A 57671-nucleotide genomic window follows, 5' to 3' on the forward strand; every position below is an offset into this window, starting at 1 on the left:
TCGCTTATGATATAATTTACGCTTTGATTGTCGTAAAATGAAAGGGTTAGAATATCAATGACAATTTTTTTGTCACTGTAAATGGCTTTTTTCATAGAATAAGTAGGCGGTTAAATAAAATCAAATCGTTTTTGGCTTAGACTTAACTAAACGTAAAAATAATACGCTATTATATAACAATACGCTACATTAAATGATTTAAGTTGCCTTTTAGTTAATAAACATCGATATAATTTACCTCCTAATGACGATGTTGCAGGAAACCGTTGGACAGACGGCAGTAAAGTCTATTCCTTCAGTTAGAAATTATTTAATAAAAAAAAAGCAGGTATTGTTGATACCTGCCTTTTTTAGAAGTTGTAAAAAAGTACGAGCTTTACTTTTTTAAAAGGTCATTTTTCTCTTGTTCGCTTTTCAACAACCGTTCATACAATTCAACCACCTTATCTAATGGATTGAATGTACAATGATGTTGGCTGATATGGTTTGCACCATGATTGTTTGACCCCTCATAATTATTTTGAATATTGTAAATTACAGCCTCATCGCTATAGTTCTTAATTGCTTCGGAGGATACGCCTAACGCATCGGCAATCTTCTCTAATATCTCATCCTCAACTTTCTCACTTTGTTCAATTTTAGAAATAGCCTGCTGGCTAACACCGAGAAGCGTAGCTAAAGCTTCTTGCTTCATACCGATAATTTCTCGCACCCTACTTATTTTTCGCCCAATCTTTAAAGTTTCTGCCATGGTTAAAATTACCCTTAAACTGTAAATGTACAAAACATTGCATTTAATGTAAAACACAATCATTAATGGTTCGGTACATTCTTCACTTATAGTTCCTTTGTCTCACCAGTCAAAACAGGCAGGTAGTAAGTAACGGTTATGAATTTTGGCCAGGTCGCACCATGGGAGAATTACCCTAAATATTTAAACTTTAAAGAGATCCAGAACCCTTTGCTTGTCTTGGACGAGTTTTTTGGGGATTGGGTTGAGATTCATTTGGGCGAATTAAAAAAATGGAAAAAATACGCATTGAGCAGTAAGGTTTATCGGGGTGAAATGCACGGCCCCGGTGAATTGGTTTTCATCTATGACCGGAATATCCGTCTACTCGAAGCATGTTATTTGCTTCTGTGCAGCTACGAATATGGCTATGGCAAACGAAACAAAGTAACTGATGCTATCCTGGAAAAGGGGCAACAAGAATGGGCTTTTTTTCCTGATAATTTATCCAAATCGGAATTGCTTGATCCTTACAAGCGGATTAAGAAGGTGTTCAAAAAAGCCAACCTGGTGGACTATCGCGAAAATTTGAAAGAATGGATGCTTTTTGCATTGTATACCTTGCCAATTGATGAGGGAGAATTGAGCATTGGCATGACAAACATTTATGAAAATATGTGTAAGTTATACTCTGCCGCATGGATCATTAATCAGGTTGAAGGTACTGATTCAAGACTTAATGACGAATACCGGAACAGCCTCACACCATTAGGCAAATTAATATTGGAGGCAAATCACAATGCCCCGTCGATAGAGGCTGATAGTAAGGCAAGCGATGGTTCGGCTGAAGACTAATTGAATCACCATGGCTTTTGCGGTTTGAGTTGTGCACCGCTTATCAAGAATTAGATAGATGCTTTTTGTTTGACAGCCAGGACACAGTAGTGTAAGGCAGCAAATGTGCTGCCTGCATTGCTGTCGTTAAATAGACGTATTGGAAGATTCTTATTATCAAAAAGTTTTATTATACAACCAAAGAATGGTAAAGTACAAACATCTGTGGTTCGGTACACCAATAAGTCATTGTTCCTTTGCATTGTTGGTTAATGAAAACCCAACTTAATTGAATATTATGGATTACGAAAATATAGCACCTTGGGAACATTATCCAAAGCATTTGCGCTTTAATGAAATTCAAAACCCGCTTTATGTCATTAGTGACTTTTACTCAACTGGCTGGCCAAAGGACCATAAAAAAAATTTAAAAACATGGCGCTATTACGTAACCCACGAAGGATATTATAAAGGTAAAGATGGACATGGGCCAGGGACGTTATTATTTGAGTATGATATGAACCTAAGATTTATTGAGGCAATGCATCTTTTACTCATTGATTACAAACGACACTCATATGATTATAAAATTGCAACACCAGAACAACTAAAAGAAGAACAAAAAAAATGGGCCTATTTCCCCAAAAATCTCTCTGATGATGAACTTGCAAATCCTTTCATTGCAATAAAAAAATCTTTTAAGGTTTTAAAACCCCAACATTATAGAGATCAATTACATGAATGGCTTCACTCATCGTTATATAATATTCCATCAGATGATGTTCTAAATGCTGGTGACATAATTGTAGTGTACGAAAGCTTATTGAAACTATATGCCGCAGGGTGGCTAATCCATCAGCGCGAGACAAAAGAAGTTTACCTTGAAAAATCTTTATTAAGCCAAGCTAAATTGGGGACACTGGATAGGGAAAGCATAGACGAGGAAATACAACTACAACAAATACATCCCGAATTAACTGAGGCTCAAGAAAGGCAATTAGAAGAAATTAGAGACCTTATAATCAAGCGAATACCATGTGTGAGGATGATTGTGGCGTTGGGAACAAGTAACGACCCTTTTAATTACTATCTAACGGTTCTAATAAACGACAATGAAAGAACCCCGGAACATGAAGTAGGCAATAAGATTGAAGATCATTGCAGATTTCTCGCCAACGTGTTCACATTTGTTAGCAAAGAAAGCAGCGCGCGAAATGCAGTTTTGGCTGGCAAGCGTTTCTGGAACATTGTAATGCTTAAAGGTATTAAAATATATGAGGGCAAAAATGTCAAAATTCCGGAGCCACAAGAAATTCCAAAAGCTATTTGGTTGGATAGAGTTAATCACGACTGGCACAGATGGGGGCGACAGGGAAAAGAATTTATGAAAGGCGCTACGTACTATATTGCAGAAGGGTCTGACACCCTCGCATTATTTATGCTACATCAGGTTGTTGAAAATAGTCTAATGGCAATCATTAAGCTGTTTTTAGGATATCGTCCATCTGCACATAATTTACGCCGAATGCTAAATATTACATTACTTCTTACACCGAAACTCGCCGAAATTTTCGAACTGGAAAGTAAAGAAGGCTCGCAACTCTTTTCGATACTTCAAACCGGTTATTCAGATGCGCGGTACAAAAATGATTTTCAGATTGACAAGAACATTTTACCATTACTACAACAAAAAGTCGAATTAATTCTGATAACAACGGAAAATATATACAAGCAATTCATTACAGGTTTTACGATGGAAGAAATAAAGGTTGACACCCCGTTGGATCGCAATTGAGCTGGGTGACTTTTGGTCACTCAGTTTATTGCCGACGAAATTCGCTAGGACGAAAGGCAAAAGGCTTGGGGCATTATTTATGTCCCTCGCTTTAATGCCAAAAAAAATTAAAAGGCACCGCTAAGCGCCCGAGTAGTTAAGGGAGGTGGTTTGTGTATCACGCCACCTTACCTGGCTACTTTAAAGACCCGGACACCTGTGTAGGACGCAGTAGATTAGGCGGGCGGTAGTACCAGATACCGTCTTGCCTACCTACTTGCTAAAAAACAATTTAAGATGAAAAAAAGCAAAATTAAAGCTACTTCCGAAGAATTATATAATGAATTATATTTTTACAAAATTGCTTTTGAAAACAGTAATCAGATATTAACTAATGAAGTTTTGGAAAAGCATTTTCTAAAACCAGTAATATTAAACAAGGCGATAAAAAAGCTTCATAACGAATTCCTTAGCTTTAACGCAGGAGTAATAGGGATTGCTCTAAAGGATAAGGAAACCCTTGTTCAGAAATTTTTTATCGGGATTGAGAAAGACGCTATCTACGTCGCCTGCAATTGCGGAATGCCGTCGCAAGAACTTTGTGAACACACTTTCTACGGATTAGGGAGGTTTATAAAAGGGCATAATGGCGATTTTAAGCCCTATTATTGGCCAGGCATCGAAATCGATAATCACGGCTTGTGTAAATATTTAGACATAAAAATTTCTTGGCATGAAATTTCAATTCATCCCAAAAAAGAATTAGGTCGCTTGTTTATTACAAGTCGAGGCTTTGACGAAATTGATCGAATTTTATTTGATGAAAAAGGCTCGCAAATTAGCATAAAGAAAAATGGGTATGAAAAATTAATTGGCTATCATTTTATATATAACGCAAACCAAGGAGAACGTGCGCATTTCCCCTTTTTACTGCCATTTATTGGAGTTGCAAACAACACTGACGATATCCTTTCTTATGAAACATATTTGATGCATGATGATAGATCAATTGGCGACATTTCTTTAACAAACGATCAAATATTACTTAATGATATCTGTCATAAAATGCAAAATTTGGCCTCATCAACAAGAGGGGATAGATTATGCTGCTTGAAAGATAAGTTATCACAAAGTCAAATGGTTGAAATACTGGGGTTATGGCAACAAGCTATCCCATTAATTAAAAAACAGCCATACGTTAAAGCAAGTTATTCATTCGATATGAGAAGTCTCGCGGAAAAACCTGGAAAAAAAGACGCGGAGGATTTCAAAATTGATAATGGGACATTAAGTATTTCCTTTTTTCTAAAGGAACATGAAGACTTTTTTTCGTTGGAACCTATAATACATGTTTACGAGAAGGACATAACGGAGTCTTTCTGGAAATTCCCGTTTTTCATCGTTGATCCTCTTAGACCAAGCTACTACCATTTCCATTTAGTTGACAATATTCAGGATGATACTATCTTGGAATGGTTTACTTTAGGTGGAAATAAGTTGACCGTTTTAAAACAAGATTTTGAGGAATTCAATAATAAATTTCTCATCAAGATCAGAGAACACTATGTGGTCTATTATCTGCCTCTCAAATCCAGAAAAAGAAGTTTATTAAAGAACCAAGTTTTTTTATAACCTCAAACAATGCCGCTTGGTACCGCCAGGAATGAAGGCAAGCAGTTGAATTCAACTGCTTCGCCTTCTTAAATTTACCTCTAAAAGAAAATTTCTCAGGCCCCAGATTGCGTGGGGGGTGATTGAATAGCAGTCACCCACCCATACTGCTGGATAAATCAACAAACTGGTATCCAGGAAAATATTTGAATTAGTATAATTGAAAGACATCCGTAACTTTGATAATATGGCGTCATTAAAGACATATTTTATTATGTTAAAGCTACTTTTAAGCGGCTACAGTGAAACCCACCAAAAAGAGGAATTATATCTGCACGACGCACTAAGAAAGGCCGAATCTGAAGATGATTTTAAAAGTATTTGCACTGTGCTTGGTAAATCAGGCGGCCTCTTCTGTGTTCCTACGCTAATGGCTTTTGCAAAAGAGAAGAATGCTAATAAAGCTAATGCTGCTATTGATACACTTGTACAAATTCGTGAAAGGGTAATTGAACACGATAACCCAGATATGAAGGACTTTTTTTCACCGACATTTTGGCAACCACGTTGGATTGGAACCAAGGATAGTTTTATTAGTTATGTCGCTTGTATCGCCGGGATTTTCGATAAAGAAGATCCATTTGACGGTGATAATTTAGATGAAACGGCTGAAAAGTTAATGTGCGAGATACAGGTTGATCTTTATCCACACGAGACTTTTCGTGAGTTAAGATTGTGCTCTCCTGGCTGGGAGGCAAAAGAAGATTTTGTAAACCTATTAACCGAAATTGAAAGCGACACGCTTATGCAAAATATGCTTTTAGATCTTACAATCAAAAAAAGTCCCGAAGCTTTATATGAAGAAAATATGATTAATATGCGCTGTGATTATCTTTTAACAAGGTTAAATTTCCATGTTGATTATCACACTCTACATTATTTGTTGAAGGTTGCTGAGCAGTTAAATCGACCAACTAAAAACACAGACTAATTGACTTTTTTATATTATAATAATTGATATGTGCTATTAGATCGCCATATAGTTTGCCGATACACTTTGCACGGAGCACTGGCGTCAATGGAATTAACCCCATTTGCCAAAAAACATTACAGTTGTGTTTTGTCAGTCGCCTGAAAATAAGAATTCAGTTTACGACTAACATATTATTGTTTGCTTAGTAAATACTTAACCTCCACTTTTACACAAATTTAGACGTATATTCAATTCAATGAATCTAAATAAAATGTAATTTAAAACCAGCTACTTTTTTCCCCAACACCTGTAATTATTATAGATTGTATGGCCCTCGAAAAAACCACATAATAAAGAGATCTTTCCTGTTGGTCATATGAATCTCGTTCTCTATCAGTCAGATTAGAGTAGTTAGCAAATTTATAGGGTACACTTAACTCAGACATCCCTTTAACAAAAACGACTTTAAATTCATGCCCCTTCATATTATGGAAAGTCGAAACGTTTATGGCGTTGATATTTTGTTTTGCGCTATTGAGGTCTAAATATTTAATATTTGCTGAATTAAGCGACTTCTTGAGATCGTCTAAACCACCATTCGTGCGTGAGCACAAGCTAATTTCGCTTGGCTGTATTTCACCGCCACCTATATACACTTTCAGCTTGTCCAATATGAATTCATCTTCTTCCTCTGGCGTAACAAATGTTTGATAAAAAGGCTCATTGCCATGCATTAATGATAGATAGCCTTTTAAGTTTTCATGATTTCCATCGAAATCATCCACTTGCAAATTGGATACGACTTTCATTGCAAGATGTTTTATTTCTTCGGTTGTTCGATAATTGATTTTTAATTTACGACTTCTTCTTCCCCTTACAATGATTCCCGATCTTGCGAAATTAAGCGTCCTTTTATATATGTTTTGATAGGGATCGCCAACCAAAAACATATCATTTTCCTTTTCTTCAACCAATGATCTCAACAAACTCAGCTCCGGGTTACTAAAGTCCTGGATCTCATCACATATTAAATATGAATATGGTTTGGTTTTCTGTTTTCTAAAATAGTCAGCCAGCAAATTGCATAATTCTAATTTAGAATAATTTCCTGCCTTTTGTTTTTTGAATTCTTCAACTACCGCCCAAATATCGATTTTGTCTTTTTTGCCAATCCGGGAGTTTCGACCAATTCTCGAAGCAGTATTATATTCCGCTAAAGACGATATATTTTGGGGTAAGATTATCTCATTATATTCGGAAAAGAAAAATTCTACATCAAATTGAGATGGATATTTTTCCAAAGACTGGCTCCAAATCCCTTTCTCTTGTTCAGCTGAAAAGTAACCCACTTTAGAGTTAAATATTCTGTATTCAGAATTGTTGGCTAAGTCAAAGATCAATTTGTCAATATTAATAATCTCGACCTGACTTTCTAAGAGACCTAAACCCTTTATGGTGTCCTGCAAATACCCCGTCAAACTTTTGGTGTAAGTAGTAAATAACACAGGACGATCAAAAATTCCGGCATTGTCAATAAGGAATTTTGCGCGGTGTAAAGCACAAACAGTTTTGCCAGTACCGGCCCCACCGGTTACCTTAACCGGGCCATTAAAATTGCGATAAGCTAAGGTACGTTGACTTGGGTGCAAAAAGATTTTCCATTTTTCAAAGCTGCCATTCAAAACTTCTTCCAATTGCGTATCGTCTGTTAGTATAAACGCATGTTTCAAAGCATTGCTGCTTTCCATAGGATTTTCATTGGTTTTACCAGTCTCAATATCTTCAAGTATTTCTTGAAGCGGAATCCCTTCTGCTATATAAAACAAGTATTCATATAAATCTACCGGCAGATTGTTTTTGCAATTGTTAAGATCATCAACAGACGATATCGATCTTATTAAACCTATCATCTGTTCAGGAGCGCCTATTGACAATAGATTAGCATCGGTCAGATTGTCAAAAAGTGGCGTTTCCTCCTTAACAAACGCTTCTTTAATAACTTGTTCCTGGGGTTGTTCAAAAAGCTGAAAACCCTGCGTTTCAAGGTTCCATTTGAATATTTTATTTTTCGCCCAATCCATCGCTTCGTCATGGTTATCAACCCAGAGCAGATGATACCCATTCCCCTTTTCAGGAGCCTGGACTATAGCCCTGTATTTATCAGTAACGCGAACGGTTCTTAAGCTCTGATCAGCAAACGAACTTATTTTTTCATAGTTAATTGCGGATGATGTGGGGTTTTCTCTGAACTTCTTCAAAAGATCCCTTGTTTGCTTTTGAATATGTTTTGGCAAAGAGGAAAATGAATCAAAAAATGAGTCGTGTATAAACAGTTGTATATCGTGATTCATAATTATAAATTGTTAATGTTGAAATTTTCAATGGTATATTCCGTAAAACCTGATTCAATAAACTTTTTCCTGGATTCTTCATCAAAAGGGAGCATGAAGAACTTTGGCAACTCAGACCCCAATGTAGCCTGAGCGACAATTATTTCATCTTCCAGCAGTTCAAAATCATAATCAAAGTTAATAGCAATGCGTCTTTCTATTAACGCTTTAACTATTTCATGCAATTCATCTGCGAAAAGTTCCAATATCTGATTTATAGATTCTGTCGGTTCTTCTACCTTCAATTCCCTCTCTACTCCTTTGAAATCATGGAATTGCAATAAATTATACGTCTGCCAAAAAAGCTCCCAGTTTTCTTTATTATAGTCAGCATCGGGCAATTCATAAAAAATACCGGATTTTATGGCCAGCGTAACCGGATGCCCGAGGCAAATAATTTTTAATTCGTCTACGAATTTTAGATTATCGCATACTGCGAATTGATCAGGCTTAGATTGCTCAAAATTGAAATCTGCCTCCCGTCCCGATTCTAAAAAAGCATCTACCTGGTCAATTGCCAGGCATTTATTTAAGAGTTTGCTTTGTGCTGCAAATAATGGGATAGACGACCACAGCTTAACATCATAGTTAAAAAGAGGCTGTTTAAGAAAAATACAAAACCTCGAATAACTGTTCTGGTTCTTGATTAAGCTAAAATCAAAAGATTTTAGAAGCGGGTGTTTAGGCGCAATTCTTCCTATTGCTTCGAAATTTATTTGTCGAAAAAAGCTATCCTCTGTTTTATTAACAGCCAAATTTACAATGTCTTCCCATGAAAATACCCATTGATCATATCTGCCTGATAGGGTTATAGCATCCCGTATTTTCAAATCACCTAAAACGCGCTTATTTTCAGCTGTGGCATGAAATTTATAACCGTCTAAATAAACAACTATATCCTTTATTGCCTGAACCTGCTCAAATGTTTGTGTAACACCATTAATGGTTAATGACACGCATTTAAACAAACAATCTGGCCTTGTGGTGTATTTTACGCCGGTTAAATAATAACCTAAATTCTGTGGCCATATTTCGTAGCAAATCCGGTTATCCTGTTCAATTAAGGTGAGCCGGTATTTTTTTAATCCATTCTCAATCAGCTCCTCAAAATCACTATTGTGTTTGGCCTTGAAATCCCTTTGCAAAAGATCAATGAACCTTTCTTCTAATTCAGACTCCTCATTGTTGGCAATATGAGCAATATTAGTCAGGCTATTTACTTCATTCCATTCGTTAGATTTCTCAACAATGTCTTTAAATAAATTCTCCGCTTCAGCTCTGCTTAATATTTCCCTGTCATACTGATTAGCGTAAGTGTAGATACACTTATAACAACCATCTTTTCCCTCATCTTTGCAGGTACAATTCCTGATATGGTCGTAAGCGATATTCAGCAGCTTTGTAAATTCCTCTGTATTAAACAATCTTGATAAATAGCCAGTACCGCCGGGAATGCTTTCATACATTACCAGGTAACTTTCCTTTCGGCCAGATTCGGTATTGAACTCATCATAGGCTCTTATATTTACATGGTCTGGGTGACCTTTGAAATAGTCCTTCAATCCTAATAATAGGCCCGCTTTAAAAATAGAGACCTTCTCGGCCGTCCTAAAATCCTGCACAGGAAGTAATATTTTTAAAGCTTCGGTTTGAAAACTCCTATAGATGTATAACTCGTTAAAAGTTTCATCATTTTGTCCCTGGTAGTTGATTGCTCGGTTTGCACAATATCCAAAATGATATGACTTTTGACGGTTATCAAGCTCACGTTGCGTAAGCGGCCTTTCTGTGGCTTTCCCACAAGTTTTACAAACTACGAAACCGACCTCCGGATTTTCTTTATCATTGATAAATAGTTTTCTGCTTCCCCAAAACCCCTCTTCCCTAATGCCAGTATTCACTTCAAAATATTCGGCAGCCGAATAAAATTCAATACCAAAAGGTACCCGTTTTAAAACTTTAGCGCCTCTCGATGAACTTGGGTCTGTTTTTAGATGGACTGACTTAGTATAAAATTTACGTTCTCTATCATCTGAACTGTCGTTAATTTTAGATGATTCCCTATCGTTTACTGACAGTACTCCCTTAAGCTTTACTAAAGTCTTTTTATTTGCAAGGCTCCCCCATGAGTTATGCTGGCACTTTGGACATAATAGCTGGTCCCGCCGTACATCTACATCTAATTCCAGAGCATCACAATTGCTGCAAAAGCGCCATGTTTCATAATCATCCGCCGAAAATATTTCAAGTCCCTGCGATTCCAGCTTGTGTCCCTGGCTGTAAAAAATATTTCCGGGGGCAAGTTCTGTAATGGCACTGGATGCCGGACGTACAATTTCACCAAAATCTTCAACATGGTATCTTACGCCTGTTGGTTCTTCAACCTTAGATATTATTTGGGCATTGATATGTACCCCTGTTTCAGGGAAAGCATAGTTTGGCAGAATACCGATATTGGTTAGGTATTCTATAGTATTTCTCTTGAAAATATTGTCAATCGCCCCCGAAATTGCTCTGTTTTCCGCCTTTAATGCTTCAGTTTCGGCACCAGTAGCCGGAAGTTTGTTGAGCTGATGCTTTACTTCTTTTCTTTTTTTATCGTAATACTCCACCTCTTTAAGTAATTGGCTTTGTATAGATTGCAATTGCTGAACCGGCTGATCGGCCAGTAAATCCATTTCAATCTGCTTAACAGCTTCTAAGGCATCCTCATTGGTATACTTTCCTTTAAAGTTGGTAATTAATTTTGCCTTGTTTTTTGAAATGAAATCAGCAATCTGGTTAAATATAAAGCGGGAATCACCCAAAGGAAGGCTTTTAATTTTCAGTACTCTTACAAATGGTGGAATGTTATTGCTGTCATGATCTGCCGATGCCCAGCTATCAAAGCAATAGGCCATAAAATGCCTGCGTAAAATATCCCTGGCGCCCAAATAACACGAGGGTGTTCTGATGTCACCCGCCATCATGGCCATGGTGTCTTCAAAGTAATATTGATCATGCTCATCACGACCGGCGAGGTTTACTATGAGTGAGGTGCCAGAGGCCCTCCCCGCGCGACCAACCCTTTGTAAATAATTTGAAGTTTCGGGTGGTATAGATGCATTAAAGGCAGTATTTAAATCACCTATATCAATACCCATTTCAAGGGTAGAGGTAGCGACCAATACATTTGTGCTTTGGTAATTAGGTCTGTTTTTAAAATCTATTTCAAGTTTCTCCCTTTTATCCCTGTCAATCAATCCCGTGTGGTCTTTCGCAAATATTCTTAAAGCCCGACCCCTATTATACACCATGCGGTAATAATCGAACCCGTTTTCATTTTTAGTATATTTTCCCGGGCAACGGTGTTGTAAGCAAGCCATTCCCTCAACTAAATTGCCATTACCACTACCAACATTCAAATTATTGCCGCAAACGCTGCATTCAAATGAACTTACATCAGTTGTCAGGTATATTTGATCGGGATTTAAGCCAACGTTATTAATGCCTGCAGCAACTTTTTTGTCCAGTAATTTATTGGCCTCTAAGTATTCAAAAAGCTTTTGGTAGAAATCATTAATAAGTTCGGTTTCAGCTGATCCTACAGTATCAAAACATTTCAAAAACCAGGTGCTATACCAATTTTGCTTGCCGCCCTGCGTTTGAATAATCTCAAAAGCGGCAGTATTTGGACCGGGTGATAATGTTGCAAACTTTGGCAAACGCGAGTTCTTCCCAAAGTTTTTAATCAGGAAGTGCTTTTTATTTGTGTTTTGGGTAATTAGCCAGTAATTGGTTTTTTCTGATCTATATTTTTTTAAATACACGTGGTCAACACCGCCTTTAAAACGTAAGCGATGTAAAAACCCCAATAGAAACTTGGCAAATGTGTCCTGATTGATGCGGCCATTAAGGGTTTCCTTTTCAATCCAATAACTCATTTGATTATAGACATCATCAAATTGGAGAATGTCAAATTCTACGGCAGAAGCCCCTGATTTTTCGAGTGTGCGGCCAATACCCGCGCTAAATGAAAACTCAGACCATATTTCCCAGCTTAACCTATTACTGAACTCCTGCAAAAAGGGTTTCGAAAACGACTTGTCCTTTTGCCTATAGTCATCAATTTTTATCCGGCTTTCGCAATCGGGAGGCAGGTATTTAAAAATGAAGGCATCTTCAGGCTTTGATTCATTAAGTAATTTTTGACGCCATAATTTCTCAAATTCAGGGTAAAGTTCAGTTAAAGTTATTGTGCCATCGTGTGCCTTTAAAACACTTTGAATAGCGTGCCGCATTCCGAAACGATAGTTCCGGCTTTCAATAAAACCAGCCTGGTGGGCAGCATCCTGCACAGCATTGGTAAAAGCGAGCAATTTTCTGTCATGATCTGCTGCCGGATCTGTTGCCGTTGCCATCAACTGTGCAGCAATAATCGATTCTAAAGTCGGCAGACCTGTACCGATCAGTGCAAGCGTATTTCTGGAATTGCAATGCGGGCATATCTTTTCAATTCTGTCGTCAACCTGCCTTCTTACGCCTATTATTTTAAAATAATTGTCAGCTTCCTTTTTATCTGATAATTCTAAGGTTTCGGGGTTAATATAATCCCCAATTTTATCAGTAGGGCTATAGTCATCAGCGAAAACACTTACAACAGATTGTCCTTCTAATGAAGAAATAAAGTACACATTCTTATTTTGCCTTTCAGCCATAAAGAGGGTGCGTATCCTTGTCAAATCATTTTCTAAATAATCATTCCCTTCTTTTTTTACAGCAAGCCAGCCCGAACCGCCGCAGTCACGACAGTAATAAGGGGGCAATGATTTTATTTTTTCATTTGGGTTTAAGTCGCTCTGCCATGCAAACAAAGGGTAAGGCTGCATTTTTTTTAGGGTGCGGTGTAAACTGCGTATCCAATAACTGGTTTGAAAGAAAACAAACGGGGTATATTGATTTCCCGATTGCTCTTTTGCGTACGACAATATGCCCGTTAACGATTGCAGCAGCTTAAAACCTTCATGATAGGTTAGTGTTCCCTCCTTAAAGCACCTTGTTATCCAATAGGTTGTTGTTTCTTCTAATTCAACAACGCCTTTACTGGTTAGTTCGACCAATTGCAGCAGCCATTTATTTTTTTTGAGCTGGTTTAATAGTACTTCCGGCTCATTTGAATATCCCCATAAATTTAGCTGTCGCTCAACATACGTTTCATATTCGTCAGCTTCATAAAAATCGCATTGGTTTATTTTGCCCAGGTCAAAGACTGGCACCTCCAATGCTTCATCGAAAAACATTTCGGGTTCTATTCTTTTCTCCTCAATAACAGCGCTGCTATCTACGTCAATCCCAAAGATCAGGGAGAAAAACTTTACCAGCTCTTCTTTTCCTTCATCGCCGCCAGCCATTGTTGCCGACGTGCCAACAGGAACTAACTGATCATTACCAATATTTAATTTAAGCTTTAAACGCCTGATGAGGCTAGCCACATCCGATCCTTTTGCGCCGTCATAAGTATGCAATTCATCCAGTACAATAAATTTCAGGAGTGAGCTATCTGCATAATTATACTTCCATAGGTTATGATACCTGGCTATCATGAGCGAATAATCCAACATTTTAAAGTTGGTTAATATGATATCCGGAGGTGCCTGTATTAAGGTATCACGGTCTTCAATTATCCGCTGTTCTTCCATACGGGTGGGCCTGTCCTTTGCCTTGTTTCTGCCTTCACCTATAAATAGGCCCGCCCTTATTTTGTCGCGCAATACATATTCGCCTGAGGGGCTTTTATAATTGTGAATTGCTTGCGCTAAGCGCCTTGCTTGGTCAGTGGCGAGGGCATTCATGGGGTATAATATAACAGCCTTTATACCGGGATTGCCTATATTTTTATAGCAATAATCTAACAAGGGGTATAAAAAACTTTCAGTTTTTCCAGAACCTGTTCCTGTTGTTAAAATTACAGGCTGGGGTTGATTATTTTGAGTTGTCAACCGTTTAAATGCCTCGTGCTGGTGCCGGTAAGGTGGAAAGTTTGGCGCAATGGTTAATACTTCGGCAAGGTTTTTTTCTTCTTCGGGTTCAATCCTCTCAAATGGCAGCCTTATTTGTATATAAGGGCCTTTAAACATTCCATGGCGTTTGCTATATAAAAAATCCTCAAACGCCTGCTCAACTTTTTTATCGTCAAAGTTATAGGTAGCCTTCAAGTACTCAACCACTGCGTTTCTTATTTCCTCTGCCTGTAGTAGTGATAACATGTATAAACGCTTTAGTTGTTAGGTGTCGCGGTAACTAATACATCATTAGCAAACACGTTTTCAAAATGTGCCCAGGCGGTTTTATATTCTTCAACCCGGTTGCATTTATCAAAAGGTGCGTAGTAAGTTATTTGTTGGCCTTGATATAACTCGCTTTTGGTAATGGTATACTCATAAATGTCTCCATCTTTAAGAGTACGCTGCATTGGGTTAACTTCGATTGTTGCTTTATCCCATTCGGCCCTATCCAAACCAACGCCCGTGAGGCCTTTGCTGCAAGTGAAAATAATATTTCCTTTTGCATCATACCAGGTATCGTCTTCATTTTGTTGCAGTACCGGGAATTGCACGTTATAAATAAGGCTCAACTCTGCAAGCGTAAGGCCTAATGCCATAGCTGTTATTACATCAATCTCTACCAAAGCCAACCGACGTTCGTACCAATTTCGGAGCGGTGAACGCCATTCCCATGCTTTAGTTAGGGCATTAAATGGTTTTAACCTTGCATCGTCCTTACTCCATTCATCTTGCCTATAAACCTCCTGCCAGTTTTCTTCCCATAGCGGCGCGTAGTACTTGTTAAGGCAGTTAAGCAATAAGGTGCGGCTAAATAGTTTCGGTTTAAACTTCGCTTCAATCCCCAAAGGAAATGCAGTGATTCTGCTATCACCTAAATTAGAAGCACCAACTGTTTTGATAAAGAAATCTAAGATTAGAGATGAGCATAGCCCTTGTGCCTCTATCAAATCCGCGGATTTTTTTAGAGCTAATGAAATTATGCTATTAATGTGGCTCGTTTTTGCTGGAAGTATTGAACTAGTTAATGTTCTTTCTCCCGGTTGATTGAGCATTTTTCTAAAGCCAATTTTGTAATAATCTATCCACCGGTCTGTTCCGAATCCAGTGATAATATCGGGAAACATGAGCGGATTTTTACCAGGGACATAATTTGTTCGAGGCACAAAGGAATCTTCAATACTTAGTAGATCAATTGTTTCATAATCTGAGCGAAGTGTACAGATTTTAAGTGGCGTTTTATAAAACGGATTACTTATATAAATGTGCGGGCCACTATAAATCATTTCATGGTCCGCTAAATCTGGAAATTTAGTGGAACGCACTATAATCCCTAAATTAACATCATTTGTTTCGTGCCATCCTTCTGATATTTTCGAATCGAAGTTTTGGATAGAGCTCTTAAATTCGCTTAATTTTTCTAACACAGACACCAATGTTGATGAATGTATAGCGACCAATTTTGCGGTTTGCCATTGATTAGAATCTTCAAAAGTTAAAGCCAATATTCTCAGTTCTTTTTCAGTGAGTCGAACCACCCTATCAGCATGGGGCTTTACGTTCCAGATAAAAGAACCCGAAACCTCATCTTTGATCTTAATACCACCCGCTAATCCATTGCCATTATGGTTAAACGACCCTTCAATGGTTGACGGGTGGCAAATATTGCTCATGGATATGAAATCTATTTCCTTTGGTGCACCTCTATAAATATTTATACTGTAATACTGCTGATCATGTACTTCGCTGAATAATTTTAAAGCGTTTCTATGGTGGAAGTGATAAACTAATCTTTGATATAATTCTTTACGCAAAGGCTGGCCATTAGGGTCGTCATATATTCCTTCGGGGTGTACCAAGCCTAAATAGCCTTGTGGCGCAGTTAAAGAAAAGCCATCCTCTATTACACATTTATACAAATTGGTCTGCTGGCCGGCAAGTAGCGGATAGTTTTGTCGAGCATTCATAAACTGCGCTAAGCCTTCAGTCCCAATTAGCTCAATGTAGTACTCTTTCTTTTGAGCATTTGATAACAGATAGGCTTGCTGCATCTTCCGTACTTGTGGGGCAGTCGTTTTTCTTATCAGGATTTCTGGAAATTGTTCGGCGATGATGTCCTTTTCCTCAAATAATAATTTTATCCATGGCGGATTGCCCACAATCACATCAAACCCGCCCCTATCCTTAAACACTTCTAAAAACTCAAGTTCATGATGGAAAAATCGATGCTGCTCGCGTAGTGCAGCTATGGTTTGTATGCGGGTGTCGCTGCCAAACAGGGTCCATTGGCTTGCGGCATTTTTTTTAATGTTGGCCAAAATCTCGGGCGCGCCTGGATTTTCAGCCAAGCCGGAAAGATCAATACCTAAAATATTTTCAACCTCGTTATACCACTCATTCCTGTTAGGGAAATCGGCGGCGTTTCTGGCGTCCCAAAACCAAAGGCTGCACCAATAGTCCATCACCATACGCAACTTATAAAATGGCGCACTTCGGGCATTTCGCCTTTCGGCGAGGCGTTCCTTTTCGTCATAGCCTTTTATCGCTATTTGTGGGGCATTTTGCCCATAAACCGCATATGCGCTGGTGGTATCTTTTATTATTTCTTTTATCTGCTTATAATGCTCTTCCAGCAGGGTATCAATTACCTTGCAAAGCTTCTCCAAACGCTTACATTCAAGGCTGGTTAGCGGTTGTTTAAATTGTTTCTTTTTCTCAGTTATCGCCTTTTTTTCAGCGTCGCTTAAGTCTTCCTTTATCAACCCAATCCCTGCCGAGGAAAGCATGTTATCATCCGGTAATAAAAAATGATAAAACTGGTTGGGTTTACGTGTTAGAACTCCCTTTTTATCCCACTTAATACGCCTAGGGGCCTTTGCCCACCAGGCTTTTGGTATAAGCGTATTGCGTAGTTTGGTAATTCCTTCTTTAGGGTACTCCGCAATAATATCCTGTTCATCGTAAACTTTTAGCCAGCAACCTACCACCGCATTGCCCACGCCTAAGCGATGCGCAAAAAATGGCGTTTCCATATTTCGGTGCATACAGTTAAGCCATAGTGAAAGCTTACCCAGTTCAACCGCGGTGGGGTTTAAATCCACACCATACACGTTATTGGCCGCTATAAAGGCTTTTACTTTTTGCAGTTCATCGTTGTAGCTACCCGGTATTATTCGCTTGCGGCCTTTTCTAACTGCTTCGGTTTCCTTCAATTCCAAATAAGCATCGGCCAATTGATTAATAGCCTCGTTATGAAAAGCCGCAGCGCCCATCGCCGGTTCCAGTATTTTAAGGGTTAATATTTCGTCGGCGCAATCTTCACCTGCTTCCTGACGTTCCTTCAACTTATCAATTATGCCCTTTAGCGTATATTTTACCGTTGTTTGGGTAAGCACTTCAGGCGTATAATACGAGGCTGATTTTTTCCTGTCACGGCCATTCAGGCGATAAACAAAATGACCTTTGGGTAACTGCTGATCGTATTGCGGATTTTCGGGGTCTTTTAGTATTTCATCTTCCTTAAATTCATCTCTTCTGGTTAATGGAACAAGGAAAGTTCCTTCTTTACCATCCGGGTCGTCCGCTGCTTTTACCTCGATCAGGGTATCAGCTGCGAAGAAACCACTAAAGGCAAGCAAACTTTCGTACACACTACCCAATTGATTGATACCCAAATTGCCGTATGATATCCGCCCTCGACTTTTAGCTTTACTTTGGTCGCTTAATGATAAGCGCTTTATAATTTGCTGTAAAACTATATTGCGAAACTGTACACCCGACAAATGTTTCAATTCGATATTATCGAATAAAGGCGAGTCCAAAGGTTTCATTTCAAACCCATTAGTGGTTTTCACGCCGCTATGGAGATAATCAAATAATTTCCACAAGCTGATGGAAAAGAAGTGCCCTTCTTTTGATGAATCTGTACCCAAGTGTACAAACTCCAAATCGCGAAGCATTTCAAGACTATAACCTTTTTGGTAAGTAGGATCTTTAACCGGTAATATTTCTAAATCTTCCCTTGCTTCTGCATAAAACAAAAACAGCAGGCGATATACCATAGTAAGGCATTCATCTTTTAATTCCTTCGCAAATTTTTCGTCGGCCATTAATTTTTCAATGGCCTCTTTATCTTCTAAGGTTTTTACATTTTTCTTCCTAAACCAAATGGCCTCATTTGCCAGGCTCTCCACTGCAAAAATTACCCCTTTTTTTAAATTCTGAGTTACACCGTAAGCCGCCTTATGCGCATCTTCATCCAGCGATTGCAGCAAACTATCAGTATTGCCTAAAAAATTAGGTTTGGCCAGCAGGGCATAAAACAAAGCTAAATAATCGCGGTTGGCGGAAACCTGCGATTCAAGGAAAAGTTCTTCCAGGTCGAACAATAAAAAACTATCATACTTCCATTTCTCAAAATGGATCAGGAAAATTTTTGCACCCGCAAGCATGATCACATATACCGGGCGTTCGTCTTCTGGCAATAGAAACAATTCAGACAGCGCATCTTTAATTACATCGGGATTTAAGGTAATATCTCCCCATGCTTCCGGAAAAACCTTCTCCCACTCGTCTTTTACCCAGGTTTGGTCGTAAATACCTTCGGGTGCCTTTTCACCTTCATGGACGATGGCTTTCATTTCCATGATAAACAAATAAGGTTTTCCGACTTTGGTATAATTGTAGCGTACAGGTATTACCTGGGTATCATCAAGGTAAACCGGCTGATTGTATTCAGGAGTACCGTTTATATAGCCAAGCGCCTGTAATACTTCTCTATGAAAATCGTGCGTGCGTTTTACTTTATCTTTTACACGTTGTATGTTGAATAAATCATTTTTAAAGCGATAGTATTTTTCGCGAAGAGGAGAAATAAGAGCGTTTATTTCGGATAGATGATTACTCGTATCCTTTCCATCACTATCTTTTTTCTGCGTAACGTAGCCTGCTTTATCAAACACTTTTTTGGGGAAATTATCCGTAAAAAAGTGTTGTGAGTAGTAATCGCCAATATTTTCTATAAACCTGATCATTCTCTTTTTAAATCGTTACGCGTTATAAAACACTGCCAGCAAGCGCAAATAGGGGTCTTCTTCTAACTGAAAAAATGTTTTGTAAAACTCGTCAGTCTCCTTATGCACATAATCTATATCTTTTTTTCGCTTATCCTTATGCGAGCGACCTGCCCCGGCGCTGTCCTCCCCGAATTGTAAATCTAACTGACGTTCGGAGTTTTGCAGCCACTTGTTCAACTTTCTTTCGTATTCGGTTAGCTTGTCTTCGATGTCATCAACCAAATTTCCCTGTAACTGCTGCGTATACAAACGCTTTGCAGATGTGACCGCATCAGGTAACATCGCTTGCAAAATGTCTAAATGCGCTTGTTCAATTTCCAGGGTTGGTAAATCGTCAAACAATCGGTAATGGCTAACGAAATCGTCAAAGCTATCCAGGTTGCCTACATCCCTGCCAATAAAGGACCGGCCAATCACAAATAATTTTGACAAAATTGCCTGCCCCTTGCCATTGGAGCTTATTCCCTGGAAAATAAACCATGCCGATTTATCAGGCAAGGGACTGCGCATCCGGGCCACAGGAGCATTCCCTTTATCAATGCGGGCCAATATTTTATACTGCAACCATCGGGCTAAAGGATGCATATCATAAAGTAATTGGTGCGTCGGCCAGCCTTCTTTTTTTCGCGCCCTCTCTATCGATTTTTCAACCGCTTCTTTATCACAGGTAAGTTTAAATGTGTCCCTTTTATCGGGGAAAGCTTCATCCGGAATATCATACAGTACCCCTTGGGATTCGCCACGTTTGCCACAAAGTTCCTCAGTTTGAACAAACTCAATCAATTGATCCATCGGGTCGACTGATATTTTATCGCGCAGCTTTTCATCTACTGATTTTAATTCATCAATGACGGTGGAATAATACTGGAAATCAGTAGAATAAAAAGAACTGTGCGGTTTTTCAAAAATATTTTCTTTTGATAATTCAGTTTCTTCTGATACATCATAGACCGCATTCCAATCAATTTCGTCGTCCTTCTGTTTTTTGTCGAGGATGGAAACATCTCCTTTTACAAAAGCCCTGGTTACCAGCTTTTCCTCTTTATTAGTATCATAAAGCATCCAGAGGCTTGCAGCGTCACCCAGCGTTTTATATACTTCTTCTTCTTTTTCCTTTAATTTATCCAGTATCCTAAAATCGTCCTTAATTGTTGGGTTATCCGATTTTGAAATAAGATAATAGATGTAGGGCGTATTTTTTTGCCCGAACCGATCTATCCTGCCATTGCGTTGTTCCAGTGTTATAATAGACCATGGAATATCATAATTAAACATTTTGTGGCAGTGGTAATGCAAGTTAACCCCCTGGCTTCCCGCATCAGAGGTGAGGAACAAACGGATAGGGCTTTCTTCCTTTGAAAACTTCTCAATGATGTCCTGCTGCTCGGTATCTGTTAAACTGCCATTAAACTGAACTATTGCTGCTTCATCAATGTTAAATGCGGCTTTTAGCTTTTCTTCCAGGTAGTCAAGGGTTTTTCTTCTTTCGGTAAAAATGATGATCCGGTCGTCCGTTTTCCTGCCTTTCCAACCCGACGCCTTTAATTGAGTAATAAGTTCAGCTAACTTTCCGTCTGCGTTTATTTTTAGGATGTTGTCCAGTTGAGCCTGTAAGCCAAGTAAGAAACTTTTGGTTATCTCTTCATCAATTTGTTTTTCCAGCCGGTTGCTTATCGTTTCAAGACATGCAGAAGGAGAAGACATGTACGATTTGAATAAGCCTATAGTAAAAAGCAGTGAACCATCGCTCATATTACCGTTTGCTTTATCAAAAGCTTCACCTTTAGCGCGTTGTATTTTTTCAATCACACTTTCCTCTTCGGGAAATAATGAAGCATGAAAGCTGGTTGTTACCCGGTCACGAAAGGAATCGCCAACCTCGCTTTCAACATCCTTTTTAAATCTTCGTACATAAAGCGGTGTAATATCTTCTGCCGTAAATTCTCCGTTATAGGGAATAGCGGTTGGATCGAGTAATGTGATCAGATTGGCAAAGTTTTTCTTTTTACCGTTATGTGGTGTGGCAGAGGTAAGCACCAGCGCTTCACATCTTTGAGATAAAAACTTGGCGAGTTTCCCGCGGTCGCTGCCTTCGTTTGCAACTGTGTGACATTCATCTATTACGATAATGTCCCATTTGATCTTTTCAAGATAATGTCGGAATTTACCATTGTTTTTCAGGGTATCGACGGATACAATTACCTTATCATAATAATCAAATGGATTTTTATTCGAAGGGATAATGGTAGTAATTCTTGCCACACCCTGGCTATCCAAGCGGACCAACGGAATCGAAAACCGGGACCATACTTCCTGCTGAAATTGGGAAAGTATAGATTTGGGAGTAACAACCAAAATTCGTTGACCCTTCCCACGGCGAATCATTTCCGTAAGGAAAATCCCTACCTCAATGGTTTTACCTAACCCGACAGCATCAGCGATCAGGATTCGTGGTTTGGGCAGCGATAGGGCTTTTATAGTTGGGATAAATTGATAATTGCTTGGCCGGATTGCGGCTTTGTTTGCTATCTCAATCCCTTCAGAAAAGAAAGACGAGTTACGCAAAACAGTTTCTATAAAAAGTTTTGATTTGCGATATCCATTGGAATTATCAGCAATGAGCTTAGTTGATTCTGGCGTAATAACATCAAAATCCTCCAAACTGAGATCAAACGTAAAACGCATCCCTTTCACCAATTCGGAAATACCTTCAACTTCAATTATATCTTTTTCTACATGAGTTACCAAAAAGTCTTCATCCCGTAAAGAAAGACGTATTCCGGCTGCTATGTTGTGCGTTTTTGTTTCTAACATTTATCTGTTTAGGTAATTCCCCGTAATTGGTTGTGAGATTTCCTTTAATGCATTGTGAAGTAAGAGAAATTAATCAAATTTTCACAATGCACGAAGCTAAATAAAAAGCTTAGAATTATAATAAGTAGTATTACTCGATTGTAAATACGAATTTGAAAATATTTGTAATTAATATTGATACTATAGCGCTACTCGAGCATATTTTCAATTATGATGATGATAATTCAGGCACGAAATGATTTTTCTGTCTCCCGAACAAATCTACCCTACTTATAAATATTATAATTCGATCCCGATTTGGATTAAAATTTTTTTTTAAAGCGAACAAAAGCCGGAAGATGCTTTTAATTATCTACTAGTCTTTCGAACAAAATACCATAGAAATAAAATCCAAACTCCAAACCCTATGATAAATAAGGGTAACTTATTTGCCGACGTTGTGGCGGCAAGAAATGCCCCTGTAGCTACAATACAGGTAAGGCAAAACAAAATGAATGTTTTCATATTCAGTAATATTATGCGCTTACGAGACGCATGGTTTTACGGTGTTCTATCGGGTCACTTAATTCCTTAATTTTAGTTGTTTGTGGCTTGGCTGGTTTCGGTTTATTCAATCCTCTGAAAAACTTCATTACAGCTGCCTGTACTTTATCAACGATACTCCAGTCTTTTTCGATATAAATGTCTGTGATTTTGTGATCTCCGTCTACATGGTTTAAGGCTTCTGCAATACTATCTTTATCCATTTGGCATTTATTTCTTGCAATGGTCGCAAAGGTATGCCGCGCCCAATAAAAGGTAATATCTGGCACGCCCGTTATAGTACGCAATTGTTGCATTCCCTTGCTTAACGCTGTATCCAATCCATTATAGGTACTGTATCTGTCCTGCAATTTACCTATGTATTTTTCAAGCAATGGCCTTGCTTCCGGAACAATCTTTATACTTATAAATGCATCATCATCACGAAGACCACTTGTTTTTGATCGGTTGTATTCTAACCTTGTACTTTCCGGATCATAGCAATTAATGTTGTAGAAATCTACAGCGTTCATCCCACACATATAAAAGCTTAGCATAAATAAATCCCTGGCCAACTCTGCGCGGCTTTCAGGGTTTACCGCACACTTTTTTAGTTTATTGACCTGCTCAACTGAAATGTTTCTTTTTTTGGTTTTTGGAGGTGCGCCGATTTTATAAACCTTGAACGGATAATGTTTAATTTTAACAACGCCGATATCCTCATTATTATAAATCTTTCTGGCCTCATTGAATAGCGTTCGTAAATCGCGCATATGGGAGTAAATACCCCCGGTTTGCATGCCTTTTTCTGTTGTTGTTACTTCCCTACCTAATTGGTTAACCCGCACCATTGTACGGTCGGTTTGTAACCATTTTTCGTAGGCGAATAGCATACCGGAATTAATCTCTAAAATTGATACGCTTTGCTTTTTAAAATAATCAATAAGGCTGTTTCGGACAGCCCGATGATTATCGGCGGTTCCATCTCTTTTAGCTTTCCGTAATGAAGCAATGTGCTGGGCACAAAAGGCAATAAAATCTACCTCTTTGTCTTTGTTAATTAAATAGGCTTTTAAATCATCACAGGTAAAAAAGTCCAATTTGGGAGCAAGGTCGCCAATGGTCTTTCGATAATCCGTTAGTGTATCGTCTAACGATTTAAGGATATGTTTATCCTTAATTTTTAAGTTCTCATCAAGTTGCCGGGCCGTTACATATTGGTTGGTTTCGATAAACCGGCGGACATCTTTGTGAAAGACTTTGATTTGTACATGGAAGGTTCCATCCTCCCTTTTAAATTGGTCATAAACCACAGCATTTACAGTTGCCATAATCTTGTTTTTTTTAGGCCACGTAAAAATCGTCATGACGGAATAGTGACGGTTTTACGTGAAGTTCAACAAATAATTATGCAAGTCCTGACGTTGTGAAGTTTTTACGGTGTCAGCGCCGTGGAATAAATCCGACTCAAAGATATTAAAAAAAGACCGTTTCCGTTACAGAAACGGCCTTTTACCGGAGAAAAACAGGACCATTGCTGTCTGTTTTCCTTGTGCGCCCACCTGGGCTCGAACCAGGGACCAAAAGATTATGAGTCTTCTACTCTAACCGACTGAGCTATAGGCGCGGTTATTTTGTTTTTGTTTGCGGGTGCAATTTTACATATTTGCGGCCATATCTCAAACTCTTTTTATGGAAAATATTAAAAATATCATCTTCGATTATGGTAACGTTATTTTCAGTATCGACTTTCTCCGGGTTCAACAATCTTGGAATCAATTAGGTATAAGTAACCCCGAAGCGTTTTTTGGCCACAAAACCCAGGATGAAATTTTTGATAAATTTGATCGTGGCGAAGTTACCGCGGCACAATTCAGGGATTACGTAAGGGAAAAAACCAACAACCTTTCCCTGACGGATGATCAGATTGATGCCGCATGGAACAGTATCCTGGTCGGAATTGCCGAAGGAAATCACGAATTACTGTTAAAGCTGAAAGACAAATACCGTACTTTTTTGCTTAGCAATATTAACGCTATCCATTATGATTATATCATGAACTATCTTAAAACCGATTTCGGTTTTGAAGGAAACGATCACCTGTTCGAAAAAACATATTACTCGCACCTTACAGGCAAGCGCAAGCCAGAGCCTGCCATTTTTGAACAGGTACTTAAGGAGAATAATTTAAAACCCGAAGAAACCTTATTTATTGACGATAGTCCGCAGCATTTGGAGGCCGCAAAAAAGTTGGGTATCCAAACCTTTCTAATGACAACTCCAGATACCATACAGTCCTTTGCAAAAAGAGAGCAATTAATTTATTAAATGCCCTCTTTGTATGGTAGTTTTATAAGTTAAGCGCTTCGGCGCTTTCTTTCTTTTGTAATTAGACTCAACTCGCGGCTCATTTGCCCGGCTATAGCTGTATTTTCCTGTGCACGGCGAAATAAATATGGCAGTACAGCCTTTACCGGTCCATAAGGCACGTATTTGGCTACATTATAATCGGCATGGGCCAGGTTAAAACTTAAGTTATCGCTCATGCCAAGCAATTGCGAAAAATAAACATGCGGATGTTTATGATCAATACCTTTATTGTCCAGTAATTCGGCCAGCAAACGGCAACTTTCTTCATTATGTGTACCTGCAATAAAAGCTATTTCATTGATATGACTTGTACAATAATCAAGCGCCGAATCATAATCAAGATCAGCAGATTTTTTATCGGGCTGAATTGGCGATGGGTAGCCCTTTTCTTCGGCACGTTTACGTTCTTTTTCCATGTAAGCACCGCGTACTATTTTTGCTCCCAATATAAAACCTTCGCTTTGAGCGATGGCATGATCATTTAACATCGAGGCCAGTTTATCATGCCTGTACATTTGATAGGTATTATAAACTATCGGCTTTTGCTTGTTAAATTGGGTCATCATGGTAAGCGCTAAAAGATCAATAGTATCCTGAATCCAGCTTTCTTCAGCATCTATCATTACAGGCACGTTGTTTTTGAACGCTTTATCACAAATAGCCAGTACACGGTTTTGTACCCTTCTCCACTCCTCTTCTTCGGTATCGTTCAATTTAACACGGGCATCCAATTTTTCAAGGAGGCCAAAACGTCCCACCCCCGTTACTTTAAATACGGTAAGAGGGATCGCTTTGTCTTTGGCAGCGCGGTCAATGGTACGGATAATCTCATCGCGGGTATTATCAAATACGGTTTCTTCCTCTTCACCTTCTACCGAGTAGTCCAAAATGGTACCCACCCTGCCGCTATAAAGGTTTTTGATGGTATAATCACATTCGGCAATAGTTTCGCCGCCGCAAAAATGTTTAAATATGGTAGCTTTGATAATATTCCTTATCGGCAAACCTATCTTCATGGCAAAATTGGTAACCGGTGGGCCTATCTTTACCAAAAAGTTAATATTGATCATCCTGAACAACCAGTAGGCACGGTTCAGATCGGTATTGGATGAATGGCGAAAAGCTATTTCTGTATTTTCGAACGAGGGCGTATTTCGTCCTTGATTATTGTTAGTTTCAAAAGAGGTCATCTGCAAAATTATAAAATGATAACTCATAATTGCATGAATAGTTTATTTTTGCCATCCCATGATCGAATTTAAGTTAGAAGGGGACTTTATCCCCATGATCCAGCTACTCAAGGCTGCGAACTTAGTGCAAACCGGCGGCGAGGCGCAAATAGTTGTAACTGAAGGCCTCGTGAAGTACAATGGTGTAGTTGACTACAGAAAACGCCTCAAAGTAAAAAGAGGTGACACGGTTGAGTTCGATGGAAATAAAATTATAGTCATATAATAATGAACACTATTTTAAGCGATAATTACTCGGTTTATTTTGATAATAGCCTTGATAAATTAGTTGATTTTGTTAAAAAAGGCAACTATTCAAAATTCTTTATTTTAACCGACGAAAATACAGGCGAACACTGCCTGCCCTTACTTACCAGCAAACTTAAAGATTTTAATAATTACGACCTAATCGAGATTTCGTCGGGAGAGGAAAGCAAAAACATTGATTTTTGTGTGGGCGTTTGGAAAATGCTGATTGACTTTGGTGCCGATCGTAAAAGCCTCATGATTAACTTAGGTGGCGGTGTTATTACAGACATGGGTGGCTTTGCCGCTTCTACCTATAAAAGAGGGATAGATTTTGTACAGGTGCCAACTACCCTCCTTTCACAGGTTGATGCCTCTGTGGGCGGCAAAACAGGTATCGATGTTGACGGCATAAAAAATATTATCGGGACATTTACTATGCCTAAAGCTGTGTTTATAGCGCACGAGTTTTTACAAAGCCTTCCGCCTCGCCAGATCCTTTCGGGTTTGGCCGAAATGCTGAAACATGGTTTAATTGTTGATGCCAGTTATTGGAATCAACTTAAAAATAGCGACCTGAAAAACCCGTCGGTTGAACTTGTTCACCGCTCAGTAGAAATCAAGAATGAAATCACCATTGAGGACCCGCATGAGAAAGGTATCCGCAAGGCGTTAAACTTTGGGCATACTATCGGGCACGCGGTTGAAACATACTCTTTATTACATGACGAAGACAGCCTTTCGCACGGTGAAGCAGTAGCTATCGGCATGATCTGCGAATCATACCTCGCCCACAAAAAAACAGGGTTGCCTTCAGAAGAACTTCATGAAATTGTAAAGGTATTGACCGATCTTTATCCGAGGTATACCATCAACGAAGACAGTTTTGACGAACTGCTGTTGAATATGAAAAAGGACAAAAAGAACATTGGAGACGAAATTAATTGCACCCTGTTAACACATATAGGTGAGTTTAGTATTGATAATGTGTGCACCGCCCACGAACTTTGTGAAAGTTTAAGATATTACATTAACTTGTAACATGCTTCAGCATTTAGATCCGCGAAATCAGGCGGCCCTTGTTTTAATGGGCTTATTGGTTGTTTTAACGCTTGTTGAAATGGCTCTAAGCTATTGGGAAGATCGCAAGTACTATCAAACCCGCGATACGTTAACCAATATTTATCTTACTTCGCTGGCCGTTATTACTAATCTCTGCGTTAAGGTATTTACCTTTTTTATACTTGATTATACCTACCAGCATTACAGGCTTTTTCAAATTCAGAATGTTTTTTGGTACTGGTTTGTGTTGGTTGTTGTACAGGACTTTTTATACTGGGTACTGCATTATACGGGGCATTACTGCCGTATGTTTTGGGCAATGCATGTTACCCATCATTCGTCCGAGCATTTTAACTTCACCACGGGCTTTCGGTCAACAGTATTTGAACCGCTTTACCGGGTATTCTTTTACCTCCCGCTTGCTTTAATGGGCTTTACCGCTTTAGATATCCTGTACGCATACCTTATTACCCAGCTTTATGGCAATCTGGTGCATACGCAGTACAAAATTCCCTTGCCAAAATGGTATGGGTGGATTTTTGTAACGCCCGCGCATCACCGCGTTCACCATGCTTCAAACATCCCTTATCTTGACAAAAATATGGGAATGGTGCTTATCATCTGGGATAGGCTATTCGGCACTTTCCGTGATGAAGATTTGCCCGAGCCTGTTAAATATGGCCTGACCAAACAACCGGAAGATATGGGACCGGTAAACGTTTTGTTCCATGAATGGAAAGCCCTGCTGCATGATGTAAAAAATGCCCCCGATCTTAAATCAAAAATCGGCTATTTCCTAAATCCACCGGGCTGGAGCCATGACGGCAGTACACAAACTGCGCGTGTGCTGCAACGTGAATATAAGGCAATGGAAGAGGCTCATAGAAAACACGAAACTGCCGCATAACAATATTATATTTGGCGTGACACTTTTGTGTCGCGCTAAACCATGTTACAATTAATATCCAAACTCCAGCACAACACTTACGAAAAAAGCGAATATTCTGACGAGCAACTTCGTAATGTTGATGAGACTATCCAAGTCATTAAAGATTTCCCGTGGGACGCAGAGCGGGCATTAACTGATATCCAGTTAACCGGGCCATCGGTAGTTATTCAAGATAATAACCTGAACTACCTCAAGCTTGGCCTTTACTTTAATAGTAAATTCTGCGTTTATTATCTTGATAACGGCGATCATCTATATGAATATCATGCCTCCACCATTGATAAGGCTTGCGATCTGGTAAAAGACTTTTTTGAGCAGACACTCAATCTGAGTTCATTTGAAAAACACTTCTTTAATATCGGGAATCAACCACATTTCATAACCAGTGACTTTATCTATAGAGTTAACCCGGCGAGAATATTTGTTCTTGCAGCTTTTTTCTCAATATATCTATTATTTGCCATTTCAGTATTTTGTGCAAGCGTACTTCATATTGGCGGCGGTTCGTATCCGATAGTGCTTCTTTTAATAATTCTTGGACTGGGGATATTTATTGGCAGTATATCCTCTGTAGCCATAAAAGGCCGTAATCAGTATTTGCGAATATCACGTGGCAACCACATATTCTATTACGGGATTGACGAAAAACACATTAAGGAGTACAATAAAGCCGATGTAGCAGAACTTGCTCATAGAACAGCGACGAGCGACCGGAATATGGGTAACGTACAAATCAGGTTCAAAAACGGAGAATTTATACAACCTAAAATGTTAATCCATGATATGGATCTTATTCAGAAGTTTCCGGAAAATTTGGGAATAAAGATAATCTATCCCCAAAATTCTCTCTTCAAACGCTCCCAAAGCGCCTAACACAGAATTTAATTTGGTTGATCTATTATTTTTTACAAAAAATAAAATTTTCTATTGACAAACTCTTTTTTTACCGTACATTTACGTCGTAATAAAAAACAGCAAATGAAATTAACAGGTGCATACTTCTTTGGCTACTACTTTTACTTTACCAGTGAGAGCCGGGACTAATATGTACAAAACAAACATATAAAGAAACTAAAAAGTCCCGGCCTACCAGCCGGGACTTTTTGCTTTAAGCAGGTTTATGAAAATAGAACAACCAAAAGTCGCAATTCAGGGTATCCGGGCCTCTTTTCACGAAGAAGCTGCATTGAAATACTTCGGCGAAAACACCGAGACCATTGAATGCAACTCTTTCAAACAAACATTTGAGAGTTTAAAGAACCGTGAGGCCGATTATGTGGTAATGGCTATCGAAAACAGCATCGCCGGCAGCATCCTGCCAAATTATACCTTGCTGCTTGATTATGGCTTCCCAGTAGTTGGTGAAATTTACCTGCCCATCCAGCTGCACCTGATGGCTTTACCGGGAGTAAAATTCGAGGATATTAAATACGTAACCTCCCACCCTATTGCCTTACGCCAGTGTGTTGATTTTTTTGACGAATATCCGCACCTTAAAATTGTGGAGAGCAGTGATACCGCGGCCTGTGCTAAACGCATCAGGGATGAGCAGCTAACAGATACGGTTGCTATTGCAAACTCTTTAGCCGCTAAGCTTTACGGCCTGGATGTTTTGGAACGTCGCATCGAATCGAACAAAAGAAACTTTACCCGTTTTTTGATCCTAACCCATCATGATAATATTGAAAAGAAACCGGCTAACAAGGCTTCTTTGTGCTTCCAGGTAAGTAACAAAGTTGGTGCATTAGCTAAAGTGCTTAATATTTTCGCCGAAGAAGGCGTAAATATGAGCAAAATTCAGTCGATGCCGATTTTAGGCAAGCGCAACGAATACAATTTTTATGTAGATATAGAATGGGAGGAACAAAAACAATATGACGCTTCCATAAGGCAGATCCTTAAGTATACCCATAACTTCAATATCCTTGGCGAGTACGAAAGGCACGATGATGAGCATGCGGTGAGCCCAAAACCTCGCCGGGCCGAACGGAGTATCCGCAAGTATATCAATATCAGGCGTAATGCATAATAAAGACAATTGGCAACAGAACCCAAAAAACTAACATAATTTAAATTATCAACTAACATTCCCGGCTACCACCGGACAAACAAAAAAACGATGAAACTAAATTTAAACATACAGCCGCTTAACACCTGGATTAAAACAGGTAAGGAACCTCTGGTTATTTCAGGCCCTTGCAGCGCTGAAACAGAAGAACAATTAGTAGCCACAGCTCATTTATTAGCCCAAACAGGTAAAATCTCAGCTTTGCGTGCAGGTATTTGGAAACCACGTACCCGTCCGGGTGAGTTTGAAGGTATTGGCAGCATTGGTTTGGAGTGGTTAAAACGTGCCAAAGAAGAAACAGGCTTACCAACAGCTGTTGAGGTTGCTACTGCAAAACACGTTGAAGAAGCTTTAAAAGCGGGTGTTGATATCCTTTGGGTAGGCGCACGTTCAACCGCTAACCCTTTCACCGTTCAGGAAATTGCTGATGCTTTAAAAGGTGTTGATGTGCCTGTAATGGTTAAAAACCCGGTAAACCCTGATCTTTCATTATGGGTTGGCGCTTTAGAGCGGATCAACAACGCAGGTATTACCAAATTAGCTGCAATTCACCGTGGTTTCTCATCTTACGAAAAATCAGCTTTCCGTAACGAACCAATGTGGGATGTTGCTATCGCCTTAAAAACCCTGGCTCCTGAGTTACCTCTTATTAATGACCCAAGCCATATTTCGGGTAACCGCGATCTGATCGGTTATGTTTCACAAAAAGCTTTGGATCTTGATATGCAAGGCTTAATGATCGAATCACATATCGATCCAAGCGTAGCCTGGACAGATGCTAAACAACAGGTTACCCCTGCTGCTCTTGCCGATATCATTGACCACTTAACTTTGCGTAAAGCGGAAGTTAGAAATTCTGAAGTAAATGATAAGCTGGCCGAGCTACGTAACCAAATCGACAAGATTGATGACCTGGTGATCCAGAAAATTGCTGAGCGTATGCAGATTGCTGAGAAAATCGGTCAGTACAAAAAAGATAATAACATTACCATTTTACAAGTTGGCCGTTGGGATGAAATCCTTCAAAAACGTACAACTTACGGTAAAGCATTAAAATTAAGCGCCGAGTTTACTGAAAAATTGCTTGAACTGGTTCACAACGAATCTATTCGCAGGCAAACAGAAGTAATGAACGCCGACGCCGCTCAGGGCCAGGCAGCAGAAAAACTTACACACGCCTAATATTTTAAATGATGCATAACATCATTCTGAAAAGAAACAACAAGTTCATTAACGGCACGGTTAACCTCACCGGTTCAAAAAGTGAGTGTAACCGCGCCCTGATCATCGAAGCGTTAAGCAAAGGTAAAGTAAGGGTTGAAAACGTATCTGACGCCGCTGACGCTGTTTTACTGGCAGGTATTTTAAGGGAGAACCAGGACTCAAGAACTAAGAGCCAGGAGGTTCCGGCAGGAAACGCTTCTCCCGATAATTACGAAATTGAAAATTGCAGATCCGAAATCGTAGACATCGGTCCGGCGGGTACGGCTATGCGCTTTTTGACGGCTTACTACGCCATACAGGAAGATGAAGTGATCTTAACTGGTAGTAAACGCATGAAGGAACGGCCAATAGGTATCTTAGTTGATGCATTGAGGACCTTGGGTGCCAATATTGATTATGAAGAGAATGATGGCTATCCTCCTGTCAAATTAAAAGGAGGTTTTAAGCAGCAAACCAATAAGATCAGTATAAAGGGGAATATCAGTAGCCAATATATTACAGCATTGCTACTCATAGCAGCTCAGTTGCCTTTAGGCTTGGACTTGCATATAGAAGGCGAATTAACGTCGCGCCCGTATGTTGAAATGACTTTGACTATGCTTGAAACTTCTGGCATCAAGCACGCATGGAAAGATAATGTTATCACAATTGCAAACCAGGAATTTACAACGACATCACTGTACGTTGAACCGGACTGGAGCGCTGCTTCCTACTGGTACGCTATTGCTGCTCTTGCAGATGAGGCTGAACTGTTTTTAACAGGACTTACCCCTTACAGTTTGCAGGGTGATAGTGTGATCACCGAGATCATGGCTAACTTTGGTATTACTTCGCAGTTCAGGGATGGTGGCGTTCATTTGAAGAAAGAGAACAAACCTATCTCCCGCCGCGAATTTGACCTGAAAGAATGCCCCGATCTGGCACAAACAGTAATTGTTGTTTGCGCCGCGCTTAATCATGAAGCATCTTTTACCGGCCTTGAAACTTTAAAGATCAAAGAAACCGACCGCATCCTGGCCCTGCAAACAGAGCTTGGCAAAATGGGTGTTAAGCTGATTGAAAAAGATGAAGTTTACACGCTTGATTGCAGCGACAAATTTATCCCTGATAGTATCTTCATCAATACTTATCATGACCACAGAATGGCAATGGCCTTCACGCCGCTGGCCCTCATTCTTCCGCAAATGGAATTTGAGAACGGTCCGGTGGTTGATAAATCATATCCCGCTTTCTGGAATGACCTGGAAAAGCAAGGGTTTGAAGTGGTAGAGAAGGAAGCTTAAAGCTGAAGGCAAAAAGCCTAAAGCAAAAAACATACAAAAAATGCGTCACTACGGGGTACGAAGTAATCCCAGGCGAGGTTAAGACTTACGAAGTTTTGAAAACTTCGTAAGTCTCGATTTTACAATTACAGTTATAAAACAACCAATTAAAGATATTCAGATAGGATTTTCTCCTGTCTCCTATCTAACATCTCATATCTAAAACTATGGCAGGCAATTCATTCGGGCAATTATTCAGGATAACCACTTTTGGCGAATCACATGGCGAAGCCATAGGCGTAATTATTGACGGATGCCCGGCCGGCTTACAAGTTGATCTTGATTATATCCAGGGCGAACTGGATAAACGTAAGCCTGGCCAGTCAAAGATCACTACCCAACGTAAAGAAAGCGACACGGTAAAAATCCTTTCGGGTGTATTTGAAGATAAAACTACGGGCACCCCTATTGCTATGCTGATCCCCAATGAAGACCAGCGTTCAAAAGATTACAGCCACAACGTGGATGTATATCGTCCGTCGCATGCCGATTATACTTATCAAACTAAATATGGTATCCGTGACCATCGCGGCGGCGGCCGCTCATCTGCCCGCGAAACCGCAGCCCGCGTTGCTGCAGGCGCTTTGGCCAAACTGTTGCTTAAAACACAGGGCATTGAAATTGTTGCCCATGTGAGCAGCGTAGGTAAAATCAATGCACCAAATGTATTTATTAACGATCCGCTTGAGTTTATTGAGGAGCGCGAAAAAAATATTGTACGCTGCGCCGACCCGGCCACTGCGGAAGAGATGATCGAATTTATTGACAGCGTACGTAAGGATGGCGATACCGTTGGCGGCAAGATCAGCTGCTATGTAAAAAACTGCCCGGTTGGCCTTGGCGACCCTGTGTTTGATAAACTGCATGCCGATTTAGGCAAAGCGATGCTAAGCATCAACGCTGTTCATGGCTTTGAGTTTGGCTCGGGCTTTGAAGGCAGCGAAATGCGTGGGTCTGAGCATAACGATATCTTTGTAAAATCGCACCTGGGTGATATACAAACCATTACCAATTTCTCGGGCGGGATCCAGGGAGGCATCAGCAATGGTATGCCTATCGAATTTAAGATAGCCTTTAAACCCGTAGCCACCATCATGAAAAACCAGGCAACCATCGACAGCCAGGGCAATGCTGCTGAAATATCGGGCAAAGGCCGTCACGATCCTTGTGTGGTTCCGCGCGCCGTACCTATTGTTGAAGCCATGGCTGCTCTCGTATTGGCTGATCATTGGCTCAGGAACAGAAACGCTAAGTTAAGCTGAAAGCATTTTTTTAGCTCAAAGCAAAAGGCCGAAAGCTTAAAGCGTTCTACTGAAAAGCTTTGAGTTTTCGGCTTATTATTTATCATATTTTCTTTGCTTTGGGCTTTCTGCTTTAAGCTTTCCGCTCAATAACCTACCTTTATAAAGTCATGCTTATCTCAATTATCCAATTATACAAACAAGCCTATAGCGGACTTTCAAAAAACAGCTGGTACCTGAGCATCGTAATGCTCATTAACCGTAGCGGTACCATGGTTGTACCTTTCATGACCATTTATACCATCAGGCAGCTGCATTTTACCATTGAGCAATCAGGATACATCATGGCCATTTTTGGTGTGGGCGCAGTGTCCGGCGGTTTTATTGGCGGTAAGCTGATTAATAAGATAGGGTTTTATGATTTGCAGGTTGGCGCATTGCTTACGGGCGGTTTGCTATTCCTGGTACTGGGCTATCAAACAAGTTTCATCAGCATGGCTATTTTTACATTGGTTTTGAGCATTTGCAATGAATCATTCCGACCCGCAAACTCAACTGCTATAGCGCACTACAGTACTGGAGAAAACAAAACGCGCTCCTACTCGCTTAACCGGTTAGCTACAAACTTAGGCTGGGCCTTTGGCGGCGGTTTAGGGGGATTATTGGCGTCTATAAATTATCATTTACTTTTTTGGGTAGATGGTTGTACCAATATCGCAGCAGGTATACTATTGCTCACTTTGATGCCCCGTTCAAAAGTGGCAAAAACAATCAAAGAAGCAGTGGCCGGTTTTGATGAAGTGGTTTCATCGGCTTATAAAGATGGTGTTTACCTGCTGTTTATCTTATTGGCAACCCTGTTCGCAACTTGCTTTTTCCAGTTCTTTATTATGCAGCCTGTATTTTATAAAATACAATGGCATTTTAACGAGCGTTTTATCGGTTTCCTGCTGGCGCTAAACGGGATACTTATCGTTTTGATTGAAATGATATTGATTAACTGGCTTGAAGGCAAACGCCATGCGCTAACTTATATTATCTCGGGTATCCTGGTTACCGGGGCTGGTTTTGTTTTGCTTAATCTGATGCCGCATGTGCCTTTGGTAGCCATATTAATTGTCTGCATGATAACTTTGGGTGAAATGCTTTCCATGCCATTTATGAACACGTTTTGGATAAGCCGTTCAAATGTACGCAACCGAGGTGAGTATGCTGCATTATACAGCATGTCATGGGCCGGCGCACAAATCATTGCTCCATTTTTGGGCAGCCAGGTTATCGCCTACGGAGGGTTTGAGCTTTTGTGGTGGCTACTTGGCGGTGTCTGCCTGATTGTGGCCTGCGGCTATTTGATCATGAAACGTTCAATACATACCACTAAACGTGTGCCTGTTTTACCTTAATTTGCTATCATGAAAAAAGCCATCATATTGGATCTTGATAATACCATATACCCTGTAAGTTCCATTGCCGATCATTTGTTTAATGAACTGTTCAACTTTCTTGATCAGCATATTACCGGCGAGGGTATCGAGCATATCAATAAAGCAAAGGAGGATTTAAAGAAGGTTCCCTATCAGAAGGTGGCAGACAAATACCAATTCAGCGATCTCATTAAAAACAAAGGGCTCGAACTATTAAATAATATTGAGTACAACCGGCCGATGCAGCCTTTTGATGATTATAAGCATATCCGCGAAACTAAGATCACCAAGTTTTTGGTTACCACGGGCTTTACCAAACTGCAATGGAGCAAAGTTAAAATGCTGAACATTGAAGCAGATTTTGAAGCCATCCACATTGTTGACCCTGAACTTTCGCCCCTTACCAAGAAAGATATTTTCGCGTTGATCTTGGAGAAATATGATTACAAACCCGAAGATGTACTCGTTATTGGTGACGATCCCGAATCTGAAATAAAAGCAGCAAGCGATTTGGGTATCGATACTTTTCTATACGATCCCGAAAATAAACATCCAAACGCCCGGGTAACCTATCGCTCACAAAATCTTAAGGATGCGGCCGCTATTGTTGCTTAAGCACCTTTACAGTAACCAAAAGCTGCCCAAGATGGCGCATGGTATGTTCGGCAGAATGCGTATACAAGCCGATAACTGTTGATGGTAATTGCCCCCGGCCTACTCCTCGCCATTCGGTTAATATGGTCTCGTCGGTAGCTTTGAGTTTATCGATAGCGTTATCAACCTCGGTATTAAACGCTTTTATTAAATCAACAACGGTAATTTCATATTCACCAGGTTCACCTTCGGCTGCAAGATAATTTAGTTGTGCCGCACTAAGCCCTTCACCTTTTGCATAGGTAAAAAGCCGATTGAGTACCCCGGTGAGGTGTTGCAAATGAAAAGCCGGCGATGCCACGCCGGCAAGCTTTTCCCACAGCAGCTTTTCCGGAAAATCGGCCATCAATTCATTAAGTTCTTCCCTTGCCTGTAAAAGCGCGTGTGCAACAGGTTGAAGCAAGGCCGGCACATCATCCAGCGGGCCGCGGAGCCAAACTTCAGGTAGTTTTTGAGTAGACATTAGTTTTTATTTAGCATTGTTTTCACCTGTTCGTGATTCAACGTTTGGGGTAAGCCATATATGGTTCTTACCCGTTCATGTGTATTATCAGTCCACAGCCAGCTTGTCCATACCATAAACCAGGCCCATTCGGGTTGGGCTGCCAGAATTTCGGGTTTTGGCAGTTCGCCGGTTTCCGTCAGCGCAATGATCTTGCCATTGGCAACCTTAAGCAAATCGCTATAATCCCGTTGTTCATAATCGAAATGATAGATATCAGCACCTAAAATATCCACATAATCAGCACCGGGATAAAAGTCTTTATAGTCATACGCTTCATCTAATGGCAGGTCGCGCAAACCGTTAGGCCCCCATACCCAAATCAGGTTATTTAAATGATGATAATTGGTATAATGATCATACATCATTTTCCAAAGTTTAATGATGCCGTCATTACCTTTTTTGTTTCCCCACCAAAACCATACGCCGTTCATTTCATGGTAAGGCCGCCATAAAACAGGCACATGGGCATCTCTTAGCTGTTTCAGGTAACCGGCTACCACATCAATCTGGGCAAGCCATTTCTTATTTAAATCTGTATTAGGGGTTGTCAGTTCTTTCCATTGCGCATCAGTCAACTTTCCCTGGATACTTTGTTTCCAATCGTAGGGAGGATTATCAATCGGCCGGCCCTGGTGCCACATGAGTGTTACGAGGTAACCATCCTGCCATTTTTGTTTTGCTTCATTAACCAAATCCTGCCCCAGGTCCTTATCGCCCCAAAGCATAAAATCCGAACCCCACACAGCGGGATAATGTCCTGTAATGGCTTTAGCACTGTCTGAAAAAACGTCACGGTCACTGTTATAATTTTGTTGCCCCGACAAAATATGTTTGCCTTTTATACTATAAAGGAAAGCAAGCAATTTATTTACCTCAGGCGATGCTTCTTTATTTACTGGTTTAAAACTTTGTGCTAATGCCATGAAAGGCAATGATATGATTAAAGTAAGCGGGAGTAGTTTTTTCATTTTAATTAAACAGGCTATTCGGCTTAAAGGCGATAACGGGCTTTGTTCAAAAATAAATAAAAAGTACGGCCGTTTATGGTATGGCTATTGCTATTCATAAGCAATATTTAACTATCTTTCGTCTATATGATACCTATTCCCTTTAGGAAACACTTTATCCCGATTATACTTTCCACGTGTTTGGTTTTGCCTGCTGTATTACAAAGCTGCAAGAAAAAGCATGAAATGATTGCTGAAGATATGTTCAGGATCACACAAAATGAAATTTTCAAAAAGGCCGATACTGAAGGATACATCCCCGTTTTTAAAAGAGTATTCACAAAATACCGGTCTAAGACTGCCAATCCGCTGGTTATCGAATCATTTTTCAAAAAGAATGAATACCAGCCACTTTTAGTTATAAACCATTTAAACAATGGCGATCTCGAAGCTTTACCAGAGTATCTTGATAAGATCAATGAACACGGCCTCGATCCAACTGTGTATCCATCGGCAGAGATCAAAGCACTTGTAGCCAAACTCAAAGACAAAAAGGCTATAAAAACAATTGATGAAGCCTATGAAACTGTTGCCAAGCTTGAGGTGTTAACAGCGGGCGCTTTGATAAAATACTCCAATGCGCTGCAGTACGGGGTGATCAATCCTAAAAAGATCTACTCAAGATATTTTATGGCCACCCGTCGACCTGATAGCACAACGATGCTTGCCACTTTAAACCGGGCAGATTTTAAAGCATTCCTTGACAGTATCCAACCCAAAAGCCCTCAATATTTAGCGTTACAAAAAGCATACAGGGACAGTGCAACTATAGAAGGCCTTTCCCGCGAGGAGAGCAAACGCTACTTATTGGTGAGCCTGGAGCGGCTGCGTTGGAGAAATAAACCTTTCGAACCCAAATATGTGATTGTAAATATCCCCGATTTCAGGCTCGACGTTATCGAAGATGGCAAATCGGTTTTAAATATGAAAGTTTGTGTAGGCCAGGGACGAAACATGAAAAACCAAAACACGCTTGAACATTTTGATGATACAGCGAGGGCCGATAAACCTTTTCCCCGGGAAACGCCGATACTGAACAGCCTGATCCATAGCGTTGAGGTAAATCCTATTTGGAATATTCCCCGCAGTATTGCAACAAAAGAGATCATTGTTGAGGCTGCCGACGACCGTTACTACCTCTCCAATAAAAACATAGATGTTTTTAAGGACGGTAAAAAGATTGAAGATCCGGAAACTATCGACTGGTCGCAGGTTACGCCCGACAATCTGGAATACGAGTTTAAACAACGCCCCGGAGAAGACAACTCGCTGGGTAAAATAAAGTTTCTGTTTAAAAACCGCAGCAGTGTTTACCTTCACGATACACCTAATAAAGAAGCATTCAGGCATACTATGCGTGCAGTAAGTCACGGCTGTGTACGATTAGGTGATCCGCTTGGCCTGGCACAAAACCTGTTTGGAGAAGGCGCCGCCCTCGACACCATTTCGAAAGATATGGTTGAAGATAAACCGAACCCAACCAATATAGGCTTGCCAAAGAAAACGCCTATTTACATCACGTATGTAACCTGCTGGGCAGATGACAATGGCATCATCCAATACCGCCCGGATGTTTATGGCTTAGATATAGTGCTTTATTCACACCTGCAAAGCTTTTTGGCCAAATAAAAAAAGAGCCCGGCAAACTTTTGAGTAAGCCGGGCTTCATGATTTGGTTTATAGTTGGGTTGGATTTAAAACTTTGTAAAATTGAATGACGTATCAGCGCTTGCCATTAAGTTAAGCGGCCCCGTTTCATCCAGGTATTTTGAATAGTACGACTCATCGTTTCCATTAATAAATAAAACGGTTTTGCCGGCAATAGTATTGATAACTTTATTAACCACTTTTGGCGATACCGCGGGGCAGCCAAAGCTTCTGCCGATATATCCCTGCTCATTAATAGCAGCCGGTCCAACATAATTAGCGCCATGTACAACAATGCTGCGCATACGGGCATTGCCGTTAAACCCTTCGTCCATACCGTCAAGGTATAACGAGCGACCATGTTTACCATTATACACTTTATCGGTTACATAAAAGCCGAGACTGCTTTCATGTGAATCGTTCGCATCCGAAAAATGACTTGCCATTTCCTGCCCGCTGCCTGATCCATGTGCAACCCATGTATTGAGCACCAACTGTTTGTTCAACAAATTTATAATCCACATACGCTTTTCACGGCTTGATTTGCTAAAATCAACCACCGTGAGCACGTCGCTGCTTTGAGGTACCTGGTGCGAAAGCTTCAGATTGGTATAGCCTGTTACAGCTTTTTCAAACACATTAAAAGCTAAACCGGCCTCTTTAAGGCGCGCTGCCTCATATAAATTATTAACGTATTGCTCAAATAGTTCTTTAGTTGTAAACGTTGCATTTTCTTTCCTTACGCTCACTGATCTGTTTGCACCATCCGATTTCCAGCTTAAAATTGTTGCTGAAAGGAAAAAAATCGACATAGTGACCCACAAAAAATGTTTCCTCATACGCTTTCCTGAGTTTAATTTAATTTAAAATAATTAGGGTATAGTAACAGGTTTTGGACGGTTTGTTAACCTGGTATTAACAGGTAAACACAAAAATATACTTTAAAACCTAAAATCCAAATTAGTAAACCAATATTTTTTTTACTTAAATGAAAATAAGTTTAAAGATAAGCAATATTTTAGACTGTTATACGGAGCAAAAAAAGGAAAGGTTATGGTTAATTTTACTTAACCCATTTAATTTTATTTTCAAGCGGAATAGTACGTTTACCTTCGGGATACAGGTCGGCATAACCAAGATATAATACGCCCATTACATTATCTTCATCCCGCAAATTCAAAAATTCTTTAAAAGCGGGCTTCAGGATAGCACCGCCGGTACTCCAGAAGGAGGCCATATTTAAGGCGGTTGCACCTAAAAGGATATTCTGAATAGCGCTCGACACAGCTGCAACTTCCTCGAATGGCGGTATTTTAGGCAAATCGCCGCGCTGCATTACCGTAATGATTACATGCGAAACTTTGCTGCCGAGGGTTTTCAGGTTATTGTATGCAGCCTCATTAAATTCTTCGGCAGATACACTCTGTTTATAAACTTCGGCATGTTCGGCACAAAACTGATCGGGATTTTCATAAACAATAAAGCGCCAGGGTTCGGTAAAACCATGGGTTGGTGCCCAATCGGCAAGCTCCAGCAGGGCGGCTATATGACCGTTTGGTGCCTTATGACCATTCATCATGGCTGGTTTTACGGTACGGCGGGTTTTGATATTCTCGGCAACGGTTAAAAAAGTATTGTCCATTTCAGATAAAAAGGGTTGTTGAAATCAGGATTATGAATCACTGATCTCAACAACCTGTAATTATGTTATTAATAAATAGCAGGATATTTCGATGGATTAGCCTCGTTCATCATAGCGTAAACAATTTCAACAACATCATCAACAGAAGGCTTGCTGAAGTAGTCTCCGTCCGAACCATAAGGTGGCCTATGTTCTTTTGCGGTAAGCGTTTTTGGCTGGGCATCAAGCGCATAATAGCCATTTTGGCCTTCCATTATTTTTTGCAGAATATAAGCTGAGCCAGCACCCGGTAAGTCCTCGTCAACAACAAGCAACTTGCTGGTTTTCTTTAACGAAACACCACAAACACCCTCTGTATCAAAAGGGTATAAAGTTTGCGGATCGATAATTTCAATATTGATACCCATTTCTGCGAGCTCTTCCGACGCTTCCTGTACAATGCGTAGCGTTGAACCATAAGATACAACGGTAATATCGCTGCCTTCGCGCAAAACTTCGGCTTTACCAAGCGGTACAGTAAATTCGCCGACATTGGCGGGTAATTTTTCTTTTAAGCGATAGCCGTTCAGGCATTCTATTACCAGCGCAGGTTCGTCGCCCCTTAACAGCGTATTATACATACCTGCTGCCTGGGTCATGTTACGGGGCACACAAATATGAAAGCCGCGCATCGACCCTAAAATAACACTCATTGGCGAACCTGAATGCCAGATCCCTTCTAAACGATGGCCCCGGGTACGGATAATAAGCGGAGCTTTTTGCCCGCCCATAGTACGGTAACTTAAACTTGCTATATCATCACTGATGATGGTTATGGCATAGATCAGGTAGTCAAGGTACTGGATTTCTGCTATTGGCCTTAGGCCGCGCATAGCAAGGCCCATACCCTGCCCTATGATACTTGTTTCGCGAATGCCCGTATCTGTAATGCGGATTTCGCCATATTTTGCCTGTAAACCAGCAAAGCCCTGGTTAACATCGCCTATCGCACCCAAATCTTCACCAAATGCAACGATGCTTTTATCGCGTGCAAAATTGGCGTCGAAAGCTGCATTCAATACTTCCCTTCCATCCATTAACCTGGCATCATCGCTATAAACAGCGGGCACAACAGGCACATACAGAGGCGATTCAGGAGTTCCGGTAAAAAGCTTTGAATTGTAACGTTCGGTATTTTTTGCTTTCTCAGCTTTTAACCATTCTGTTAAAAGCTGGCGTTCAACATTATTTTCGGTGGTAGTTAACCGTAATGTTTTGCGGATGGCCGAAAAAATTTCGCGACGCCCGGCATCAATACTGGAGCGCAAACCAGCTGATAATGCTGATATTACTTCTTTTTTACCCGGCACTGTTTCGGCAAAGGCATCGATCAATGCTGCAGCTTCTTCTATTTCGCTTTTTATTACGACAGCCAATTCATTAGCCGCCTCACGTTGACATTCGCGTACATACCTTTTTGCTTCAGCTTCAAGCTCTTCCAGTTCTATTTCGGTCGAGATTGCCGATGTGATCATCCATTCGCGCATTTTTAACAAACAATCGTGCTCATCTTCCCAGGTAAGGCGTTCCCTGCTTTTATAGCGTTCATGTGAGCCCGAAGTTGAGTGTCCCTGTGGTTGGGTCATTTCGGTAACATGGATCAGCACAGGCACATGTTCCTCACGGCAAATATTAATGGCGCGCTCGTAAGTTTCACAAAGGGCAATATAATCCCAACCACGCACTTTAAAGATCTCGTAACCGTTGCTTCCGTTTTCGCGCTGAAAGCCTTTTAATATTTCAGAAATATCTTCTTTGGTAGTTTGCAGGTTCGCTGGCACAGAAATAGCATACGCGTCATCCCAAATAGAGATGGCCATAGGCACCTGTAGTACCCCCCCGGCATTGAAAGTTTCAAAAAACGAACCTTCGGATGTGGCGCCGTTACCAACGCTGCCAAAAGCAACTTCATTACCATTAACCGAAAATTGTTTCAGATAATCCAGCTCTTTATTTTGGCGATATAGCTTTGACGCGTAAGCTAAACCTAATAAGCGGGGAATTTGTCCGGCGGTGGTTGATATATCCGACGAACTGTTCATCGTTTCAGCCTGGTTAACCCAACTGCCATCAGTATTTACAAAACGTGTAGCGTAGTGGCAGTTCATTTGCCTGCCGCCAGAGGCCGGATCTTTTTCAATATCGGGGTTAGCATATAACTGGGCAAAAAACTCTTTCATATTGCTCATGCCCGTAGCAAACATAAAAGTTTGATCGCGGTAATAGCCCGCGCGCCAGTCGCCGGCGCGGAAAGCCTTGGCCATTGCCAATTGCGCAACCTCTTTACCGTCGCCGAAAATACCGAACTTTGCCTTGCCCGTTAGCACTTCCCTGCGGCCTATTAAACTGGCCTGACGGCTCTCATAACCAATGCGGTAATCATCAATAACAATCTTCTTGAAATCATCAAAACTGAGCTCGGCAGTATTAAATTTACTGGTAGCGCGTGTTGTAGTTTCAGGCATATAAAATTTTGTTTAGACGGTAAAAGTATAAAATTCTATTCTGTATTAGGCAAACTAACAGATAAAACCCCGAGTTTGAGTAATAGTTTTGTAATTACATTAAACCTTTTATATTTGTAATAATCAAATATAACGTATGAAAAAGATATTAATGATTTGCGCGGTAATATTAGGCTTTGCCTTCACCGCATCAGCACAAGATAGCGGAAAAGCTGAGTTTAAATTTAACGAAGAAAAGCATGATTTTGGTAAAATACCACAAGGCACTCCTGTTACTACCGTGTTTGAGTTTACCAATATTGGTAAAGAGCCTCTTATTTTAACAGAAGTAAGACCAACCTGCGGCTGTACCATTGCCGACTATACAAAAACCCCTGTAAAAAGCGGCGATAAAGGCACCATCAAAATCACTTACAATGCTGCCGCTGCTGCTCCGTTTAATAAAACTATCGTAGTTAAATCAAACGCAGTAACTCCCGAAAAATATTTGAACATTGTTGGTGAAGTAGTAGCTAAACCCGCGGCGAGCAAATAACTGATTACATGCTTGATATATCCCGTATATCAATCGGGATATTTAAAAATATATTTAAAAGATCCGGTTTGGGTCTTTTTTCGTTTACAAAGGTTTTACAAAACAGTATTTTGATTTTTAGTAATTTTGCAGGATGCCAAAAATATCTGAAAAAGGGCAACGGATGCCCGCATCACCGATAAGAAAGTTAACACCTTACGCCGATAAAGCTAAGCAGGATGGAAAAAAGGTGTATCATCTCAACATCGGCCAACCCGATATTGCTACACCCGATGGCATGCTGAATGCCGTTAAAAATATTGATTTTAAGGTTTGGGCTTATACCCCGAGCGAAGGCACATTAAGCTATCGCAAAAAGCTTACTGAATATTATAACAAGCTGGATTATAATATTACCCCCGAGGATATTATTGTTACCACTGGAGGCTCGGAAGCGATTACTATTGCTATGATGGCCTGTCTTGATTCGGGCGATGAAGTGATCATCCCCGAGCCTTTTTATGCCAATTATAATGGATTTGCAAGCCAGGGCGATGTTGTGGTTAAGCCTATATTGTCATACATTGATAATGGTTTCGCGCTCCCTCCTATCAGCGAATTTGAAAAGCTGATAACGGATAAAACCAGGGCCATCATTATATGCAATCCTAACAATCCTACCGGGTATTTATACTCAAAAGAAGAGATGGAAGCATTGAAGCAACTGGTTTTAAAGCATGACCTTTACCTTTTTTCGGACGAAGCTTACCGCGAGTTTTGCTATGATGGCCGTTCATTTATATCACCGGTGCACATGGATGGACTTGAAGAAAACGTTGTAATACTGGATACAGTAAGCAAACGCTATAGCGCGTGCGGTGCCCGGTTAGGCTGCCTGATCACTAAAAATAAAGAGTTGCGTGCCACGGCTTTAAAATTTGCCCAGGCCCGTTTAAGCGCAGGCATGGTTGAACAAATTGCCGGCGAAGCTGCAGTTGATACTCCGGATAGCTATTTTGAAGCCGTAAATAAAGAATACACCAGCAGGCGCAACACGCTTGTTAGTGCACTGAACAAAATGGATGGCGTTTATTGTCCTAATCCGGGCGGGGCTTTTTATGTGGTTGCCAAACTACCTATTGACAATGCCGACAAGTTTTGCCAATGGATGCTTGAATGCTTCAGCCTCAACAACGAAACTGTGATGATGGCCCCTGCCACAGGCTTTTACAGCACACCCGGCGCAGGATTAAATGAAGTGCGTATGGCATACGTTTTAAATAACAGCGACCTTAAAAAAGCAATGATTTGTTTGGAGGAAGCATTGAAAGTTTATCCGGGCAGAACGGTTAGCAGTGAGCAGTTATCAGTTGGCAGTTTGTAACAGGCTGCTGCGCCAGGCAGTTTCTTAATTTATTAATACGGCAAACTGCCTGCTTAAAACTGCAAACTATTTCCGTATATTTGTAACCGCTTTACTGCAACTGCCTATTCGGCTAATACAAACTCAAAAAATGGGGTCGACCGGAATTGACAGGATGGAGATAAGTAGGTAAGCATGCAGCGCGTTGGGTGAATTAGCGCTTTAATCTGAACGCTCAAACTTACAAATGGCGAAAATAACTACGCCTTAGCTGCCTAATTTAGAATTAGCATAGCTTTTGTCCCGCCGGTTTTCCGTTTCATCGGATCGGCAATCGGGGCATCGAAAGATGAAACTGGCCTGCTTAGGGTGTGATAAGCGGGTAAGATAAAGCACCTAAGGAAGACGGTACAGGTAAGCGACTGACCTTCCCCTTCCCTACAATTAAACAGAAGCTAAGCATGTAGAAAGCTTACCTTATACCATGTTTGGACGAGGGTTCGAATCCCTCCGGCTCCACCCGAAGGGATTTTCTCAGGAAAATCCCTTTTTTTGTCTATTATCAACAACTCTTTATCTCTCATTATCAGCTCGTTATGTGCAAGAACAGGTAACAGTGTAGGTGTTCGATAGATACCGTTTTTGTAGTACAAATTGCTGTCGAACACCTTAGAAACCAAAACTCTTTTCTCAATGGTATCAGACTGATTATAAATCGATTTCAGGTCTCCTAATTGATGTAGATGCTTCTTCAGAATTTTATAACCCTGATCCTGGTTCCGGGCATACCGCTCTATGTAAGCCTTAATTGTAAATATCTCGGTATTATAAGTTGACGACCAACGTTCATACGTGTCACGACCGATTTGATTACTAATCCATTTTTCTTCCACTGAATGTAGTTTTTCTTCGAGTGTTGCCAGCTCTGATTTCTTATGGTCAATGGTTTCCCGTTGTTCTTTGAGCCTGTTTTCTAACGATTCATCAGCAGTGTTTTTGATCCTGTTAATTTGCTCGCTGGACAGGCTGATATACTCAAGGATTTGTTGAAACTTATCGTGGGCCTTAATCGCACTTATATTATTATGCTTCGAATGTTTGCATTTATAGTAATAGTACCAGTTGCCGGCTTTTCCCCTGGACGGAGCACCGCTGAGTGGTTGACCGCAGTGGCATTTAAGAATACCCCTTAATGGCATTTCATCGCTTAATGTTTTTTTACTTCTATCCGGCTTTTCCAATTTCTGCTGAACGATCTGCCAGGTCATTTTGTCAATTAGCGGCTCATGCCGGGCAGGAAATAAGCCTCCGGGATGTTCTTTGAACGGTTTCGCGCGCACCATTCCTGCGTATACAGGGTTGGCCAAAAGTTTCTCGACCGCAGAATTTCCTCTTCTGTTGAAACCCATCGTTTTCGATTGCTCTTTGATGATTACCAAAGGAACATCTCTCAAAAAGGATTGATATATAAAGTGTACCACTTTGGCTTGCTCCTCATCTATTTCGAGCGTTCGATCTTTTCCTTCTCCAACTTTTCGATATCCAAAAGGAGGCAGGTTACTAAGGAAGCGCCCTTCCTTAGCTCTGGCAGTATAGTTTCCGCCCCGGATTTTAATACTTCGGTTGATATTATCTTCCTCCGCAAGTAACAGTTGTAAACCTGTTCTGAAATAGCTGCCCGGAGTGTCGTAGTCGAAGATTATGCCCTCAGTAACGCTCACTATCTGAATACGATATTGCCGCTGATAATTTTTAACGAGCGTCATTGCCTCTCCCGCATCCCGGCTGAAGCGATCTAACTGATCTACGATCAAGTAATCAACGTGCCCCTGATGCTTTTTAATAAATTCCTGAAGCTTTTTAAAGTCAGGCCGGTCGAAAGTCTTGGCACTATGTCCCCTATCTATGAAAGTATCCACGAGTAGAACATTGTTATTATTGACCCACTGATCGGTATACAGCTCCTGACGTTCGATTGAGCCATTGCTTTGTCCTAAATGACTAAATCGTAAATATCTAATTGCCCGTTTCATATAATTCTCTTAAAGTCGCATTTACAATTATTTCTGCTATTAAATTTAGCAATTCTGTCTCTTTTTCCAACTCATTTTCTGTAAAATGTGTTGCAATTTGTTCGTCAAGATCCAGGCGGACCTTTTTTCGATAAATGCGTTTGTTCTCGCCCGAAGACGGAGTGATTTTTCTTTTTCCACCCATTTTGATAAAATAAAGAATTGGCCAGCTGTCAACAGCACGGATAAGAACCATCCGGATTAACTGGAGACGGATGAGGATAAGTTTGTCGCACATGCAGTGAATAAGCCACCACCACCCGAAATCCGGGGACGCATAAAAGCGAAATCACCAGAAACAGAGCCTTAAGCTCAGGCCTGGACATTGGTGAGTACAAGTGAGTAGTTATTAAAGTTCTATTTACAGGTTAAGCTGCAATAAATTTTGCTGGCTGAAAACGGTAAATATCCTGCGTAGGATCAAAAAAGTTATGGTAGCTAAAGCCGGAACGTTTCAAGACTTTTTGAGCGGCAATGTTCATCCTGTTTACAACAGCCGCTATATCGCCAACTTGCTGGCTGATAAGCGAATCCAGGAACAACGGCAAAAGTGATGACATCAGTTTTTTGCTGGCGTATTCAGTTTTAAGACAAAATTCAATAAAATGTGGATACTGCTTTAAATCGTAATGTTCCCTGGCCAGGTCAGGCGAAATGACATCAATAATTCCAATGATGCGGCCGTCTTCCTTTTTACGAATAAAATGTAGGTAATTTCTTCCGCAATGAAAGCTTATTAAAGCATTTTTCAATAGCGTATCCGCGTCATCGATAGAGTTTAGTCTCTTAAACGGCAGGTATTTCAAAGACTGGTTATCGGAAAGGATCGCATAAATATCGCTTACCATACCAGGCCATCGTTGAAAATCGAGAGCGTTAAAAGATTGTATAAGTAATGTGTCGTTTTCGAGGTGAACAGGCTCCAGCATAGTTTGCGAATATATAAGGAAATGCATTTTAATCGCAATGACATTAAGCATGGAAAAGAGAAATTGTTTTAAAAAAACAACTTGGTTTACTGGAAAGATTTTCGTCTGTAAGGTAATCTTAAATGGCTTCGACCGAAAAATACGCTAAACCACCGAAAAACATGGATTTAAAACTGGCGGTAAAATGCGGAGTTGCGCATGTAGTCATTGAATCTGCGCTGATATTCCCTCTCTATGGCAAGCCTGCGGTTAATGGCAGCACATCGCCAGAAGCAGAATACCCAGGCAAGAATCGCAACTGAAAGACAGGTCAATGTTTCCTTTCTTCTTTCAGACATAAACGGCTCATGATGTTTTGCAATAACAGTTTGTTTACTATGAACGCGGGTGTGCTGACTATTCCCAAGCGCGCCAAATAACGCAAAAGTAGAAATCAGGCAGGCCAATAAAACATTTCTGATAATCGCTTTCATAAATCAATGTGATAAATTTACTAAATAACTTAGTAACAACCAAGTTTTAATCTACTATTTCCCAAATGGCATTATTCTTTCTGGCATCCTGAACCCGCATTCTTATGGTATCTAAAAGATCAGATGCTGGTATACCGGTCAACCGGCAAATTTTGCTGGTGGCATCAGTTGTTATTAAAGTCAGGTCCATAAGTTTAAAGATCTGGAACAGCAAAGATTGTGTAACAATAAAATCTTTAATCCTGAACATCTCCAGCTGATCGGTGCGTTTAAAAAGAATTCCTGTTGTTACCCGGATGAATTCACCGGAGATCAGGAAACGGCGGCAGCGGATCAGGCAGAGTTTGTAAAGGGCTACAACGCAGGCTGCGAGGCTCAACCAAATTAAACAGGGGGAGAATCGCCATGCCGAAAACAACAATGCTATCGCGGTAAGCAAATATGGAAGTGCTTTCATAAATGCGAAAATCTTCGCCGGCCTAATATGTATATCTTCTATCTGCATGATCTTTGAGTTGTTCTAAAAATGTATTGAAGAGTTTCGGTTTCATTGTCCGGTAATTATTCCTGATACCGAACATGCGCTTATAAGCTGCCAGGCTCAGTGATTCCGTATCAAAAAAACGAATGTGTTCATTCCTTGAAATGGTGATCAGCTGATCACGGCAGCTTATGCGCACTTGACCTTGCTGAAGCCAGGCGGAAACTTTGATATCTGTTATCCGGGCAGCCAGGTCATTACCGAAGGCCAGGACGATTTTTCGCCGCGGAAAAGCCTGCCTGATCCAATCGATTTGTTCTCTACACACCCGCGTTCCCAGGGAGATCACTGCTAAATCGCTAAGATTGCCGAAGCGTTGAAAGTTAATGGTCAGCATTGCGATAGCTTCCACAACCGAATGAACGACGATCAAAGTCGGCGCAAACCGGCTTCCGCCTATCCATGCATTTCGTGTGGTAGGAACCCGATGACCTTTTTCGTCGAAAGATTCCCTGTCATCGCCATAGTCAAAAACGGCCTCGGCTGTCAAAGCAAAAAAGCAGCGGACTTCCGTGGGAATTTCGAAGCCCGAAAGGGAGAGTGACATCAGCGCGAAAATCCGTTGCGGGAATAAGAGCGTTCCACCTGGTTTGGAGGACCGGGCCTTTGATCTTCCACATCCCTTATTGCAGCGTAATATCCGGGGCTCAGCCTTCCGGCTGTCTTCTCATCCCGTTTTTTGTTGAACAAGGCATTGAGGCCTTTGTAGATCATATATGAAAGTCCCCCATCCATCAGGATAGAGGCTACAAGCGAAAGCCTGTCTGAACGAATGCCCTGGCGATCGGTTCCAGAATAGTTAAACCTCGTGCCGTCGGCGATCTGCACTTCTTTTCCTTTCCTGTAATTTTCTTTTTGGGCGGGTGTCAGGAATTCATTGTTTACCATATCCGGAACAAGGATCTTTTCCGTATCCGAGACAATGAACTCCCTGGTCTCTGCATCATACTCGACCAGCAATTCCGTTTTATTCCCTTTATCGTCCTGCAATATCCGCAGGAGGTTTTGCACCTCCCCCTTCTCTAAAAGCTGCGCTTCATTCCCTGTCAGGAAATCAGGTATTAAAGGCGTGTGGTATATCGGGTGTATCATCAGGTCGGTCTTTCCGTTCTCGTTCATCTTCAGGGACACCTTGGCATGCAGGGACTTGATCTTAAGATTTTCAGCCTGGAGGTCATGCAATTCAAGTAGTTCCGTACGGCGGCCGGAAAGTAATGCTTTCAGGTCGTCAACATTTAACAGTAGCTGGCCATCTGATGCGAGGCCAATGGTTTCCAGGTCTTTGACCGGAAGATCCTTTTCTTTGAAATTTAAGAGGTTCATCTATCTTTCCAGTTGAAATTCTTGTTCAGTAGTTGTTGATTGTGCTTTTGTCTGATCAATGGCCTGACCGTTACCCTGAGGATCCCGTTTAGCTTCCAGGAGCGCTTTATAAAGGCCATAGTCGGGTTTCAGCGTTTTACGTGCACCATCGCTATCCTCCACGCGAATGCTTTTATTTTTATAGGTTTCCAGTACTTTATAGGTAGTGTCCATATAATCGATCCGGTCCCCCTGTTTAAAAGTGACATCTGCCTGCTGTCTCTGTTCGCGTTTCAGGTTGGTTCCCAAGAGCAGGTTAGCGGTTTTCTGCGCATCGCGTGCAGCTTTGGCAATTTCGAATGGCTCCTCCCTGAGGATCTTAGTAAAATTGTTCATGTAAGCAGCCTGATGGCCGAAGTTATGACCGACTTTGAGTTCTCCCCCGATGATAATAGCTGCGATGGCCGCCCGCATTTCCTCCTTGGCGTATTCCATTGAACCGAATTTACCCTCCATTGGCCTGTTAAGGCGGCTTTCATGCCCGGCCCAATGTCCGAGCTGGTGGATCACCGCCTGGGCATATTTGGTCTCATTTTCAAAATGGCTTTTTTCCGGCACGAATATGGCATCCCTTATTTTGTCATAATAAGCTTCCTGTCCGCCCTCGATGATTACAGCTTTGCTGTCCGCTATCAATTTTTCCGCTTTCTGCAAAGGTGTAAGTGTATCGCCCTGCTCTTGCCTGTCCAAAAAGTCCTTCAGAGGTGTAACGTCCTTCATTTGTTCTGCATTGAAGAGAAAGGATTTGGTGGACTGAGGTTTGTCGAATTCCACGGTTTTCGTTTGTGTAACTCCTGCGCCATCCTTGATCTTTTGTCCTTCGGCTGTCCGTATTGCTTGTATATCACTGGTTTTCTGGAACTCAATCATCGTACCCTTCTCTCCTTCCCTGACCCAGCTTCCGGCAAATCTTGCAGCATCGGCAGTTAGCCATCGTGGATCATCGTACCGTTTCATGCCCAGGATTAGCGCATTCATGGCGCTGTAGCCCTTACCGGTTGAGGGATTAAACGGTTTTACAAAGGCTGGCATGCCATTTTCCTTTACCGGTTTCTGAAAAAGGGAGTTACCCTCTTTAATTTCCGTGATCAGCTTTTCTGAAAGCTGAACAGGAAGTGCTTTGAAGTTTTTGCTCATTTTCGTTTTTGATTAGCAATTCATATAAAAAATTGATGGGATCGATCAGTCTTCCTTTATATTTCAGGCTGAAGTGCAGGTGTTCACCGGTAACCCGTCCTGAGTAACCGGTAATGCCGATGGGTTGTCCCGCCCTGACGCTATCCGAAGTACCGACCATGATCTCCCTGAGATGACCGTAGGTAGATTGAATATTTCCGTGTTGCAGGCAAACGTTAAATCCCAGGCCATTATTAAAGCCGGCGGACCGCACAGTGCCGTTAAGGATCGCGAACACCGTATCCTGGCGGGCGTGAAGGTCAACTCCTCCATGTAGCTGATACTTTCCGGTCACCGGGTTTAAGCGATAGCCAAAGGCAGAATTGATATGCAGATGTCTTAGCGGAAGGCAAAGCATTAAAATGCATACATAAGGTTTCATCGGTCAACGGCGGTGCCTATTTCCTGCTTTTGTTGAGGTATCAGCGGTTCAAGGACCCGGCCCTGCATTCCAGGGTTATCACGGGCGATGGCAAGTGCGGCAAATAAGGCCTGAGAAGTTCCCCTGTCCTGGAGGAGCATCACCTTATACATCGCTTTGAAATCGGCGACTTCCATTGATGAACCGTTCTTATTCAGATCATTGAATACCTCTTGCTTATCTTTTAGTTTAGATATTTCGTCCGTCTGGTAGTAAGCTTCACCTCCGCCCGGAAAACGAACATAGTTTTCAGAGGCGGACCTGATATAGGTCAACACGCCGATGAGCGCAGTTGATTGTCCAGCATCATTTTCCGGTGCTGGCCTTACCAGTACGGGAGTGCCGTTCAGAATTTCGTTCTTCATTACTTTGTGTTTTTAATTTGTCGATGAGAGGTGGCGATCAGGTGCTGCGGGGTGTTCAACGTTCCATACCCGGCTGACGGTCAATCCCAAGCAACAAGTCCAGCCTGATAGTGGCAGCATCACGGATATGCTCATTTTTGAGTACCAGTTCCATCGCTGTGCGATGATGCTTTTTTGTTCCATAGTCTAGGAGGAGCGCTATATTTTTAAGGTCTTTGAAGTCATTTACGGATAGCGTATGCGGCTTATCCCGGAGCAGATCATAGATCTCCGTAGATTTTCTTAATGCAAGGAGGGCATTCGCACCATGCCAATGTTCGCTCGCCCCGCCGTAATCCACGAAGAAATCGTCACGGAAGGCATCCGCTTTGGTTATTTGACCGATAACGCCGGCTTCATCCGCGTGTTGCGCCCACATCTTTGGGTTCATCATCACTATCTTTCCATTCAATTCAGGATCTGGTATCATTTTAATTCAGTGTAGTTTTTACCATTCCCGAAGTAGCCGGGGGCTTGAAGGACACGACCATTTCCTGGATTTCACGGCTGATCCTGTCGAAATTGCGACGCAGCTTTTCATCTGTTTTTCCGTTGAAATCGTAGAACGATGGCAACGGCCGGTAAGCCTGCTCCTCTTTTCGGATTTCTTTGAGATTGAGATTAACCCGGCAGTTTATCGCCGAAGTCTCAAATTTCCCGGTATATGCTTCTTTGACGTCGGCTGCGACCATACCAACCAGTTCACCCGCATTAAGAGATGCAATCTTTCCTGCCGGAATCAGCGCTTCAAGTTTTTCGTTAAGGGAGGTTGATGTTTTATTGCGATCGATAGAAAGCCCCTCCCCGATCTGTTTGGATTTCCCGAGCAGGCGTTCGAGCCAGTCCAGCGTCTCCTTGTTCCTGACAGAACCGGAAAGTACCGTGCCGACCACGGCAGTTATCGTAGCAGCCGTATCTTTCCCATATTGCTGTTGAAATTGGGGCAGTTCCTGCAGGCCCATCAATACGGCAACCTTATTGCTTCTCGCTGTAGCGATGAGGTTTTCAACCCGGTGTACAAACAGCGTAGGCATTTCGTCAACGATCAGGGCTGAGGGGTTATTTCCTTTCGTGTTGATCAGCTTGGTGAGGCGGTTGATGACAATGGAATAACAGGCCGAATTTATATTTTGCGTATTGGGGTCATTTGCCAATACGAGGATACCCGGACTTTTTTTATCAGATATTTTCAGGTTAAAATCGTCCCCGGAGAATACCCAGTAAGTTTCCTTGGTTGCCAGGCGGCTGATAAAGATCTTGAGCGTGCCGATTTGTCCTTCCAGTTGATTAAATGCCTTGGCATCATAGGCCGTCATGAACGGTGAAAGCAACGATTTGAGTTCCGGTTCAGAAACCAGGGCATTGAATATCTCCTCGTAAGATCGATTCAGCAATGCCAGTACATGAGGAAAGCTTGAGTAGATACCTCCTCTGTACTTACTCATAAAATAGATGCAAGAAGCCAGGAAATTAATCGCCGACTGGGTGAAAAACTGATCACTTCCTCCCGAGCGGTCACCTTTTTTTAGGGCTTCCACCAGTGCCTCGGCCGTTTCAGCGGCGTCGGCCAGTGACCGGATATAGTCCGACCGCCAGGGATTAATGCGGCGGCTTTTCTCCATGTCGTTAAGATTGATCACATGAAAAGTAAAGCCTTTCAGCCTGCCGTTTTGTTTACCAAGGAGGTAGTGGTAATAAGCGATCTGGCCGAGATCAGGAAACTTCACATCGTACAGGCATATAGAGAACTGTTTGAAAATCAGCTGCCTGATAAAGGGGTTGACGATACTAAATGATTTTCCGCTTCCCGGCGTCCCGATAAGCATCACAGATCTATAGACATTGCAGATATTGATCCAGCCTTTTCGGACCCTTCCCCCGTAGTAAAAGAGCATCGGAATATTAACCGAATAGGGTGTTTCGATTTTCTTGACCGGCTGCATGAAGCTTTCCGCTTCCGAGTTCCATTTGTCCTTACCAAGTCCCGATCTGATCAGCTTTGAAACATTGTCCATCGCTGTGCTCATCATTATTGCCCCGATAAAAGAACAACACAGGTACAGCAAATCATACCTTGATGTATAGGCAAATACAAGAGGCGAAGCGCGCCCAAGAAATACCATGCTCCCAAAAAACAATAACAAGCCTGTCGTTAGGGGATAAATGATATAAGTTTTGGGATCGAAATCTATTTTCTTTTTTGCCAGCGTCCCCACACTGACCAGGCAAATGAGTCCCATGGTTGCCAATTTGCTGTAGAGGAGCGTTGAGTAAAAAACAAGGTGGCTAAGCTTATTTAATGGCGTATGAAAAATTCCCCAGAAAGGTGCATCCGGGTATATAAAAACAGCTGCTTCCAGCAAAATAGAGACATAAATGCCGCATTGAAAAAAACCATGCAGTTTTTGTTGTTCACGCGTTTCCTCCATGAAATAAGAGGTTGGAGATATAACGGACCACCGGCAACTGCGGGTGGCCGATCGAGCAGAAGCTAAAGCGCGGGATCTAGTTATCCGGCTCCAGTTCCTGCAGGTAGACCGCTATGATACCGATCAGTTCGTATCTGAGGAAAGGGTCGTCCTCTTCAAGTCCGATTAGCAGCGGCGCGCATAATTCTATCATACTGGTGAGTTCGTAATGCAGATTGTGCCCGTTTATTAAGCCAAGATATCTGACCGGAAATTCCTGTTCAAGCACCAGTTTTACATAAGTATAAGCTAAAAGATCAGTCATAAGCTAAGATCAATTAATTGGGCAGGGCATCTGCATCAAGGATATCCTGGTAAGGTATGGACAGCGTCAAAACACGGCCGGAGACTTGTTTTTCACTGAGCTCGACCTTTAGGACTTTATTTCCTGGGATGGACAGTTTCCTGAGCACGAAAACATTCCTGTAATTCCTGGAAAAAGCGGGAATGTTATACAACTCCAGCTCCGGAACGATGGGGATCGACTGGCTATTGGCCGCTTTGGCGATTTTCTTATCTTCTATGCTGAAGTGAAAATCGGCGATATCGTACTTGATTCGGGTTTTATTACGATAAGCAATGTCCAGGAACAGGTAATCCCCGACACTGTAAATATGGTTGACCAGCCCATGGATCCCATAAGCAGTTGCGCTTTCCCTGGGTTTTCCAGCCTTGGCGGAAATCAGGTTGGTTGCCATTGACCTAAGCTGATTTTGCGAAAAGCCGATTCCCGAAATATCCAGCGGATGTGTGTCAGGCGGAAGAATTTCAATTTCGGTGGGCACTCCGGCGTAACCGGGAACTAAACGGTACTGTGCAATAAACTTTTCACCTGCCACGGTCAGGATCGCGCTATCGAAAAATTTTGACGTGTCCCGGAGCTTCAGGCGGAGTACATTTTTTAGGGGGAGATCCCCGGCGAGCTGTTTGCTGGAAATATCCACATACTGGATCGGCTCTGGAGAGATAAAATGGATCGTGGCCTTTACAGGCAAGTATACGAGCGGGAGCTTGTCCTGCGCAAGGCATACCGATGCAAACAACGTCAAAACGAAGAAAATTATATTTTTCATAAAAAAACAGTATTAAATGTTCGGATAAATAAGGGGCATTCCCGATTAAAACTTTTGGGGCATTTTCCTGCCGGACAGGACCTCTTCGTTTTTCTGAGCGCTAAGCAAAGTATCCGGGTCAACAATAAACAAGTACGAGTTGTATTTCAGTTTAGCCTTGTTTTTACGGATCACTTCAGCAATGGCAGAAGATGTGGACTGGAACATTTTACTGACAGAGCTCATCAGGAATTGGTTGTTTCCTGTGCTGCCGTCAATGGAGAAGCCCTGTACCGTATTACCGCCGAGATCTTTAGTAAAATCGCGAAATGCGGAGGATGGTATATAAAGGCCGGGCATGCCGTCCATGTCGTAGACGTCCAGTTTTACCGGCAGTATCTTACCATGATATAAGATAGAAGTGATGGACAGCGTAACCCGTTGTTCCGAAAAACCGCTGATGAGGGCATAAAGGTAAGTTCCCTTAGCCACCAGGTTATTCCCTGCCCGGATATCTTCCAGTAGCCTGATCCTTATCCGGGAGCCGGCATATCCGGTCAGATTTTCATCTATAACGGCACTGATCAGCGATGGTGTTTTTTCAGGGAGTATGGTATTAAAATCCTCCGATAAAGAATCTGCCTTGCTGACCGGGAGTCTGACCTGCTCGTCCTGCCGCCTGGCTATGGCTTCCGCTGCCTGTTTTTTCTTCACCTCATCTTTGTAACCGGGATCATTTTGCCTGGAAATGCTATCCATAATTGCCATTTGCTGACGAAAGATTTCCATTGGGTCCTGTTCATGTGCGGGGCGCGAAGCAGGCACACCTGATCGTGCCCTGCCCATGTCCTCTAATGCCGTGGCCATAACCTGATCATTGCGAGGCCAGCCAGTCTTATCCGGTAAAACATGAGTTTTTTTGAGGGCAAGCTGCATCGAATCAAGCAGTTGCTTGCTGCGATCTGCAGTATTGTTGTCGAATGCAGGGTCAGATGAATTTTCTTTGGGGATTATCCCCACGGCGGTAACACCATTAGC

At 41.3% G+C, this 57671-nt stretch carries 45 protein-coding genes, 1 tRNA gene, 1 other RNA gene and 1 pseudogene (2 of these 48 only partly in view); 19 read left to right on the plus strand and 29 right to left on the minus strand.

Translation table 11 applies throughout. The features are described 5' to 3' along the window. On the minus strand, positions 1-95 hold the 5' portion of the coding sequence (locus tag IEX80_RS04440) for a GNAT family N-acetyltransferase (protein WP_188832051.1). It extends 478 nt beyond the left edge of the window; the window shows 95 of its 573 coding nt (coding positions 1-95); it begins with the start codon at positions 93-95; its stop codon lies beyond the left edge, outside the window. A 281-nt stretch (positions 96-376) separates the two neighbouring features. Further along, the gene (locus tag IEX80_RS04445) at positions 377-751 is read right to left on the minus strand and encodes a helix-turn-helix domain-containing protein (RefSeq protein WP_188832052.1); all 375 of its coding nucleotides are present in this window, start codon (positions 749-751) and stop codon (positions 377-379) included. 138 nt (positions 752-889) lie between these two features. On the opposite strand from IEX80_RS04445, the gene IEX80_RS04450 reads away from it, so the two are divergent. From IEX80_RS04450 to IEX80_RS04465, 4 genes are all read left to right on the plus strand, one after another. Beyond that, on the plus strand, positions 890-1585 hold the full coding sequence (locus IEX80_RS04450) for a hypothetical protein (protein WP_188832053.1): 696 nt from the start codon (positions 890-892) through the stop codon (positions 1583-1585). Between the two features lie 277 nt (positions 1586-1862). Continuing rightward, positions 1863-3359, plus strand: a complete 1497-nt coding sequence (locus IEX80_RS04455) for a HEPN domain-containing protein (RefSeq protein WP_188832054.1) — start codon at positions 1863-1865, stop codon at positions 3357-3359. Positions 3360-3635: 276 nt separating this feature from the next. Then, positions 3636-4970 (plus strand): hypothetical protein, encoded by a 1335-nt coding sequence (locus IEX80_RS04460; RefSeq protein ID WP_188832055.1) that lies wholly within the window; start codon positions 3636-3638, stop codon positions 4968-4970. A 253-nt stretch (positions 4971-5223) separates the two neighbouring features. After that, positions 5224-5940 carry a hypothetical protein gene (locus IEX80_RS04465; RefSeq protein WP_188832056.1) on the plus strand — a complete coding sequence of 239 codons (717 nt, stop codon included), beginning with the start codon at positions 5224-5226 and terminating at the stop codon, positions 5938-5940. A 260-nt stretch (positions 5941-6200) separates the two neighbouring features. Here the strand turns inward: IEX80_RS04465 and IEX80_RS04470 are convergent, their stop codons facing one another. From IEX80_RS04470 to IEX80_RS04495, 6 genes are all read right to left on the minus strand, one after another. Continuing rightward, complete coding sequence (locus tag IEX80_RS04470) at positions 6201-8273, minus strand: UvrD-helicase domain-containing protein (RefSeq protein WP_188832057.1); 2073 nt, start codon at positions 8271-8273, stop codon at positions 6201-6203. 2 nt (positions 8274-8275) lie between these two features. Continuing rightward, the gene (locus tag IEX80_RS04475) at positions 8276-14557 is read right to left on the minus strand and encodes a DEAD/DEAH box helicase family protein (protein ID WP_188832058.1); all 6282 of its coding nucleotides are present in this window, start codon (positions 14555-14557) and stop codon (positions 8276-8278) included. 11 nt (positions 14558-14568) lie between these two features. After that, complete coding sequence (locus IEX80_RS04480) at positions 14569-19386, minus strand: Eco57I restriction-modification methylase domain-containing protein (protein ID WP_188832059.1); 4818 nt, start codon at positions 19384-19386, stop codon at positions 14569-14571. A 15-nt stretch (positions 19387-19401) separates the two neighbouring features. Continuing rightward, positions 19402-22242 carry a helicase-related protein gene (locus IEX80_RS04485; RefSeq protein ID WP_188832060.1) on the minus strand — a complete coding sequence of 947 codons (2841 nt, stop codon included), beginning with the start codon at positions 22240-22242 and terminating at the stop codon, positions 19402-19404. A 515-nt stretch (positions 22243-22757) separates the two neighbouring features. Further along, on the minus strand, positions 22758-24095 hold the full coding sequence (locus tag IEX80_RS04490; protein WP_188832061.1) for a site-specific integrase: 1338 nt from the start codon (positions 24093-24095) through the stop codon (positions 22758-22760). 222 nt (positions 24096-24317) lie between these two features. Further along, positions 24318-24391 (minus strand) — tRNA-Ile (locus IEX80_RS04495). Positions 24392-24456: 65 nt separating this feature from the next. On the opposite strand from IEX80_RS04495, the gene IEX80_RS04500 reads away from it, so the two are divergent. Further along, positions 24457-25092, plus strand: a complete 636-nt coding sequence (locus tag IEX80_RS04500) for an HAD family hydrolase (RefSeq protein WP_188832062.1) — start codon at positions 24457-24459, stop codon at positions 25090-25092. Positions 25093-25121: 29 nt separating this feature from the next. Here IEX80_RS04500 and IEX80_RS04505 read toward each other — a convergent pair whose 3' ends face one another. Further along, positions 25122-26324, minus strand: coding sequence for a proline dehydrogenase family protein (locus IEX80_RS04505; RefSeq protein ID WP_188832063.1), 1203 nt, complete (start codon positions 26322-26324; stop codon positions 25122-25124). A 58-nt stretch (positions 26325-26382) separates the two neighbouring features. Between IEX80_RS04505 and IEX80_RS04510 the strand changes: the two genes are divergently transcribed. The 10 genes from IEX80_RS04510 (at position 26383) to IEX80_RS04555 (ending at position 36514) form a co-directional block, all read left to right on the plus strand. Continuing rightward, on the plus strand, positions 26383-26589 hold the full coding sequence (locus tag IEX80_RS04510) for an RNA-binding S4 domain-containing protein (RefSeq protein ID WP_090525828.1): 207 nt from the start codon (positions 26383-26385) through the stop codon (positions 26587-26589). Between the two features lie 2 nt (positions 26590-26591). Beyond that, the gene (aroB, locus tag IEX80_RS04515; RefSeq protein ID WP_188832064.1) at positions 26592-27650 is read left to right on the plus strand and encodes a 3-dehydroquinate synthase; all 1059 of its coding nucleotides are present in this window, start codon (positions 26592-26594) and stop codon (positions 27648-27650) included. Position 27651: 1 nt separating this feature from the next. Continuing rightward, positions 27652-28578, plus strand: coding sequence for a sterol desaturase family protein (locus IEX80_RS04520; protein WP_188832065.1), 927 nt, complete (start codon positions 27652-27654; stop codon positions 28576-28578). Between the two features lie 42 nt (positions 28579-28620). Then, a complete protein-coding gene (locus IEX80_RS04525; protein ID WP_188832066.1) occupies positions 28621-29493 on the plus strand; it encodes a PH domain-containing protein in 873 nt (290 codons plus the stop codon). Positions 29494-29740: 247 nt separating this feature from the next. After that, entirely contained in the window at positions 29741-30649 is a 909-nt protein-coding gene (locus IEX80_RS04530) for a prephenate dehydratase (RefSeq protein WP_188832067.1), read from the plus strand. Positions 30650-30739: 90 nt separating this feature from the next. Further along, on the plus strand, positions 30740-31870 hold the full coding sequence (locus tag IEX80_RS04535) for a chorismate mutase (RefSeq protein WP_090525833.1): 1131 nt from the start codon (positions 30740-30742) through the stop codon (positions 31868-31870). Positions 31871-31878: 8 nt separating this feature from the next. Next, positions 31879-33195, plus strand: coding sequence for a 3-phosphoshikimate 1-carboxyvinyltransferase (gene aroA, locus IEX80_RS04540; protein ID WP_188832068.1), 1317 nt, complete (start codon positions 31879-31881; stop codon positions 33193-33195). 206 nt (positions 33196-33401) lie between these two features. Continuing rightward, complete coding sequence (aroC, locus tag IEX80_RS04545; protein ID WP_176629043.1) at positions 33402-34496, plus strand: chorismate synthase; 1095 nt, start codon at positions 33402-33404, stop codon at positions 34494-34496. Between the two features lie 149 nt (positions 34497-34645). Further along, on the plus strand, positions 34646-35878 hold the full coding sequence (locus IEX80_RS04550; RefSeq protein WP_176629044.1) for an MFS transporter: 1233 nt from the start codon (positions 34646-34648) through the stop codon (positions 35876-35878). 9 nt (positions 35879-35887) lie between these two features. Next, complete coding sequence (locus IEX80_RS04555; RefSeq protein WP_176629045.1) at positions 35888-36514, plus strand: HAD family hydrolase; 627 nt, start codon at positions 35888-35890, stop codon at positions 36512-36514. On the opposite strand, the gene IEX80_RS04560 is transcribed toward IEX80_RS04555, so the two are convergent. Together IEX80_RS04560 and IEX80_RS04565 are read right to left on the minus strand one after the other, a co-directional pair. Further along, a complete protein-coding gene (locus IEX80_RS04560; protein ID WP_090525838.1) occupies positions 36501-37016 on the minus strand; it encodes a DinB family protein in 516 nt (171 codons plus the stop codon). The two genes, IEX80_RS04555 and IEX80_RS04560, sit on opposite strands and share 14 nt — an antisense overlap. Beyond that, positions 37016-38026 (minus strand): glycosyl hydrolase, encoded by a 1011-nt coding sequence (locus IEX80_RS04565; RefSeq protein ID WP_090525839.1) that lies wholly within the window; start codon positions 38024-38026, stop codon positions 37016-37018. The genes IEX80_RS04560 and IEX80_RS04565 overlap by 1 nt, the downstream gene beginning before the upstream one ends. Before the next feature lie 225 nt (positions 38027-38251). Between IEX80_RS04565 and IEX80_RS04570 the strand changes: the two genes are divergently transcribed. Then, complete coding sequence (locus IEX80_RS04570) at positions 38252-39694, plus strand: L,D-transpeptidase scaffold domain-containing protein (RefSeq protein ID WP_229701510.1); 1443 nt, start codon at positions 38252-38254, stop codon at positions 39692-39694. A gap of 65 nt (positions 39695-39759) precedes the next feature. Here IEX80_RS04570 and IEX80_RS04575 read toward each other — a convergent pair whose 3' ends face one another. The 3 genes from IEX80_RS04575 to IEX80_RS04585 all read right to left on the minus strand — a co-directional run bounded on the left by IEX80_RS04575 (position 39760) and on the right by IEX80_RS04585 (position 43858). Continuing rightward, positions 39760-40551 carry a murein L,D-transpeptidase catalytic domain family protein gene (locus IEX80_RS04575; protein ID WP_090525841.1) on the minus strand — a complete coding sequence of 264 codons (792 nt, stop codon included), beginning with the start codon at positions 40549-40551 and terminating at the stop codon, positions 39760-39762. 224 nt (positions 40552-40775) lie between these two features. Next, positions 40776-41354: a nitroreductase family protein gene (locus tag IEX80_RS04580; protein WP_090525842.1), complete on the minus strand. Its 579-nt coding sequence runs from the start codon at positions 41352-41354 to the stop codon at positions 40776-40778. A 68-nt stretch (positions 41355-41422) separates the two neighbouring features. Then, positions 41423-43858, minus strand: a complete 2436-nt coding sequence (locus tag IEX80_RS04585) for an alpha-ketoacid dehydrogenase subunit alpha/beta (RefSeq protein ID WP_090525843.1) — start codon at positions 43856-43858, stop codon at positions 41423-41425. A gap of 136 nt (positions 43859-43994) precedes the next feature. On the opposite strand from IEX80_RS04585, the gene IEX80_RS04590 reads away from it, so the two are divergent. The 3 genes from IEX80_RS04590 (at position 43995) to ssrA (ending at position 46257) form a co-directional block, all read left to right on the plus strand. Beyond that, positions 43995-44393, plus strand: coding sequence for a DUF1573 domain-containing protein (locus IEX80_RS04590; protein ID WP_090525844.1), 399 nt, complete (start codon positions 43995-43997; stop codon positions 44391-44393). A 133-nt stretch (positions 44394-44526) separates the two neighbouring features. Then, positions 44527-45756, plus strand: coding sequence for a pyridoxal phosphate-dependent aminotransferase (locus tag IEX80_RS04595; protein ID WP_188832069.1), 1230 nt, complete (start codon positions 44527-44529; stop codon positions 45754-45756). Between the two features lie 132 nt (positions 45757-45888). Then, positions 45889-46257, plus strand: a transfer-messenger RNA (tmRNA) gene (ssrA, locus tag IEX80_RS04600). Positions 46258-46979: 722 nt separating this feature from the next. On the opposite strand, the pseudogene IEX80_RS27955 reads toward ssrA, so the two are convergent. The 15 genes and pseudogenes from IEX80_RS27955 to traM all read right to left on the minus strand — a co-directional run. Then, positions 46980-47768 (minus strand): annotated as a pseudogene (locus tag IEX80_RS27955) (recombinase family protein); the annotation flags it as partial. Beyond that, entirely contained in the window at positions 47752-48003 is a 252-nt protein-coding gene (locus tag IEX80_RS04610) for a hypothetical protein (RefSeq protein WP_188832070.1), read from the minus strand. The pseudogene IEX80_RS27955 and the gene IEX80_RS04610, both read right to left, overlap by 17 nt. 172 nt (positions 48004-48175) lie before the next feature. Then, positions 48176-48763, minus strand: a complete 588-nt coding sequence (locus tag IEX80_RS04615; protein ID WP_188832071.1) for a GNAT family N-acetyltransferase — start codon at positions 48761-48763, stop codon at positions 48176-48178. A gap of 140 nt (positions 48764-48903) precedes the next feature. Then, positions 48904-49209, minus strand: a complete 306-nt coding sequence (locus tag IEX80_RS04620; protein WP_188832072.1) for a hypothetical protein — start codon at positions 49207-49209, stop codon at positions 48904-48906. A gap of 46 nt (positions 49210-49255) precedes the next feature. Further along, complete coding sequence (locus tag IEX80_RS04625) at positions 49256-49666, minus strand: PH domain-containing protein (protein WP_188832073.1); 411 nt, start codon at positions 49664-49666, stop codon at positions 49256-49258. A gap of 22 nt (positions 49667-49688) precedes the next feature. Beyond that, the gene (locus IEX80_RS04630; RefSeq protein WP_188832074.1) at positions 49689-50297 is read right to left on the minus strand and encodes a toprim domain-containing protein; all 609 of its coding nucleotides are present in this window, start codon (positions 50295-50297) and stop codon (positions 49689-49691) included. Beyond that, positions 50297-51073 carry a DUF4099 domain-containing protein gene (locus IEX80_RS04635; protein ID WP_188832075.1) on the minus strand — a complete coding sequence of 259 codons (777 nt, stop codon included), beginning with the start codon at positions 51071-51073 and terminating at the stop codon, positions 50297-50299. The genes IEX80_RS04630 and IEX80_RS04635 overlap by 1 nt, the downstream gene beginning before the upstream one ends. Next, complete coding sequence (locus IEX80_RS04640; RefSeq protein WP_188832076.1) at positions 51074-52249, minus strand: zincin-like metallopeptidase domain-containing protein; 1176 nt, start codon at positions 52247-52249, stop codon at positions 51074-51076. It lies immediately after the preceding gene. Further along, the gene (locus tag IEX80_RS04645; RefSeq protein WP_188832077.1) at positions 52188-52670 is read right to left on the minus strand and encodes a M23 family metallopeptidase; all 483 of its coding nucleotides are present in this window, start codon (positions 52668-52670) and stop codon (positions 52188-52190) included. The genes IEX80_RS04640 and IEX80_RS04645 overlap by 62 nt, the downstream gene beginning before the upstream one ends. Then, on the minus strand, positions 52667-53074 hold the full coding sequence (locus IEX80_RS04650) for a hypothetical protein (protein WP_188832078.1): 408 nt from the start codon (positions 53072-53074) through the stop codon (positions 52667-52669). The genes IEX80_RS04645 and IEX80_RS04650 overlap by 4 nt, the downstream gene beginning before the upstream one ends. Positions 53075-53129: 55 nt before the next feature. Beyond that, a complete protein-coding gene (locus tag IEX80_RS04655; RefSeq protein WP_188832079.1) occupies positions 53130-53543 on the minus strand; it encodes a hypothetical protein in 414 nt (137 codons plus the stop codon). Between the two features lies 1 nt (position 53544). Further along, complete coding sequence (locus IEX80_RS04660) at positions 53545-55542, minus strand: type IV secretion system DNA-binding domain-containing protein (protein ID WP_188832080.1); 1998 nt, start codon at positions 55540-55542, stop codon at positions 53545-53547. 76 nt (positions 55543-55618) lie between these two features. Then, positions 55619-55846 (minus strand): hypothetical protein, encoded by a 228-nt coding sequence (locus IEX80_RS04665; protein WP_188832081.1) that lies wholly within the window; start codon positions 55844-55846, stop codon positions 55619-55621. 13 nt (positions 55847-55859) lie between these two features. Beyond that, positions 55860-56654, minus strand: coding sequence for a DUF4138 domain-containing protein (locus IEX80_RS04670; protein WP_188832082.1), 795 nt, complete (start codon positions 56652-56654; stop codon positions 55860-55862). Between the two features lie 45 nt (positions 56655-56699). After that, positions 56700-57671: the 3' portion of a conjugative transposon protein TraM gene (gene traM, locus IEX80_RS04675; RefSeq protein WP_188832083.1), read on the minus strand. 219 nt of this gene lie beyond the right edge of the window; 972 of the gene's 1191 nt are visible here — the last part of the coding sequence; the start codon falls outside the window, past its right edge — the gene reads right to left on this strand; its stop codon occupies positions 56700-56702.

Source organism: Mucilaginibacter rubeus, from assembly GCF_014643835.1.
GTDB lineage: Bacteria > Bacteroidota > Bacteroidia > Sphingobacteriales > Sphingobacteriaceae > Mucilaginibacter > Mucilaginibacter rubeus.

Excerpts from the sequence above, each read along its gene's own strand:
- IEX80_RS04445 (WP_188832052.1), bottom strand. The coding sequence starts at position 751 with ATGGCAGAAACTTTAAAGATTGGGCGAAAAATAAGTAGGGTGCGAGAA.
- IEX80_RS04450 (WP_188832053.1), top strand. The coding sequence starts at position 890 with ATGAATTTTGGCCAGGTCGCACCATGGGAGAATTACCCTAAATATTTA.
- IEX80_RS04455 (WP_188832054.1), top strand. The coding sequence starts at position 1,863 with ATGGATTACGAAAATATAGCACCTTGGGAACATTATCCAAAGCATTTG.
- IEX80_RS04460 (WP_188832055.1), top strand. The coding sequence starts at position 3,636 with ATGAAAAAAAGCAAAATTAAAGCTACTTCCGAAGAATTATATAATGAA.
- IEX80_RS04465 (WP_188832056.1), top strand. The coding sequence starts at position 5,224 with ATGTTAAAGCTACTTTTAAGCGGCTACAGTGAAACCCACCAAAAAGAG.
- IEX80_RS04470 (WP_188832057.1), bottom strand. The coding sequence starts at position 8,273 with ATGAATCACGATATACAACTGTTTATACACGACTCATTTTTTGATTCA.
- IEX80_RS04475 (WP_188832058.1), bottom strand. The coding sequence starts at position 14,557 with ATGTTATCACTACTACAGGCAGAGGAAATAAGAAACGCAGTGGTTGAG.
- IEX80_RS04480 (WP_188832059.1), bottom strand. The coding sequence starts at position 19,386 with ATGATCAGGTTTATAGAAAATATTGGCGATTACTACTCACAACACTTT.
- IEX80_RS04485 (WP_188832060.1), bottom strand. The coding sequence starts at position 22,242 with ATGTTAGAAACAAAAACGCACAACATAGCAGCCGGAATACGTCTTTCT.
- IEX80_RS04490 (WP_188832061.1), bottom strand. The coding sequence starts at position 24,095 with ATGGCAACTGTAAATGCTGTGGTTTATGACCAATTTAAAAGGGAGGAT.
- IEX80_RS04500 (WP_188832062.1), top strand. The coding sequence starts at position 24,457 with ATGGAAAATATTAAAAATATCATCTTCGATTATGGTAACGTTATTTTC.
- IEX80_RS04505 (WP_188832063.1), bottom strand. The coding sequence starts at position 26,324 with ATGACCTCTTTTGAAACTAACAATAATCAAGGACGAAATACGCCCTCG.
- IEX80_RS04510 (WP_090525828.1), top strand. The coding sequence starts at position 26,383 with ATGATCGAATTTAAGTTAGAAGGGGACTTTATCCCCATGATCCAGCTA.
- aroB (WP_188832064.1), top strand. The coding sequence starts at position 26,592 with ATGAACACTATTTTAAGCGATAATTACTCGGTTTATTTTGATAATAGC.
- IEX80_RS04520 (WP_188832065.1), top strand. The coding sequence starts at position 27,652 with ATGCTTCAGCATTTAGATCCGCGAAATCAGGCGGCCCTTGTTTTAATG.
- IEX80_RS04525 (WP_188832066.1), top strand. The coding sequence starts at position 28,621 with ATGTTACAATTAATATCCAAACTCCAGCACAACACTTACGAAAAAAGC.
- IEX80_RS04530 (WP_188832067.1), top strand. The coding sequence starts at position 29,741 with ATGAAAATAGAACAACCAAAAGTCGCAATTCAGGGTATCCGGGCCTCT.
- IEX80_RS04535 (WP_090525833.1), top strand. The coding sequence starts at position 30,740 with ATGAAACTAAATTTAAACATACAGCCGCTTAACACCTGGATTAAAACA.
- aroA (WP_188832068.1), top strand. The coding sequence starts at position 31,879 with ATGATGCATAACATCATTCTGAAAAGAAACAACAAGTTCATTAACGGC.
- aroC (WP_176629043.1), top strand. The coding sequence starts at position 33,402 with ATGGCAGGCAATTCATTCGGGCAATTATTCAGGATAACCACTTTTGGC.
- IEX80_RS04550 (WP_176629044.1), top strand. The coding sequence starts at position 34,646 with ATGCTTATCTCAATTATCCAATTATACAAACAAGCCTATAGCGGACTT.
- IEX80_RS04555 (WP_176629045.1), top strand. The coding sequence starts at position 35,888 with ATGAAAAAAGCCATCATATTGGATCTTGATAATACCATATACCCTGTA.
- IEX80_RS04560 (WP_090525838.1), bottom strand. The coding sequence starts at position 37,016 with ATGTCTACTCAAAAACTACCTGAAGTTTGGCTCCGCGGCCCGCTGGAT.
- IEX80_RS04565 (WP_090525839.1), bottom strand. The coding sequence starts at position 38,026 with ATGAAAAAACTACTCCCGCTTACTTTAATCATATCATTGCCTTTCATG.
- IEX80_RS04570 (WP_229701510.1), top strand. The coding sequence starts at position 38,252 with ATGATTGCTGAAGATATGTTCAGGATCACACAAAATGAAATTTTCAAA.
- IEX80_RS04575 (WP_090525841.1), bottom strand. The coding sequence starts at position 40,551 with ATGAGGAAACATTTTTTGTGGGTCACTATGTCGATTTTTTTCCTTTCA.
- IEX80_RS04580 (WP_090525842.1), bottom strand. The coding sequence starts at position 41,354 with ATGGACAATACTTTTTTAACCGTTGCCGAGAATATCAAAACCCGCCGT.
- IEX80_RS04585 (WP_090525843.1), bottom strand. The coding sequence starts at position 43,858 with ATGCCTGAAACTACAACACGCGCTACCAGTAAATTTAATACTGCCGAG.
- IEX80_RS04590 (WP_090525844.1), top strand. The coding sequence starts at position 43,995 with ATGAAAAAGATATTAATGATTTGCGCGGTAATATTAGGCTTTGCCTTC.
- IEX80_RS04595 (WP_188832069.1), top strand. The coding sequence starts at position 44,527 with ATGCCAAAAATATCTGAAAAAGGGCAACGGATGCCCGCATCACCGATA.
- IEX80_RS04610 (WP_188832070.1), bottom strand. The coding sequence starts at position 48,003 with ATGGTTCTTATCCGTGCTGTTGACAGCTGGCCAATTCTTTATTTTATC.
- IEX80_RS04615 (WP_188832071.1), bottom strand. The coding sequence starts at position 48,763 with ATGCATTTCCTTATATATTCGCAAACTATGCTGGAGCCTGTTCACCTC.
- IEX80_RS04620 (WP_188832072.1), bottom strand. The coding sequence starts at position 49,209 with ATGAAAGCGATTATCAGAAATGTTTTATTGGCCTGCCTGATTTCTACT.
- IEX80_RS04625 (WP_188832073.1), bottom strand. The coding sequence starts at position 49,666 with ATGAAAGCACTTCCATATTTGCTTACCGCGATAGCATTGTTGTTTTCG.
- IEX80_RS04630 (WP_188832074.1), bottom strand. The coding sequence starts at position 50,297 with ATGTCACTCTCCCTTTCGGGCTTCGAAATTCCCACGGAAGTCCGCTGC.
- IEX80_RS04635 (WP_188832075.1), bottom strand. The coding sequence starts at position 51,073 with ATGAACCTCTTAAATTTCAAAGAAAAGGATCTTCCGGTCAAAGACCTG.
- IEX80_RS04640 (WP_188832076.1), bottom strand. The coding sequence starts at position 52,249 with ATGAGCAAAAACTTCAAAGCACTTCCTGTTCAGCTTTCAGAAAAGCTG.
- IEX80_RS04645 (WP_188832077.1), bottom strand. The coding sequence starts at position 52,670 with ATGAAACCTTATGTATGCATTTTAATGCTTTGCCTTCCGCTAAGACAT.
- IEX80_RS04650 (WP_188832078.1), bottom strand. The coding sequence starts at position 53,074 with ATGAAGAACGAAATTCTGAACGGCACTCCCGTACTGGTAAGGCCAGCA.
- IEX80_RS04655 (WP_188832079.1), bottom strand. The coding sequence starts at position 53,543 with ATGATACCAGATCCTGAATTGAATGGAAAGATAGTGATGATGAACCCA.
- IEX80_RS04660 (WP_188832080.1), bottom strand. The coding sequence starts at position 55,542 with ATGGAGGAAACGCGTGAACAACAAAAACTGCATGGTTTTTTTCAATGC.
- IEX80_RS04665 (WP_188832081.1), bottom strand. The coding sequence starts at position 55,846 with ATGACTGATCTTTTAGCTTATACTTATGTAAAACTGGTGCTTGAACAG.
- IEX80_RS04670 (WP_188832082.1), bottom strand. The coding sequence starts at position 56,654 with ATGAAAAATATAATTTTCTTCGTTTTGACGTTGTTTGCATCGGTATGC.